This is a genomic window from Acinetobacter johnsonii CIP 64.6, assembly GCF_000368045.1.
GTDB lineage: Bacteria > Pseudomonadota > Gammaproteobacteria > Pseudomonadales > Moraxellaceae > Acinetobacter > Acinetobacter johnsonii.
Genome location: NZ_KB849236.1, coordinates 408,380 through 465,778 on the forward strand (window position 1 = coordinate 408,380; position 57,399 = coordinate 465,778).

The 57,399-nt window shown below is 40.8% G+C and carries 62 protein-coding genes, 2 tRNA genes, 4 pseudogenes and 1 other annotated feature (1 of these 69 running past the window's edge); of the genes and pseudogenes, 23 read left to right on the forward strand and 45 right to left on the reverse strand.

Annotation, left to right across the window (positions count from 1 at the left end):
• Positions 1-13: 13 nt before the first annotated feature.
• The 6 genes and pseudogenes from F986_RS12975 to F986_RS13000 form a co-directional block, all read right to left on the reverse strand.
• Positions 14-89: transfer RNA gene (locus F986_RS12975), tRNA-Asn, on the reverse strand.
• Positions 90-233: 144 nt separating this feature from the next.
• Positions 234-860, reverse strand: a complete 627-nt coding sequence (locus F986_RS12980) for a superoxide dismutase (RefSeq protein ID WP_004695759.1) — start codon at positions 858-860, stop codon at positions 234-236.
• 209 nt (positions 861-1,069) lie between these two features.
• Positions 1,070-1,177: pseudogene (locus F986_RS18030) on the reverse strand (Fe-Mn family superoxide dismutase); the annotation flags it as partial.
• 59 nt (positions 1,178-1,236) lie between these two features.
• Positions 1,237-2,381 (reverse strand): IS3 family transposase gene (locus F986_RS18035; RefSeq protein WP_115613877.1). Its coding sequence is split into 2 segments (ribosomal slippage): positions 1,237-2,117 and positions 2,117-2,381, totalling 1,146 coding nucleotides; the frame shifts between segments, so codons are not numbered across the junction.
• Between the two features lie 37 nt (positions 2,382-2,418).
• Positions 2,419-2,976 (reverse strand): superoxide dismutase, encoded by a 558-nt coding sequence (locus F986_RS12995; RefSeq protein WP_004695762.1) that lies wholly within the window; start codon positions 2,974-2,976, stop codon positions 2,419-2,421.
• Between the two features lie 343 nt (positions 2,977-3,319).
• Positions 3,320-4,078 (reverse strand): Nif3-like dinuclear metal center hexameric protein, encoded by a 759-nt coding sequence (locus tag F986_RS13000; protein WP_004695764.1) that lies wholly within the window; start codon positions 4,076-4,078, stop codon positions 3,320-3,322.
• Between the two features lie 168 nt (positions 4,079-4,246).
• Between F986_RS13000 and F986_RS13005 the strand changes: the two genes are divergently transcribed.
• Positions 4,247-5,428, forward strand: coding sequence for a S1C family serine protease (locus F986_RS13005; RefSeq protein ID WP_004695766.1), 1,182 nt, complete (start codon positions 4,247-4,249; stop codon positions 5,426-5,428).
• A 70-nt stretch (positions 5,429-5,498) separates the two neighbouring features.
• Here F986_RS13005 and F986_RS13010 read toward each other — a convergent pair whose 3' ends face one another.
• From F986_RS13010 to F986_RS13025, 4 genes are all read right to left on the reverse strand, one after another.
• The gene (locus tag F986_RS13010; protein ID WP_004695767.1) at positions 5,499-5,822 is read right to left on the reverse strand and encodes a CREC-EF hand family protein; all 324 of its coding nucleotides are present in this window, start codon (positions 5,820-5,822) and stop codon (positions 5,499-5,501) included.
• Between the two features lie 262 nt (positions 5,823-6,084).
• Positions 6,085-7,047: a Tim44 domain-containing protein gene (locus tag F986_RS13015; RefSeq protein WP_004695769.1), complete on the reverse strand. Its 963-nt coding sequence runs from the start codon at positions 7,045-7,047 to the stop codon at positions 6,085-6,087.
• A 118-nt stretch (positions 7,048-7,165) separates the two neighbouring features.
• Positions 7,166-8,557: a DNA repair protein RadA gene (gene radA / locus F986_RS13020; RefSeq protein WP_004695771.1), complete on the reverse strand. Its 1,392-nt coding sequence runs from the start codon at positions 8,555-8,557 to the stop codon at positions 7,166-7,168.
• A gap of 143 nt (positions 8,558-8,700) precedes the next feature.
• The gene (locus F986_RS13025) at positions 8,701-10,062 is read right to left on the reverse strand and encodes an alanine/glycine:cation symporter family protein (protein ID WP_004695773.1); all 1,362 of its coding nucleotides are present in this window, start codon (positions 10,060-10,062) and stop codon (positions 8,701-8,703) included.
• 331 nt (positions 10,063-10,393) lie between these two features.
• On the opposite strand from F986_RS13025, the gene F986_RS13030 reads away from it, so the two are divergent.
• The 6 genes from F986_RS13030 (at position 10,394) to F986_RS13055 (ending at position 16,088) form a co-directional block, all read left to right on the forward strand.
• Positions 10,394-11,797: an amino acid permease gene (locus F986_RS13030; protein WP_004695775.1), complete on the forward strand. Its 1,404-nt coding sequence runs from the start codon at positions 10,394-10,396 to the stop codon at positions 11,795-11,797.
• 133 nt (positions 11,798-11,930) lie between these two features.
• Entirely contained in the window at positions 11,931-12,155 is a 225-nt protein-coding gene (locus F986_RS13035) for a hypothetical protein (protein ID WP_004695777.1), read from the forward strand.
• Positions 12,156-12,187: 32 nt separating this feature from the next.
• Positions 12,188-13,438: a diaminopimelate decarboxylase gene (gene lysA / locus F986_RS13040; protein WP_004695780.1), complete on the forward strand. Its 1,251-nt coding sequence runs from the start codon at positions 12,188-12,190 to the stop codon at positions 13,436-13,438.
• Between the two features lie 6 nt (positions 13,439-13,444).
• Entirely contained in the window at positions 13,445-14,290 is an 846-nt protein-coding gene (gene dapF, locus F986_RS13045) for a diaminopimelate epimerase (RefSeq protein WP_004695783.1), read from the forward strand.
• 153 nt (positions 14,291-14,443) lie between these two features.
• Complete coding sequence (locus tag F986_RS13050; RefSeq protein WP_017397047.1) at positions 14,444-15,355, forward strand: tyrosine recombinase XerC; 912 nt, start codon at positions 14,444-14,446, stop codon at positions 15,353-15,355.
• 334 nt (positions 15,356-15,689) lie between these two features.
• Complete coding sequence (locus F986_RS13055; protein WP_017397046.1) at positions 15,690-16,088, forward strand: hypothetical protein; 399 nt, start codon at positions 15,690-15,692, stop codon at positions 16,086-16,088.
• Here F986_RS13055 and F986_RS13060 read toward each other — a convergent pair.
• Positions 16,015-16,620: a GNAT family N-acetyltransferase gene (locus tag F986_RS13060; protein ID WP_004695791.1), complete on the reverse strand. Its 606-nt coding sequence runs from the start codon at positions 16,618-16,620 to the stop codon at positions 16,015-16,017. The genes F986_RS13055 and F986_RS13060 overlap by 74 nt on opposite strands.
• Positions 16,620-17,114: an Lrp/AsnC family transcriptional regulator gene (locus F986_RS13065; RefSeq protein WP_004695793.1), complete on the reverse strand. Its 495-nt coding sequence runs from the start codon at positions 17,112-17,114 to the stop codon at positions 16,620-16,622. The genes F986_RS13060 and F986_RS13065 overlap by 1 nt, the downstream gene beginning before the upstream one ends.
• A gap of 114 nt (positions 17,115-17,228) precedes the next feature.
• On the opposite strand from F986_RS13065, the pseudogene F986_RS13070 reads away from it, so the two are divergent.
• From F986_RS13070 to F986_RS13095, 6 genes and pseudogenes are all read left to right on the forward strand, one after another.
• Positions 17,229-17,835, forward strand: a pseudogene (locus tag F986_RS13070) (LysE family translocator).
• Between the two features lie 480 nt (positions 17,836-18,315).
• Positions 18,316-19,068, forward strand: coding sequence for an electron transfer flavoprotein subunit beta/FixA family protein (locus tag F986_RS13075; protein ID WP_004695798.1), 753 nt, complete (start codon positions 18,316-18,318; stop codon positions 19,066-19,068).
• Between the two features lie 17 nt (positions 19,069-19,085).
• Positions 19,086-20,021 carry an FAD-binding protein gene (locus tag F986_RS13080; protein WP_004695800.1) on the forward strand — a complete coding sequence of 312 codons (936 nt, stop codon included), beginning with the start codon at positions 19,086-19,088 and terminating at the stop codon, positions 20,019-20,021.
• Between the two features lie 300 nt (positions 20,022-20,321).
• A complete protein-coding gene (locus F986_RS13085; RefSeq protein ID WP_004695802.1) occupies positions 20,322-20,930 on the forward strand; it encodes a hypothetical protein in 609 nt (202 codons plus the stop codon).
• 305 nt (positions 20,931-21,235) lie between these two features.
• A complete protein-coding gene (gene gyrA / locus F986_RS13090) occupies positions 21,236-24,217 on the forward strand; it encodes a DNA gyrase subunit A (RefSeq protein ID WP_004695804.1) in 2,982 nt (993 codons plus the stop codon).
• A 73-nt stretch (positions 24,218-24,290) separates the two neighbouring features.
• The gene (locus tag F986_RS13095; RefSeq protein WP_004695806.1) at positions 24,291-24,734 is read left to right on the forward strand and encodes a hypothetical protein; all 444 of its coding nucleotides are present in this window, start codon (positions 24,291-24,293) and stop codon (positions 24,732-24,734) included.
• 33 nt (positions 24,735-24,767) lie between these two features.
• On the opposite strand, the gene F986_RS13100 is transcribed toward F986_RS13095, so the two are convergent.
• Genes F986_RS13100 through F986_RS13115 form a run of 4 tightly spaced genes read right to left on the reverse strand, consistent with a single transcriptional unit; the run spans position 24,768 to position 29,656 of the window.
• Complete coding sequence (locus tag F986_RS13100) at positions 24,768-25,856, reverse strand: ABC transporter permease (RefSeq protein WP_004695808.1); 1,089 nt, start codon at positions 25,854-25,856, stop codon at positions 24,768-24,770.
• A complete protein-coding gene (locus F986_RS13105; RefSeq protein WP_004640160.1) occupies positions 25,853-26,983 on the reverse strand; it encodes an ABC transporter permease in 1,131 nt (376 codons plus the stop codon). The genes F986_RS13100 and F986_RS13105 overlap by 4 nt, the downstream gene beginning before the upstream one ends.
• Before the next feature lie 3 nt (positions 26,984-26,986).
• The gene (locus F986_RS13110) at positions 26,987-28,147 is read right to left on the reverse strand and encodes an HlyD family secretion protein (RefSeq protein ID WP_004695811.1); all 1,161 of its coding nucleotides are present in this window, start codon (positions 28,145-28,147) and stop codon (positions 26,987-26,989) included.
• Positions 28,148-28,159: 12 nt separating this feature from the next.
• Positions 28,160-29,656 carry a TolC family protein gene (locus F986_RS13115; protein WP_017397044.1) on the reverse strand — a complete coding sequence of 499 codons (1,497 nt, stop codon included), beginning with the start codon at positions 29,654-29,656 and terminating at the stop codon, positions 28,160-28,162.
• Positions 29,657-30,002: 346 nt separating this feature from the next.
• On the opposite strand from F986_RS13115, the gene serC reads away from it, so the two are divergent.
• Positions 30,003-31,082: a 3-phosphoserine/phosphohydroxythreonine transaminase gene (serC, locus tag F986_RS13120; protein ID WP_004695815.1), complete on the forward strand. Its 1,080-nt coding sequence runs from the start codon at positions 30,003-30,005 to the stop codon at positions 31,080-31,082.
• A 122-nt stretch (positions 31,083-31,204) separates the two neighbouring features.
• Here serC and F986_RS13125 read toward each other — a convergent pair whose 3' ends face one another.
• The 5 genes from F986_RS13125 to map form a co-directional block, all read right to left on the reverse strand.
• Positions 31,205-32,161, reverse strand: coding sequence for a TauD/TfdA dioxygenase family protein (locus tag F986_RS13125; protein WP_004695816.1), 957 nt, complete (start codon positions 32,159-32,161; stop codon positions 31,205-31,207).
• Between the two features lie 168 nt (positions 32,162-32,329).
• The gene (locus F986_RS18700; protein ID WP_017397043.1) at positions 32,330-32,464 is read right to left on the reverse strand and encodes a hypothetical protein; all 135 of its coding nucleotides are present in this window, start codon (positions 32,462-32,464) and stop codon (positions 32,330-32,332) included.
• Positions 32,457-33,665, reverse strand: coding sequence for an MFS transporter (locus F986_RS13135; RefSeq protein WP_004695818.1), 1,209 nt, complete (start codon positions 33,663-33,665; stop codon positions 32,457-32,459). The genes F986_RS18700 and F986_RS13135 overlap by 8 nt, the downstream gene beginning before the upstream one ends.
• Before the next feature lie 152 nt (positions 33,666-33,817).
• Complete coding sequence (locus tag F986_RS13140; RefSeq protein ID WP_004695819.1) at positions 33,818-34,876, reverse strand: OmpW/AlkL family protein; 1,059 nt, start codon at positions 34,874-34,876, stop codon at positions 33,818-33,820.
• A 328-nt stretch (positions 34,877-35,204) separates the two neighbouring features.
• Positions 35,205-36,032: a type I methionyl aminopeptidase gene (gene map, locus F986_RS13145; RefSeq protein WP_004695821.1), complete on the reverse strand. Its 828-nt coding sequence runs from the start codon at positions 36,030-36,032 to the stop codon at positions 35,205-35,207.
• Between the two features lie 207 nt (positions 36,033-36,239).
• Here map and rpsB point away from each other — a divergent pair, with 207 nt between their 5' ends.
• The 8 genes and pseudogenes from rpsB to F986_RS13190 all read left to right on the forward strand — a co-directional run bounded on the left by rpsB (position 36,240) and on the right by F986_RS13190 (position 41,897).
• Positions 36,240-36,998, forward strand: a complete 759-nt coding sequence (rpsB, locus tag F986_RS13150; protein ID WP_004695823.1) for a 30S ribosomal protein S2 — start codon at positions 36,240-36,242, stop codon at positions 36,996-36,998.
• Positions 36,999-37,139: 141 nt separating this feature from the next.
• Positions 37,140-38,015, forward strand: a complete 876-nt coding sequence (tsf, locus tag F986_RS13155; RefSeq protein ID WP_004695824.1) for a translation elongation factor Ts — start codon at positions 37,140-37,142, stop codon at positions 38,013-38,015.
• Between the two features lie 82 nt (positions 38,016-38,097).
• Positions 38,098-38,592 (forward strand): DUF3465 domain-containing protein, encoded by a 495-nt coding sequence (locus F986_RS13160; protein WP_004695827.1) that lies wholly within the window; start codon positions 38,098-38,100, stop codon positions 38,590-38,592.
• 67 nt (positions 38,593-38,659) lie between these two features.
• A pseudogene (locus tag F986_RS13165) lies at positions 38,660-39,040 on the forward strand (AraC family ligand binding domain-containing protein); the annotation flags it as partial.
• 46 nt (positions 39,041-39,086) lie between these two features.
• A protein-coding gene (locus F986_RS13175) for an IS3 family transposase (protein ID WP_100222796.1) occupies positions 39,087-40,306 on the forward strand; the annotation gives its coding sequence in 2 pieces (ribosomal slippage) (positions 39,087-39,363 and positions 39,363-40,306; 1,221 coding nt in all).
• Positions 39,362-39,478 (forward strand) — a sequence feature (AL1L pseudoknot). It overlaps the preceding gene by 117 nt.
• A 48-nt stretch (positions 40,307-40,354) precedes the next feature.
• Positions 40,355-40,804 carry a helix-turn-helix domain-containing protein gene (locus tag F986_RS13180; RefSeq protein WP_004695830.1) on the forward strand — a complete coding sequence of 150 codons (450 nt, stop codon included), beginning with the start codon at positions 40,355-40,357 and terminating at the stop codon, positions 40,802-40,804.
• 138 nt (positions 40,805-40,942) lie between these two features.
• Positions 40,943-41,576, forward strand: a pseudogene (locus F986_RS13185) (AzlC family ABC transporter permease).
• 3 nt (positions 41,577-41,579) lie between these two features.
• Positions 41,580-41,897, forward strand: a complete 318-nt coding sequence (locus tag F986_RS13190) for an AzlD domain-containing protein (protein WP_004695837.1) — start codon at positions 41,580-41,582, stop codon at positions 41,895-41,897.
• A gap of 644 nt (positions 41,898-42,541) precedes the next feature.
• Here F986_RS13190 and F986_RS13195 read toward each other — a convergent pair.
• The 6 genes from F986_RS13195 to F986_RS13225 form a co-directional block, all read right to left on the reverse strand.
• Positions 42,542-43,150 (reverse strand): septal ring lytic transglycosylase RlpA family protein, encoded by a 609-nt coding sequence (locus tag F986_RS13195; protein WP_004695839.1) that lies wholly within the window; start codon positions 43,148-43,150, stop codon positions 42,542-42,544.
• 287 nt (positions 43,151-43,437) lie between these two features.
• A complete protein-coding gene (gene mltB / locus F986_RS13200) occupies positions 43,438-44,439 on the reverse strand; it encodes a lytic murein transglycosylase B (RefSeq protein WP_004695841.1) in 1,002 nt (333 codons plus the stop codon).
• Positions 44,440-44,909: 470 nt separating this feature from the next.
• Positions 44,910-45,560 carry a hypothetical protein gene (locus tag F986_RS13210; RefSeq protein WP_004695843.1) on the reverse strand — a complete coding sequence of 217 codons (651 nt, stop codon included), beginning with the start codon at positions 45,558-45,560 and terminating at the stop codon, positions 44,910-44,912.
• Between the two features lie 27 nt (positions 45,561-45,587).
• Positions 45,588-46,400 (reverse strand): NADPH-dependent 7-cyano-7-deazaguanine reductase QueF, encoded by an 813-nt coding sequence (gene queF, locus F986_RS13215; RefSeq protein WP_004695845.1) that lies wholly within the window; start codon positions 46,398-46,400, stop codon positions 45,588-45,590.
• Entirely contained in the window at positions 46,400-47,173 is a 774-nt protein-coding gene (locus F986_RS13220) for an ABC transporter permease (RefSeq protein ID WP_004695847.1), read from the reverse strand. The genes queF and F986_RS13220 overlap by 1 nt, the downstream gene beginning before the upstream one ends.
• On the reverse strand, positions 47,170-48,105 hold the full coding sequence (locus tag F986_RS13225) for an ABC transporter ATP-binding protein (protein WP_004695849.1): 936 nt from the start codon (positions 48,103-48,105) through the stop codon (positions 47,170-47,172). The genes F986_RS13220 and F986_RS13225 overlap by 4 nt, the downstream gene beginning before the upstream one ends.
• Positions 48,106-48,283: 178 nt before the next feature.
• Here F986_RS13225 and F986_RS13230 point away from each other — a divergent pair.
• A tRNA-Arg gene (locus tag F986_RS13230) sits at positions 48,284-48,359 on the forward strand.
• Positions 48,360-48,440: 81 nt separating this feature from the next.
• Here F986_RS13230 and F986_RS13235 read toward each other — a convergent pair.
• From F986_RS13235 to F986_RS13320, 18 genes are all read right to left on the reverse strand, one after another.
• A complete protein-coding gene (locus F986_RS13235) occupies positions 48,441-48,707 on the reverse strand; it encodes a hypothetical protein (RefSeq protein ID WP_004695851.1) in 267 nt (88 codons plus the stop codon).
• The gene (locus F986_RS13240; protein ID WP_004695853.1) at positions 48,704-49,057 is read right to left on the reverse strand and encodes a hypothetical protein; all 354 of its coding nucleotides are present in this window, start codon (positions 49,055-49,057) and stop codon (positions 48,704-48,706) included. Before F986_RS13240 ends, F986_RS13235 begins: the two co-directional genes overlap by 4 nt.
• Positions 49,044-49,316, reverse strand: coding sequence for a hypothetical protein (locus tag F986_RS13245; protein WP_004694183.1), 273 nt, complete (start codon positions 49,314-49,316; stop codon positions 49,044-49,046). The genes F986_RS13240 and F986_RS13245 overlap by 14 nt, the downstream gene beginning before the upstream one ends.
• Positions 49,313-49,627: a hypothetical protein gene (locus F986_RS13250; protein ID WP_004695855.1), complete on the reverse strand. Its 315-nt coding sequence runs from the start codon at positions 49,625-49,627 to the stop codon at positions 49,313-49,315. Before F986_RS13250 ends, F986_RS13245 begins: the two co-directional genes overlap by 4 nt.
• Positions 49,620-50,183, reverse strand: a complete 564-nt coding sequence (locus F986_RS18040) for a hypothetical protein (protein WP_004695857.1) — start codon at positions 50,181-50,183, stop codon at positions 49,620-49,622. Before F986_RS18040 ends, F986_RS13250 begins: the two co-directional genes overlap by 8 nt.
• A gap of 109 nt (positions 50,184-50,292) precedes the next feature.
• Entirely contained in the window at positions 50,293-50,676 is a 384-nt protein-coding gene (locus F986_RS13260) for a hypothetical protein (RefSeq protein ID WP_004695858.1), read from the reverse strand.
• Positions 50,677-50,692: 16 nt separating this feature from the next.
• Complete coding sequence (locus F986_RS13265; protein WP_004693791.1) at positions 50,693-51,064, reverse strand: hypothetical protein; 372 nt, start codon at positions 51,062-51,064, stop codon at positions 50,693-50,695.
• A gap of 16 nt (positions 51,065-51,080) precedes the next feature.
• Positions 51,081-51,275, reverse strand: coding sequence for a hypothetical protein (locus F986_RS13270; protein ID WP_004693790.1), 195 nt, complete (start codon positions 51,273-51,275; stop codon positions 51,081-51,083).
• Positions 51,275-51,511, reverse strand: a complete 237-nt coding sequence (locus F986_RS13275; RefSeq protein ID WP_004695861.1) for a hypothetical protein — start codon at positions 51,509-51,511, stop codon at positions 51,275-51,277. Before F986_RS13275 ends, F986_RS13270 begins: the two co-directional genes overlap by 1 nt.
• A 160-nt stretch (positions 51,512-51,671) precedes the next feature.
• Positions 51,672-51,908 (reverse strand): hypothetical protein, encoded by a 237-nt coding sequence (locus tag F986_RS13280; RefSeq protein ID WP_004695865.1) that lies wholly within the window; start codon positions 51,906-51,908, stop codon positions 51,672-51,674.
• The gene (locus tag F986_RS13285; RefSeq protein ID WP_004695867.1) at positions 51,905-52,564 is read right to left on the reverse strand and encodes a hypothetical protein; all 660 of its coding nucleotides are present in this window, start codon (positions 52,562-52,564) and stop codon (positions 51,905-51,907) included. The genes F986_RS13280 and F986_RS13285 overlap by 4 nt, the downstream gene beginning before the upstream one ends.
• Positions 52,564-53,436 carry a recombinase RecT gene (locus F986_RS13290; protein WP_004695869.1) on the reverse strand — a complete coding sequence of 291 codons (873 nt, stop codon included), beginning with the start codon at positions 53,434-53,436 and terminating at the stop codon, positions 52,564-52,566. The genes F986_RS13285 and F986_RS13290 overlap by 1 nt, the downstream gene beginning before the upstream one ends.
• A gap of 11 nt (positions 53,437-53,447) precedes the next feature.
• Complete coding sequence (locus F986_RS13295; RefSeq protein ID WP_004695870.1) at positions 53,448-54,470, reverse strand: V-type ATP synthase subunit I domain-containing protein; 1,023 nt, start codon at positions 54,468-54,470, stop codon at positions 53,448-53,450.
• Positions 54,471-54,474: 4 nt separating this feature from the next.
• The gene (locus F986_RS13300; RefSeq protein ID WP_004695872.1) at positions 54,475-54,852 is read right to left on the reverse strand and encodes a hypothetical protein; all 378 of its coding nucleotides are present in this window, start codon (positions 54,850-54,852) and stop codon (positions 54,475-54,477) included.
• Positions 54,849-55,352, reverse strand: coding sequence for a hypothetical protein (locus F986_RS13305; RefSeq protein WP_004695873.1), 504 nt, complete (start codon positions 55,350-55,352; stop codon positions 54,849-54,851). The genes F986_RS13300 and F986_RS13305 overlap by 4 nt, the downstream gene beginning before the upstream one ends.
• Positions 55,349-55,702, reverse strand: coding sequence for a hypothetical protein (locus F986_RS13310; RefSeq protein WP_004695876.1), 354 nt, complete (start codon positions 55,700-55,702; stop codon positions 55,349-55,351). Before F986_RS13310 ends, F986_RS13305 begins: the two co-directional genes overlap by 4 nt.
• 211 nt (positions 55,703-55,913) lie before the next feature.
• Positions 55,914-56,447: a DUF4411 family protein gene (locus tag F986_RS13315; protein ID WP_004695877.1), complete on the reverse strand. Its 534-nt coding sequence runs from the start codon at positions 56,445-56,447 to the stop codon at positions 55,914-55,916.
• A gap of 2 nt (positions 56,448-56,449) precedes the next feature.
• A protein-coding gene (locus F986_RS13320) for an XRE family transcriptional regulator (protein ID WP_004695879.1) crosses the window boundary here: on the reverse strand, positions 56,450-57,399 show its 3' portion. Its footprint extends 169 nt past the window's final position; 950 of the gene's 1,119 nt are visible here — the last part of the coding sequence; its start codon lies off the right edge, out of view; its stop codon occupies positions 56,450-56,452.

The following is a 57,399-nucleotide window of genomic DNA, read 5'->3' on the forward strand; positions in this document are numbered from 1 at the left end:
TATGGAAGAATAGTGGCTCTCCAACCTGGGCTCGAACCAGGGACCTGCGGATTAACAGTCCGTCGCTCTACCGACTGAGCTATTGGAGAATCTGATGCGCATTTTAGGGAGGAAAGGAAAATGGGTCAAGCAAAAAATATTGAGAAATGAATTGTTTGCTTTATAAATATGCGTTTAGGCAGCAAAAACAAAAAAACCGCTCAAAAAGAGCGGTTTTTTAAACAAGACAAATCTTATTTTTCAACGCCAGCAGCTTGACCTGCATATTTCGCGTTTGCATAATCCCAGTTTACAAGGCTTTCAAGGAAAGTTTTGATGTAAACAGGACGCGCATTACGGAAGTCGATGTAGTAAGCATGTTCCCAAACGTCAATGGTTAACACTGCAACTTTACCGTGTGCAAGTGGAGTGTCTGCATTCGAAGTTTTAAGGATAGAAAGGTTGCCATTTACTTCGTCAGCAACTAACCAAGCCCAACCTGAACCGAATTGAGTTGTTGCCGCAGCAGCAAATTCTTCAGCAAATTTTTCGTAAGAACCGAACGCTTCATCAATTTTAGCAGCTAAAGCACCTGTTGCTTTACCACCACCGTTTTTAGCCATACAGTTCCAGTAGAATGTGTGGTTCCAAACTTGTGCTGCGTTATTGAAGATACCTGCTTTAGATGTATCACCAACAGAAGCTGTGATGATTTCTTCTAAAGTTTTACCTTCAAGGTCAGTACCCTTGATTAGGTTGTTTAGGTTAACAACATAAGTATTGTGGTGTTTGTCGTGGTGGAATTCTAAAGTTTCTTTGCTAATGTGCGGAGCAAGATCTTCGTAGCCATATGGAAGTGCAGGTAAAGTAATGGTTGTCATGTTTCATTCCTTGCAGATTTGCTGGGTTTTACTTTAAGTGCATTTATTGTAAATGATTCTATAGACAATAGGGCAGTCTTTTAATACACAAAATATGCAAAAAACTTCGCAAGGAGACATATACAATACACAAGATATCGTTAGAGTCTTTCGTACAGAATATATTCATTTTAAAAGACTCTAAGCTCTAGATGGATTGAGGTGTGTAATTAATTTTTAGTCTGCAACGCAGCATGGTAACGGCGATTTACCTCATCCCAGTCGACTACATTATAAAAGGCATTGATATATTCAGGACGGCGGTTTTGGTATTTGAGAGGTGGTCCCACATGTTTGAACAACTAAAAGCTTATTTATAAGTGATACTCTGCTCTAGTTAAGCTACCTTATTTTGTTGTGGTAGCTGGTCATAGTAAAACTCATCTGGAGTCATTTTGTCCAGACTCGAATGAGGTCGTTTCAAATTATAAAATTCAAAATATGCGTTTAATTGCTTCTTCGCATCCAAAACATTGCTGTAGGCTTTGAGATACACCTCTTCATATTTAACGCTCCGCCATAATCGTTCAACCATCACATTATCAACCCATCGACCTTTACCATCCATACTGATTTGAATGCCATTTGATTTCAATACATCAATAAATGCATCACTGGTAAACTGACTGCCTTGGTCTGTATTAAATATTTCAGGTCGACCATATTTTTCAATAGCTTCATTTAATGTTTCTATGCAAAATGTAACCTCCATACTAATCGATACTCTATGCGCAAGTACCTTGCGGCTATGCCAATCAATCACAGCACATAAATAAACAAAGCCTTTTGCCATAGGGATATACGTTATATCCGTAGACCACACTTGATTACTGCGCTGAATAGCCAATCCTTTGAGCAGATATGGATATTTGCGGTGAGCTTGATTAGCCTGGCTTAAATTTGGTTTGCAATATAACGCATTAATGCCCATTTTCTTCATTAAAGTACGTGTATGACGTCGTCCTATATGATGTCCTTGACGATTCAACAAATCACGCATCATACGGCTACCTGCAAAAGGATATTGCATATGTAATTCATCCATACACCGCATCAGCTTCAGATCTGATGCACTCGCAGGTTTTGGGCGATAATAATAACAACCACGGGAGACTTTCAGCAGCTTAGCTTGCTTAGATACTGAAATCTGAAGTGAGTCGTCGATTAACTTTTGTGGTTGAAGCGGCCCAGTTTCTTCAACACACCTTCTAAAAAATCAATTTCTAATGCTTGCTCACCAATTTTTGCATGTAGTTTTTTTAGATCGATGGGTGGTTCTGTTGGAGCTTTTGATTGATCGAAAGCTTGCGAGGAAGCTGAAATTAATTGATTTTTCCAGTCGATAATTTGGTTTTGATGAACATCAAATTCAGCACTCAATTCAGCAAGTGTTTTTTCTGCTTTAATCGCAGCAAGTGCTACCTTAGCTTTAAAATCATTTGAATGATTTCTTCTTGGTCTACGTGCCATAAAATACTCCATATATTGATGTTTATAACATCATTTGGGGAGCAAAATATCACTTATAAGTGTTGTTCAAATTTCCTGATCCACCTCTTTTGAGATAATACGCATGTTCCCATACATCTAAACCGAGAATAGGGGTATGACCGTGCATCAGTGGGGAATCCTGATTTGCACTACTTTCAACAATCAGGTTGCGTTCAGGTGTCACGCTCAGCCATGCCCAACCACTGCCAAAACGGCTAATCGCGGCTTTGGTAAATGCCTCTTTAAAAGCATCAAAACCACCGAGTTGCTCATCAATAGCTTTTGCCACAGCTCCAGTCGGTTGCCCACCACCTTGTGGACTCATGACTGTCCAAAACAGTGAGTGGTTGGCATGACCACCTGCATTATTGATCACCATATTTTTAAGATCAGTAGGGACTTCATTGACTTTGGCAACCAAATCTTCCACAGACAGTTTCTCCCATTCTGTGCCTGCAATCGCGCCATTAATGTTATTGATGTAGGTTTGATGATGTTTACTGTGGTGAATTTCCATCGTTTTCGCATCAATATTGGGTTCGAGTGCATCATAGGCATAAGGAAGAGCGGGTAAAGAATAAGCCATGTGTTTGATTCCTTTAATCATCAAAATTGTTTTATTGGGATTTTTCAAAGCAGTTTTATTATCCACTTAAATGTTAATGAGAATCAATATGTTTATTATTTGCAATTTAAAATGGAGCGTCGGAAGTTTTATTGTTCATATTGGTTGAACGTTCAGCAGGTATAACAAGGATGAGATGCAAAGCGTTTTTGAACTGATACTATGTTTTGAATTAAAAATACGAAAGACTAGGGATAATATTTTAAAAATTAGTCATTTGCTTAAATGGAGGTGATGTTGGATGCTATGTGATGTAAGCGCATTGAGAGGACTGGGATGAAAGGAGTTTCACCCCAGCGATTGCTTAGATCGGGTTGTTTAACTCGAAATAAACATATTCAATATCAAATTGTTCTGAAATGGCTTGACCTAATCGTTGCACGCCATAGCGTTCAGTCGCATGATGTCCGCAAGCAAAATAATGTATGCCTAATTCTTTGGCTTCATAGAAGGTACGTTCACTGACTTCGCCTGAAATATAGGCATCACAGCCTTGTTCAGCGGCTTTTACAATAAAATCTTGTGCACCACCGGTACAAAAACCGACTTTTTCAATCATGGTCTTGTCCGCAGGAAGATGGGTGACATCAAACTTTAATGTCTCAGATACAAACTTTTTAAAGTCTTCCACAGGCATAGGCTGGTTTAAATAACCAATATTACCAATAGGATGACGCTCAGATGGGTCAAGCGTTTCAATACGTTCTAGTTCGAGCAAATCTGCAATCGCTGCATTATTTCCAAGACTCGGATGGCTGTCGAGGGGGAGGTGATATGCCAACAAAGAAATGTCATGTTGAATCAGACTCTTGATCCGTTTACCGCGCATACCTGTGATGGGGTAGGCTTCACCTTTCCAAAAATAACCATGATGCACCAGTAAAAGATCCGCATTTTCTCGGATCGCGGCATCTATGGCATCTTGCGATGCTGTCACAGCAACTAAAATTTTATGCACTTCGGTCTTTCCTTCAATTTGAAGGCCATTCGGTGCATAGTCCTTAAACTCAGGTGATTTGAGGGTTTGATCACACCACTGAATAATGTCTTGTAATTTTGCCATATCGACTTAAAAACTCTTTTAAATTGATTACATCGGAACCTATTGTTTATTGTAACTAAAGCATGACAAAACTCTTGCTTATTTTTGTGCTTCGGCTTGAATTTCGCTTTACAATAGGCATAAATTACTTAGTCATCAATGAATTAAAACATTTTAGAGGGTGAAATCGTGCGCAGGACCTTTTCGTGGTTACCTTGGGTATTACTCATTTTAGTCATTGCTGGATTTTTTGCTTGGCAGCAGTATCAAAAGCCAAAAGCGCCTGTGGCGTCCGATGGGATTAAGATGCCTGCTGAAAAGGTGGAGCCTTTAATTAACACCACGCGTACCGGTGGTGTAGTTTCTTATAGCGCTGCAGTGAAAGTGGCTGCACCAGCAGTAGTAAATATTTTTACCACGCAAAAAGTCAAACAACTTGACCATCCGTTACTCAATGATCCTGCGTTCCGTGAATTTTTTGGCAATCAAATTCCTGATCAGTTTAGCCAAAATAAAAATGAAAACAGCTTGGGTTCGGGTGTGATTGTTCGTCCTGATGGTTATATTTTGACAAACAACCATGTGATTGCTCAAGCAGATCAAATTGTTGTGGCATTGCAAGATGGTCGTCGTGCAGTGGCTAAAGTGATTGGTACCGACCCCGATACCGATTTGGCTGTGATTAAAATTGAGCTGGCAAATCTGCCTGTTTTACCCTTTAAGCTCAGTGGCAACGAAGTGGGTGATGTGGTCTTGGCCATTGGCAACCCATTTGGCGTAGGTCAAACCGTTACGCAGGGTATTATCTCTGCTACAGGACGCTCTGACCTGGGCATTAACACTTATGAAGACTTCATTCAAACTGATGCTGCAATTAATCCTGGTAATTCTGGTGGTGCTTTGATTGATGTGGCGGGGAATTTGATTGGGGTTAATACTGCGATTTTCTCTCAGTCAGGTGGGTCTTTAGGTATTGGTTTTGCCATTCCTGCAAGAATTTGCCAACAAGTACTGAACTCTATTCTTAAAGACGGTCGTGTGGTACGTGGTTGGCTAGGTATTAGTTTATTGCCTGTTGAACAAGTCAATATCTTAGAGCCTAAAGGGCCAGGTGTGGTTGTCGCGGACGTGTTAAAAACGGGACCTGCTGCAAAAGCTGGTTTAAAGAAAGGCGACAAGATTGTGAAAGTGAATGATGAAGTGATTGCTTCAACCTCACATTTGATTAATTTTGTGGCTCTACAACCGCCAAATAGCACCATTCAGATTTCACTTGAGCGCGATGGCAAACCTTTAGATGTTGCTGTGGTTGTTGGGGAAAGAAAAGAGCAAAATCAGGACTCTCAATTTATCCCATTACCAGAACGTTAATCATTATTTAAAAATATTAAACCCTGATTATTCAGGGTTTTTTATTGCTTAGAATTTTATGATTGAGAAATTATCGTGGGGGCCAATTTGCACAAGGATTAGGGAGTAAGCTATGAATTTCTCCAAGCTCTTCATCGGCCAGTTTACCATCCTTATTTTTATCTAGATATTTAAATAATTTAAAATTTTTATCTTTAGCTTGGAAGCGTTTGTCATCGGGCCAAGGAAGCGGGTCAAAATCTTTAACGCTTAAAAATTCTTTTAACTCGAAGGTTTTATTTTTATTTAGATCATAGGTCTTATGAAACTGTTCCCAATTTAAAGAGGCTGGCTCGCAGGCGAGACTATGGGAGCTGATAAATAGTGAAATGCAAAGCATGGTTAAATTTTTCATATTTTCTTTCTCAGTAACATTATTTACAGAGTGTTCAAAATGCGAAACTATTTGTGATATGGCTATAGCCTAAGCGCAAAATAGAATTCTGAATATGAATACTATAATTTATTAGGTAAGGAAATTTATTGAAATAGGTGTTCAGTTTTTGTGGATGCTATTTTGTATTGAAAAGTTGTATAGCGATTTATCCGTAATTTAATTGTTGAATCTGCACAATAAAAAACAGCAACCGAAGTCGCTGTTTTTATATATCTGGAAATTACGCTTCTTGTTGGATACCCGCAACGAGCCAGTCTTGGGTAGAACCCGCAGGTTTTACAAAGTGCCAAACTTCAGCAAAAGGTTGCGGTAAGCTGTTGAGGTCTTCACTTACTGTACCAGTAAAACGTACGCTAACCACGTATTGGCCATTTTCTGTCGCAGAGTCCGCAACCATCGCATTAAGGTTTGAAAACTCAGCTACATCTTGATCTTGGTTTGCCATAATATCTTGATACATAGACTGGTAAAGATCAGGTGTTAAATAACGTTGAATTTCAGAAATGTTACTTGCCGTGTTCATCGACTGAATATGATTAAAACGTTGACGAGCAATACGTAAGAAAGCCGCAGGTTCTGTACCGTCTGGCAGCTGACTACCACTATTGGTATAGGCAGCGCCAAAAGGTGCATTGTTTTGTGGTGTAGCAGCTGAACCACCTACAGATTGACCAAAAATATTGCTGTTGTCATTTGATGTACGTGGTGCAGCTTGTTGGCCAAACGGTGCTTGAGTTGAACCATTGTTTGGCGCGTATGGATTAGGTGCTACTTTTTTTTTTGCGCCCATTTTACGGAAAATGAAGAAGGCAACAGCAGCGGCAAGAAGAATCCAAATCCAGCTCGGAATACCACCTTTTTCTTCCTGTGCTTGCGCTTGAGAAGCAGAGTTGTCATCTGCCAATGCATTTGCAGCTACAGCACCAATTGCAGCACCCGCTACACCAGCCGCAACCATACCACCGACGCCTGGACCAGATTTAGCTGGAGCTGTAGCGGGCGCGGTAGGTTGTTGAGCTGGAGTTGCTTGACGAGGTTGTTGATAAGACTGAGTTGGTGCAGCTTGACGGCTCATACCGTGGCTTTTACCACCACCTGCACGTTTAGCTTCTGCGGCTAAGGGTGCAACTAAAAGAGCCGCTGTTAAAAAACCAGCAATCAAACCACGCTGTCGAACTTCCATCAAATTTTCCTACTCTATAAAAAATAAATTTTAACTCTACCTTTATGCAGTCTTTCATCCTAAATTTCAATAAAAAACGTGTTTATTTTATGAGAAATCTAAATGAATGGAATTTAGCTTAGTTGAGTTCATCACTTAAGCTCATGGCTTCAGTGAGTGCCTCATGTAAGCGCGCCACAGCGATGACCTTCACCCCAGCAATGTCTTTTTGCGGTGCGTTACCTCGCGGTAGAATAATGTACTTAAAACCATGTTTAATGGCTTCTTTTAAGCGTTCCTGCCCATTAGGGACTGGGCGAATTTCCCCGGAGAGTCCTACTTCACCAAAAACAGCCAATTGTTGTGGCAGCGCTTTACCCCGCAGACTCGATGCACAGGCCAATAAGACAGCCAAGTCAGAGCCTGTTTCCGTGATTTTTAAACCACCGACAACGTTGACGTAGACATCTTGTCCAGATGTTTGCACGCCACCATGGCGATGCATCACCGCCAAGAGCATATTTAAACGGTTTTGTTCTAAACCTAAGGCGACTCGGCGCGGTTGACCATGTGCATCATCAACCAAAGCTTGAACCTCAACCAACAGAGGACGTGTGCCTTCACGGCTGATCATCACGATTGAGCCTGCAATGGCTTCATCATAACGACTTAGGAAAATGGCTGAAGGATTCGCCACTTCTCTTAAGCCTTTATCGGTCATGCCAAAAACACCGAGTTCATTAACTGCACCAAAACGATTTTTAACGGCACGAATCATCCGATAACGTGAGTCGGACTGACCTTCAAAGTACAGAACACAGTCCACCATATGTTCAAGCACACGCGGGCCAGCCAGTGCACCTTCTTTGGTGACGTGTCCGACAATGAACAAGGCTGTGCCACTATTTTTAGCAAAACGTGTTAGTAAAGCAGCAGATTCGCGAATTTGAGAAACGCCGCCCGGCGCTGACTGGAGTGTTTCGGTATACAGGGTTTGAATGGAATCTAAAATTGCCACAGCTGGACGCTCATGGGCAAGCATTTCACATATCCGCTCGACACAGGTTTCAGCCATGACTTTGAGTTTATCTGTGGGTAGATCAAGACGATTTGCACGCAAAGCCACTTGAGAGAGTGATTCTTCACCTGTGACATACAATGCCGCACTGTTGGCCGCGGCCATATGCGTTGCCGTTTGCAATAAAATGGTCGATTTCCCGATGCCCGGATCACCGCCAATCAGCACCACGGAACCCGTGACGAGACCACCCCCAAGCACACGATCAAACTCACCAATTCCTGTAGCCAGTCGAGTCTCATGTGAAACTGAAATTTGATTTAAGGTGCTAATAGCAGCAGCTTGACCTGCATAGCCGCCCCCCATTTTGGGCTGCGCACGATGTGTGACTGCAGGTGCAATATTGACTTCAACCAGACTATTCCATTCTCCACATTCAGAACATTGACCCGCCCATTTTGAATGGTCAGCGCCACATTGTTCACAGCGGTAAACACTTTTTGCTTTTGCCATGCTTTATTTGATGCACTATTTGGAGTATTCGATGGTTCAACAGCATACAGAGGATTGGATTTGAAATGAATGCTCTGAATCAAAAAGCCACCTGAAGGTGGCTTAACTATTGAAGATTTTAAAAATGTGCTTTGAAAATAGCCTTAGTACAACTCACCTGATTTACGCTTTTCGACAAAATCACGTGACTCTTTCACAATCACCGTCGACAGCAATAACAAGGCAATTAAGTTTGGAACCGCCATTAAACCATTAAAGGTGTCGGCAAATAGCCAGACTAAATCAAGTGATGCTACGCAACCAATAAAGACTGACGCGATGTAAATGAGACGGTACAGCAGAACATACTTTTCACCGAGTAAATAAGTACAGCATTTTTCGCCGTAATAGCACCAACCTAAAATGGTGGAATAAGCGAAGAACACAATACCAAAAGTTACGATCCAGCCTCCGACACCCGGCAGTAATTGGTTAAAAGTATGGGTGGTTAATACCGCGCCTGTTTCGCCACCAAAACTATTGCCCGCCATAATAAAGCCCATGACCAAAACGATCCCTGTGATACTACAGACGATAATGGTATCGATAAACGTACCTGTCATTGAGACTAAGCCTTGACGCGCAGGGTGGTCGGTTTTTGCAGCAGCTGCGGCGATCGGCGCCGAACCCATACCAGCTTCATTTGAGAAGACGCCACGAGCGACACCGTAACGAATGACAGCACCAATTGCGCCACCTGCTACCGCTTCACCAGTAAAGGCGTCACGGAAGATCAGTTCAAGTGCAGGCATGACGAGTTCAAGATGGTTGAAGATAATAATGAGGCCACCGAGGACATAGCCAATCGCCATAATCGGCACGATGAAAGAAGCAGCTTTAGAAATCGATTTAATCCCGCCTAAAATAACCAAAGCGGAGAATACCGTAATGACGATACCTGTGATCCATGTTGCAACTCCCGTACTGTTTTCAACAGCGAGCGCAACTGTGTTGGATTGCACTGAACTGCCAATCCCAAAAGACGCCAAGGTGCCAAATAGTGCAAAAATCAGGGCTAACCACTTCCATTTTAGGCCGCGTTCAATGTAGTACATTGGACCGCCAGACATTTCACCTTTTTCATTTTTGATTCGGTATTTAACTGCCAGTACGCCTTCACCATATTTGGTTGCCATACCGAACAGGGCTGTCATCCACATCCAAAATACCGCACCTGGGCCACCAAGGACACAAGCGGTTGCAACACCGGCGATATTACCCGTACCAATGGTGGCAGAGAGTGCTGTCATGAGGGATGCAAAGTGCGAGATATCTCCTGCATGAGAATGTGCTTGGTCATGTTTGCCAAAGACTTGTTTAAAGGCCAGAGGCAACATGCGAATTTGCCAGAAGAACAAGCGTAATGTGAGGAATATCCCTGTTCCGACAATGAGGACCAACATATAGGGTCCCCAGACCCAACCACTGATGGTTTCCATAAAAGTTTGTAAACTTTGTGTATTCATTTTTCTTTTAGTCCTCTATGTTTTAAAACTTGAAATTTCTAGAAAAATTTTGAGTTTTATTAAGCAATTGATATGCCACAGTCATGCTTCCTGCACGATTTTTTATTGATTTTTAGTCTTGTTGTATTTGTTACACGGAAATTTATTTTTGACAAGTGTTTTGCTGATTTTTTCAACAGGAACTTTTACGTGTCCTTTGTCGTGTTAAATATAAGAAAAATTAATTAACCTTTCAAAAGATGTTGAAAATATAGATTAATACAATTTTATTTTTATTTTTTTGTTCTTTTCGGGTAATTTTGGCGACTGGAAATAAAAGACGACATCAAGAATGAGTTTAGAAAATACAGAATCGACCTCTGAACAAGGTGATTTAAAACGGAGTTTATCCAACCGCCATTTACAACTCATTGCGATTGGCGGTGCGATTGGTACAGGTTTATTTATGGGGTCGGGGAAGACGATTAGTCTCGCTGGGCCATCTATTTTAATCATTTACATGATTATTGGTTTTATGGTGTTTTTGGTCATGCGCGCGCTTGGCGAATTACTGCTGTCTAACTTGAAGTACAAATCGTTTATCGATTTCTCTACCGATTTGATCGGACCGTGGGCAGGCTATTTCGTTGGTTGGACCTATTGGTTATGTTGGATCACGATTGGTATCGCGGACTTATCAGCCATTATTTATTACCTTCAATTCTTTAATGGAGGGATGCCGTTCACACCTGGGGAAGGGGTGATGATCAGTGTTGCGGCCATTGTGTTCATCATGGGCTTGAACTTGGTCACGGTGAAACTGTTTGGTGAGCTAGAGTTCTGGTTTGCACTAATTAAGATTATTGCCATTGTGGTGTTGATTGCCGTTGGTTTATGGATGATCTTTACAGGGTTCACTTCAACAACGGGTGAAATTGCATCATTTAGTCATCTTTGGTCACATGGCGGAATGTTCCCAACAGGCGTGACGGGCTTCCTTGCTGGTTTCCAAATTGCGATCTTTGCCTTTGTAGGTGTAGAGCTAGTCGGTACCACGGCTGCTGAAACCAAAGACCCAGAAAAGAATTTGCCTAAAGCGGTGAACTCGATTCCAATTCGTATCATTGTTTTCTATGTGCTGTCTTTAGTGATTGTAATGTCTGTGACACCATGGAACGTGATTGATCCGGCGGTTTCGCCTTTTGTGAACTTGTTCAGTCAAGCGGGTATTGCAGCAGCAGCAATCATCATGAACTTGGTGGTATTGTCTTCTGTGATGTCATCAATGAACAGTGGTGTGTTTTCAACGTCGCGTATGTTGTTTGGTTTGTCTCGTGAAGATCAAGGGCCAAAAGCATTTGGGCATTTAAACAAGCGTGCTGTTCCTGCAAATGCATTGTACTTTTCAGCAATTTGTTTACTATTAGGTGCTGCACTACAGTACTTCGTACCAAATACCGTTGAAGCCTTTACTTTGGCAACTACACTGTCGACGATTTTGTTTATCTGCGTCTGGATTATGATTATCTGGAGCTACATTGTGTATTACAAAACACGTCCAGAGTTACATGCAAAATCGACTTTTAAACTACCGGGTGGTCTATTTACTTGTTGGTTTGTGATTGTTTTCTTTATTGGTGTGATCTATGTGTTATCACTAGAAGCCGATACCATGAAAGCTTTAATGGTGAGTCCGATTTGGTTCATCATTTTGATTATTGGTTATTTTGGTTTCTACAAACCGAAACATAAATAATCGATACGATTGAAAAAAACGCCAGTCTTTAACTGGCGTTTTTTTTTAACTCACTATAATCTTTAGCGCTTAGTGGTTTGGTCATGCATGTTGATCAGGTTATACTTCTTCAAAATATCAAATAGGTGATCAGATGCGTTCTGTCATTTGCTGCATCAGTGTCTTGGTGATGAGTACTGCATTCGTCGGTTGTGGTCAGTCTGGTACATTACATATGCCAAATGATCTAAACTACGACAAGCGAGCGAAATATTTGCTTTATAAAGACGCAGCATCTAAGCCGTCTGCACAAAAGGAAGATACAGCGCCCGTGAAGCAAGAGTTTGCTGCACCTTCAGTTGAAACCAATCAGCCTTAATACCTTAAACGCTTCATAGAAAGGATACATTCATGAGTTTTACCCGCAATCATGGGGTTTTGCATGCTGAGCAATGCTCACTGCAACAGCTTGCGCAGCAATTTGGTACACCACTGTATGTTTATTCAAAAGCGACTTTTGAAAAACACTTTACAGAGATGGATCGTGCTTTTGACTTTATCGATCATCAAATTTGTTTTGCGGTTAAGTCAAACTCAAACATTGCGGTATTGAATGTCCTTGCAAAGCTCGGTGCGGGTTTTGATATTGTGACGGGCGGAGAATTGGCTCGTGTACTAAAAGCGGGTGGCGATGCTTCTAAAATTGTCTTTTCGGGTTTAGGTAAAACTGAGATTGATGTTCAAAAAGCATTAGAAGTGGGTATTGCATGCTTCAATGTCGAGTCTCATGCAGAGCTGGATCGTATTCAAAAAGTTGCAGCGAAGCTCGGCAAAAAAGCACCCATTTCATTGCGTGTCAATCCAGATGTAGATGCGAAAACGCATCCTTATATTTCAACAGGTTTGAAAGAAAATAAATTTGGGATTCCGTCAGATACGGTGTTTGAAACCTATCAATATGCTGCAACGCTGCCGAATTTAGACATTATTGGTATCGACTGCCATATTGGTTCCCAACTGACTGAAACACAGCCTTTTGTGGATGCGCTAGATCGTGTGATTTTGATGATCGATCAGCTGAAAACCATGGGTATTCAGTTAAAACACATCGATATTGGTGGTGGTTTAGGCGTGACCTATAAAGATGAAGTGCCGCCTACCGTTTTTGAATATGCCAATGCAATGAAGCCCGCTTTAGAAAAATTGGGCTTGAAAGTGTATATGGAACCGGGACGTAGTATTTCGGCAAATGCAGGGGTGCTCCTGACCAAAGTTGATTTACTCAAACCGACCATTCACCGTAACTTTGCGATTATTGATGCAGCCATGAACGACTTGATTCGTCCTGCACTGTATGAAGCATGGATGGATATTCAGCCCGTTACACCGCGTTCGGATGTCGAGGCAAAAGAGTGGGATGTGGTTGGTGCGATTTGTGAAACAGGTGATTTCTTAGGTAAAGAGCGTGTGCTTGCACTCAAAGAAAATGACATACTGGCTGTATTGGGTGCTGGCGCTTATGGTTTTGTCATGAGTTCAAATTACAACAGTCGCGGTCGTGCCGCTGAAGTGATGGTAGATGGTGAAAATGCACATTTGATTCGTGAGCGTGAAACCATTGAGTCGCTTTGGGACAAAGAACGTTTATTGCCTGAAGGATAATTCAAGATGTTATTAGAATTTACCAAAATGCATGGTCTAGGCAATGACTTTATGGTGGTTGATTTAATCAGCCAAAGAGCATTCCTTGATACTGTTACGATTCAGCGCTTGGCGGATCGCCATTTCGGCATCGGTTTTGATCAGTTGTTGATTGTTGAGCCACCTGATTTACCCAATGTCGACTTCAAATACCGAATTTTCAATGCCGATGGTTCTGAAGTAGAGCAATGTGGTAATGGCGTGCGCTGCTTTGCACGCTTTGTACATGAGCGTCAGCTCACTACAAAGACTAAGATTAAAGTACAAACCAAGGCTGGAATTGTAGAACCCGAACTTGGTCAAAATGGCTGGGTACGTGTGAATATGGGTTATCCAAAGTTCTTGCCGCAGGAAATTCCATTTATTGCGGATGCTCCTGAAGCATTGTATGACATTGCTTTGGCGAACAATGAGCAATTGACCATTGATGTGGTGAATATGGGTAACCCTCATGCAGTTACAATCGTTCCCGACGTGATCACAGCTGATGTTGCACGTCTAGGACCTCAAGTTGAATCCCATGAGCGTTTTCCTCAGCGTGTGAATGCTGGGTTTATGCAAATCATTGATGAAAAGCATGCGCGCTTACGTGTGTTTGAACGGGGTGTAGGCGAAACCTTGGCCTGTGGGACAGGAGCTTGTGCTGCTGCGATTTCAGGTATGCGCCGTGGTTTACTCGATTCATCTGTTGAGATTGAGCTAGCAGGTGGTAAGTTGCATATCGAATGGCGTGAAGGTGATGTGGTTTGGATGACGGGCCCAACCTCAAATGTCTACGAAGGACGTATCGATCTGAGTTACTATCAAAACTAAGTTTAGCGTCACACAAGAAGCACTGATTCATCAGTGCTTTTTTTATCAAAAATGAAATAGGCATATAAAGAGCTGAGACAGTGCTACTATACAAAAGCCAATTAATTTTTCACCGAATAGAACTATAGAGGCTGACTTGTGACTTTTGAGCCTATGCAACTGCTCGCGATGTGGTTAAAACAACGAGAAATACAAAATCAGTCTGCCCATACTTTGCAGGCTTATGAACGAGATGTGTCTGATTTTTTGTTGTTTTGCGAACAGAAAAAGCTTGAGTTGGGCGATGTTGAAGCCACTGATTTACGCGAATTTATTGCGCAAAAAGTTGAATATCAACAGTTGAGCTCTAGTAGTTTACAGCGGATGTTGTCCTCTATTCGTCAGTTTATGAAATGGGCTGAGCAGGGGCAACATTTGGCTTTTAACCCTGCCGATGACTTTCAACTTAAACGTAAGCCTCGCCCTTTACCAGGGCTAGTGGATATTGAAACTATCAATCAAATTTTGGATCAGGCCTTGCCTGAGAAAGAAGTCGAACAGCAAATGTGGTATCGAGACAAAGCTTTGCTAGAGCTGCTTTATGCCAGTGGATTACGCTTAGCGGAAGTGCAAGGCTTAAGAATTAAAGATATCGACTTTAACCGACAATTACTGCGTATTACAGGTAAGGGCAATAAAACTCGGGTTGTGCCTTTTGGTTCTAAAGCCAAAGATGCAGTAATGAAATGGCTGAGCATTTATCCGCTATGGAATGGTGATTTTGTGCCCGACGCACAAGTTTTTATTACTCAAAAGGGCAATCCTTTGGGGATGCGCCAGATTGAAAATCGGGTCAAGTTTCAAGCACAGCGTGCAGGCGTAAATATTGATCTGCATCCGCATTTACTACGCCATTGTTTTGCTAGTCACATGCTGTCAAACAGTGGTGATTTGCGCGCAGTGCAGGAAATGTTAGGCCACAGCAACTTAAGTACCACCCAAATTTATACCCATGTCGATTTTGACAGACTGGCTCAAGTGTATGATCAGACGCATCCACGAGCACAGCAAAAGGTGAAAACTTAGTTCATACATACTTTAAAAAATAGTGTCACATAATGCATGCACTATAGCGCTGTGTTTTAGGTTAAATGCCAAAGGTCAGAACAAACGGCGTAAACACATCCGTAGATAACTATTGTACGCATTTACGCACTAGGGCGGTCTGTGAGATTCGGCATTATTCTTGCTTTAATCAACTTGATCAATAAGTAGCAATGATCGCTCACTTTTGTTAGAAAAAGTGTGATTATGAACTTTTGTAGAATAATAAATCGGCAAAAAATAGAGTATAAACTTAAAAGAGGATGGGCTTAATGTTCCAGTTTAATGAAACGGTAGATTTAAGCTTATATTGAAGATGACAAATGTGAAAATAGGTCAGTATATGATTTCAGATATACAAGCAAAGTATGATCAACTCAGCTCCGCGCAAAAAGAAATTTTTGCGGGCTATGGTTTGCGTCAGGTCAAACACTTTGTTGAAATTAGTTTAGCCAATATTGAACCTGTACTGCCTGAAAATGCATTTGTTCAAGGCGTCAATGCAGCAGGTAAAGTTCAGGCTTTTAATGCAGAGACTGGGCAATACTATTTATGGATTTCCGATTTACAGTGGCAAGCGACTGCACAGCCCTCAAATAGCATTGATTTAAAAGACGACTTTCTTGAAGTCTGGAAAATTTTTAATCTTGGACAATATGAATTGATTGATTTAAGTCATATTCATCGTGATTTTTTAGAAAGTCAGTTGGCTTAATGGCATAGAGCGTATATCGAAGCAGTGGGCTATTTTGATCGAGTTTAGGATGATTAAAATAGCCACGATGTTGCATGCCGAGACGTTTCATTACCGCTTCAGAAGCCCTATTTTGAACTGCGGTAAAAGCAACAACCTCATCCAAGTTTAAAATCGAAAAAGCAAAATATAGACAAGCCTGTGCAGCTTCTGTGGCATAACCCTGATGCCAAAACTTCGAGTCCAATCGCCAACCAATTTCGACACAGGGTGAAAAATCAAAGCACTCAGGTTGAGCATGTAAGCCTGTAAATCCAATGAACTCTTGACTATGCTTCAGTTCGACTGCCCAAAAGCCCCAACCATTTTGACTGATGAATTGCTGAAACGTTTGCGCAAGGGCATCGCTTTCTGTTTGCGTGAGTGGACTAGGAAAATAACGCATCACTTGAGCATCGGCATTTAGCTGCGCAAATGCAGGAAAGTCATCTGCGCGCCAAGCTCTTAGACGTAAACGCGCCGTTTCTATCGCAAAATTTAAATGCGCTGACATTAGATTTCATCAAGCGGCAGTTGGAAACTTTGTTTAATGATTTGACTTGGCAAGTCTGTTTTGACACTGGTAATGCCATTCTTTTTGGTCAAATGTGTGGATTGGAACTCGCGATAGCTTTCTAAATCAGGCACTACAACTTTCAGCATTGCATCGCATTCCCCTAAAATAATGTAGCATTCCATGACTTGAGGGAGCTCTTTCATGGCTTCAATAAAGGTGTCGATAGTTTCGGCATCTTGACCGACCAGCCAAATACGCGAGAACAGAATCAGTTGAAGGCCAATTTTTTGTGGATCGACCACTGTGGTATAATTTTGAATAACACCTGCTTCTTCTAATAGTTTGACGCGCCTTAGGCATGAAGACGGTGATAGACCGATTTCTCGTGCTAAGTCATTATTTTGAATACGGCCATTGTCTTGTAAGTGGCGAATGATATTTTTATCAATACGGTCAAGTTTTATGCGCACAGACTTTGGTGATTGTTTCATATCTTAGAATATAATTTTAAAAATACGTTTTATTATAGAATAAATTGAAAGCCAATTTTGTATTATTTCGCACATACTAATTTTCACTTTCTAATGGATGAAAGGGGAAAGGAAATGTCTGTATATGTACTCTTTGCACTGACCGTGCTGCCACTAATTTTTACACCCGGGCCAGATATGTTATTTATTCTGTCTCAAGTTATGGGCAAAGATGCAAAAGCAGGCATGATGGCGACTATCGGCGTATGTACAGGCTATTTACTACATTCAATTTTAGTGGCTTTGGGTATTGCTGCCATTATTGTGTCTTTCCCACTTTTATTTGAAACCATCCGTTGGTTGGGCATTGCATATTTGTTGTATTTGGCCTTTGGTTTATTAAAGTCGGTTTTTAGCACTAAAAAATTGCAACTAGACCGAAAAACGGAAAATAACCCGATCAAAAAAAGGCTTTTTTACCGCACTATTAAATCCTAAAGGTATGCTTATCTATTTTGCAATCTTGCCGCAATTTATCGATAAATCTGCCAACACTGTCAGTCAAGGTTTGATTTTATCTTTACTCTTTATCGCGATGATTTTTGTGGTCTACTGTAGTTTGAGTCTGATTTTTGCAAAACTGACACAGAAGGCCCCAATAGATGAACGTAAGCAAAAATGGATTGATGGCACTTCAGGTGGTTTGCTGGCATTGGCCGCGACATGGCTGATTGCCAATTAAACTCAGAGAAGCATGTCAAAATGGCATGCTTTTTTTTGAGGAAGTTTTTAGATTGGTTAATAAATCAGCAATATTGTGTCATCGTATGTCTAGAATAATGAGTATTTGAATCTAAGGCTGTGTGATCTATCTTAAATGACAGATTTGTGAAGCCTGATAAAGATGTGAACAGACAGTCAATAATCTATTTGATGGTGAATCTTAGAGAAAAGAAATCAAATCTTTGAATAATGTAAATCAGATAAAAATATAATAAAAATCATAACTTAATCTGAGTGTGATTTTGTGCAAATATAGTGCGTACAAAAAAGTATGAACGCGTCGTTCAGCTAAATTTACGCATTTTTACAGCTCTTTGGTGAATTGTGACTTGACCGAAATGCCGTACACATTGCAAGATAGGGCACCTAAAAAAATTTAAGTGAAGAGTTAAACTAACTTTTCTCAACATTTACATTTGCTAAAACAGCCGAGGATTACATGAAGGCTCTTGTTGCTGTAAAACGTGTGGTTGATGCCAACGTTAAAGTTCGCGTTAAGCCGGACAACAGTGGTGTTGACTTAACCAACGTTAAAATGTCAATTAACCCATTCTGTGAAATCGCAGTGGAAGAAGCGGTTCGCTTAAAAGAAAAAGGAACTGTTTCAGAAATCATCGTTGTTTCTATTGGTCCTAAAGAAGCGCAAGAGCAAATCCGCTCTGCTATGGCGCTTGGTGCTGACCGCGGTATTTTAGTTGAAGCTGATGACAGCCAACTGGGTGCATTAGAAATTGCGAAAGTGTTGAAAGGCGTTGTTGACGCTGAACAACCTCAGTTGATTCTTCTTGGTAAGCAAGCAATTGATGATGACTCTAACCAAGTCGGCCAAATGCTTGGTGCACTTCTAGGTGCAGGTCAAGGTACTTTTGCTTCTGAAGTTAAAGTCGATGGCGACAAAGTACAAGTAACTCGTGAAATCGACGGTGGTTTACAAACTGTTGAGCTTGCACTTCCAGCGATCATCACCACTGACTTACGTTTGAACGAGCCACGTTATGCTGCTCTTCCAAACATCATGAAAGCGCGTAAAAAACCGCTGGATATGAAGTCTCCTGCTGATTTTGGTGTTTCTACAACAACTAAACTTAAAACAGTTAAAGTTGAAGCGCCTGCTGAACGTAAAGCTGGCGTACAAGTGAAGTCTGTAGACGAACTTGTAGAAAAACTAAAAAATGAAGCGAAAGTGATCTAATACAGAAGGATAAAATCATGAGTATTTTAGTTATCGCTGAGCACGACAACAAAGCACTAAATGGTGCAACTTTAAACGTTGTTGCTGCAGCTCAAAAAATCGGTGGTGATATCACTGTATTAGTTGCTGGTTCTGGCGCTCAAGCTGTTGCTGATGCTGCTGCAAAAGTTGCGGGTGTAAGCAAAGTATTACTTGCTGACAACGCAGTTTACGCAAACCAATTGGCTGAAAACGTTGCAGCTTTGGTTGCAGATATTGCTAAAGGTGGTTTCAAACACGTATTGGCTGCATCAACTACAACGGGTAAGAATATTCTTCCACGTGTGGCTGCTCTTCTTGATGTCAGCATGATCACAGACATCATTGCTGTTGAATCTGCAAATACGTTTAAGCGTCCAATCTATGCAGGTAACGCGATTGCAACAGTTCAGTCTGATGAAGCAATCATTGTTGGTACTGTACGTGGTACAGCATTTGACCCTATCGCTGCTGAAGGTGGTTCTGCTGCGGTTGAAGCTGTAAGCGAAGCAAAAGATGCGGGTATCTCTAAGTTTGTTGCTGAAGAGATCGTAAAATCTGAACGCCCAGAATTAACTGCTGCGCGTATTGTGGTTTCAGGTGGTCGTGGTGTGGGTTCAGGTGAGAACTACCATACTGTTCTTGACCCATTGGCTGACAAATTGGGCGCTGCTCAAGGTGCATCACGTGCTGCGGTTGACGCTGGTTTCGTTCCAAACGATATGCAAGTAGGTCAAACAGGTAAAATTGTTGCGCCTGATCTGTATATCGCTGTAGGTATCTCTGGTGCGATCCAGCATTTGGCAGGTATGAAAGACTCTAAAGTGATCGTTGCGATCAACAAAGACGAAGAAGCGCCTATCAATGCAGTAGCAGATTACTGGTTAGTAGGTGATTTGAATACCGTTGTTCCAGAGTTAGTATCTAAAATCTAATTCCTGACAACGTTTCAAAAAAAAACGCTTTTGTGCAAGCAGTTTAAGCAATGCTTAACTGCTATGTGCAGGAGCGTTTTTTTTATGTGCTAAAGCTGTTCTTTAATATTATAAAAAATTAAAATCACTCGATATTTATTTTGTTATTTTAAGTCCTTGTATTCTGCAAATAATAATGAAAATTTAAGCATTTCTTAAGATGAGTGTGCATCTGAATATTCAGATTTATGATACTATTTGCCATCCATTTTTAAGCTTAACTTACATAAAACTTTTTTTGTTAAGTTGGGAGTTGTAATCTTGCTGATTGATACGCGTGTATCTTGGTCTGTTCTGATCCTTGCTGTTCTGTGTCTAATTTTTCCATTTTTAGCTGATCTGCAGTTTCCACTTTTAGGTGGTGCTGTTGTACGTGGCGTGGAAAATATTCAAGCGTTACTTTTATTGATATTTGCTGTATTTAGCTATTTTTACATGCAACCGATGCATCTTCCTGATGGTAAAAAGTATTTTTGGATCTGGGCTGTGTTGTGGTGGTTGCTTTTGTTTGGACGTAGCACCAGTTGGGGTAGAGACTATTTCCCTGAAGTCCCAAAAGTATATTTTCGTGGCATCTCGGTAGTTTTGATTGGTTCAGTCGTGTTTATGTTGTTGGTTAAACCATTGCGCCATGAGATTGCGACAAAAATGAAGAGCATGACGATACCTGCTTGGGCAATGCTGCTCACGGTGTTGGGTTTGATTATTTCTGACGGCATTGAACACAGTCGCATTTATGGTGGAATTTTCTTACATCAGATTGCATATAAAGACCTTATGGAGGAGCTATATGAGTTTCCTTTAATACTGGGTTTGTTTATGGTGGCATTTCATATTATGCAGCGCGATAAGCAAGGCATCGATCAGTAAGTCTAAAGATAGGCAAGACATGACTTAAAGCTCTCAAAAATGAGGGTTTTTTGCATTTTATGTAACGCTAATAGGGAATGTGATGCAGCTGTAAATATACATCCTATACATGTGTAAAAAATAACCCCTAAATTAAAGAAAATTAACGAGATTAACTGTGGTGACGTGACACAAAAATCAGAGTGTTTATGCTATAATTTACGGCTATATTTCAGTTTTTAGTTCAGTATTTTGAACTAATAATTTTGCAAGTTTTACGACATATAAATGCAAGCGGTTTTACGTTTGTAGAATAAGGAGTATGCATGAGCGTATCGGAAATCAGACCGATTGCGATTGAGGATGAACTCAAGAACTCGTATCTTGACTATGCAATGAGCGTGATTGTTTCTCGTGCTTTGCCAGATGTTCGAGATGGTCTAAAACCTGTTCATCGTCGTGTGCTTTATGCAATGCACGAATTGGGTAATGACTACAACAAAGCTTATAAAAAGTCTGCCCGCGTGGTTGGTGATGTGATCGGTAAATATCACCCACACGGTGATTCTGCTGTTTATGAAACCATTGTTCGTATGGCTCAAGACTTTAGCTTACGTTATCAATTGGTTGATGGTCAGGGGAACTTTGGTTCGGTCGATGGCGATAGCGCAGCTGCAATGCGTTATACCGAAGTTCGTATGCGTAAGTTGACTCATGAAATTCTTGCCGATCTTGAAAAAGATACGGTGGATTGGGAAGATAACTACGACGGTTCTGAACGTATTCCGCAAGTGATGCCAACGCGTATTCCTAACTTACTGATTAACGGTACTACAGGTATTGCTGTGGGTATGGCGACCAATATGGCGCCGCACAACATGACTGAAGTGGTGAACGCTTGTTTGGCCTATGCTGAAAACCCAAATATTTCAATTGAAGGCTTGATGGAATATATTTCGGGTCCAGACTTTCCTACAGGTGGCATTATTTACGGTAAAGCGGGCATTGTTGATGCTTACCGTACGGGTAAAGGTCGTTTGCATATTCGTGGTAAATACCACTTTGAAGAAGACCAAAAAACAGGTCGTACCACGATCATTTTCACAGAAATTCCATATCAAGTCAACAAAGCAAGAACCATTGAACGTATCGCTGAGTTGGTGAAAGAGAAAAAACTGGAAGGTATTTCTGAGCTACGTGATGAATCTGACAAAGACGGGATGCGTATTGCCATTGACTTAAAGCGTGGTGAAAATGCTGAAGTTGTGGTAAATAACTTATTCCAAAACACGCAGTTGGAAAACTCTTTCAGCATTAACATGGTGTGCTTAGACAACGGCCAGCCAAAGTTAATGAACTTGAAAGACATTGTTGCGGCATTTATTCGTCACCGCCAAGAAGTGGTGACGCGTCGTACCATGTTTGAATTGCGCAAAGCACGTGAACGTGGCCATATTTTAGAAGGTTTGACGGTAGCATTAGCAAATATTGATGCGATCATTGAAACCATTAAAACTTCTGCAAACCCAGCTGAGGCACGTGAGCGTTTACAAGCAGGTGAGTGGGCAGCAGGGAATGTAATTGCATTGCTTGAAAAAGCAGGTTCTGTTTCTGTACGTCCCGACGAAATTGAAGGTGAAGATCCAAGCCGCCCGTTTGGTTTAGATGGTCAGATTTATCGTTTATCGCCTGCGCAAGTCGGTGCGATTCTTGAGCTTCGTTTGCACCGTTTAACGGGTCTTGAACAAGACAAGTTACAAGCTGAATATACTGAAATTTTAGGTCAAATTGCTGAACTCACAGCTATTTTAAATGACTTCAATTTATTGATGGCAGTGATTAAAGAAGAATTAGCTTTAATTTTGCAACAATACGGCGATGCTCGTCGTACCGCAATTGTTGAGTCTCGTATTGACTTCTCGCGTGAAGATTTAATTCCTGAAGAGCAAGTGGTACTGACTGTTTCAAAAACAGGTTATGCGAAAACACAACCGCTTTCAGACTATGCTGCGCAGCGTCGTGGTGGACGTGGTAAATCTGCGACCTCGATGAAAGAAGATGACTACATCCAGCATCTGATTGTGACCTCTAACCATGCCACAGTGTTGTGCTTTACCAATGTTGGTAAAGTCTATCGCCTGAGAGTGTTTGAAGTGCCTCAAGCATCGCGTGGTTCAAAAGGTCGCCCAATGGTGAACTTATTGCCACTGGATGCCGATGAGACAATCACAGCAATTCTTCCTGTGATTGATGCGCCGAAGAAATTTAAAGAACGCTTAGCTGAGTTCAAAAACTTTGTGCGTAGCAATGTCGCGATATTACGTGAAAATAGTATTATCGACGCGCATTATGAAGCGTTAAAAGCTTCATTCGATGAGTTGGCTGAAGATGCTGATGAACTCTCTGATGCATTACGTAAGCAATTGAAAGAGTTGGGTGTTGAGCTTTCAACAACAGATTTGGACAATGAAACCGTTGTTGAATTTGCTGATCTTGCAGAGAAAATGCGTAAGAACTTCTTTGTATTTATGGCAACTGCATCTGGTACGGTCAAGCGTGTTGAATTAGAACAATTTAGTAATGTTCGTTCAAACGGCTTACGTGCAATTGAGCTGAAAGAAGAAGATACCTTGATTGGTGTTGCAATCACTGATGGCGAACAGCAAATCATGTTGTTCTCAAATGAAGGTAAAGCAATCCGCTTCTCTGAAACTGATGCACGTGTGATGGGGCGAACTGCAAAAGGGGTACGTGGTATGCGCGTCACTTTAGCTGCAGCCCAGGCCGAAGATGATGTTGAAACTGACACAGATTCAGATGATGAAGAATCTTCTGATTTAAATGTGGCAAGCCGTATTGTTTCATTAGTTGTTGTACCTGAAACTGGCGAAGTACTGTGTGCTTCTGCAAATGGTTATGGGAAACGTACGCCTGTTGATGACTTCCCAACCAAGAAACGTGGTGGTAAAGGTGTTATTGCCATCAAAACATCTGAACGTAACGGTGAGTTGGTCGGTGCGGTTGCAATTGATGAATCTAAAGAGTTGATGTTGATTTCTGATGGCGGTACTTTAGTTCGTACTCGTGCCTCTGAAGTTGCTAGAACGGGTCGTAATGCACAAGGTGTACGTCTGATTCGTTTAGGTAATGAAGAAATCTTGGTCGGTGTCGTTGCTGTTGAAGCAGTTGAAGTCGAAGATGATATTTTAGATGCTTCTATTGAAACAACTGAAGAAACTGTGGTTGACGAAGTAAATGTAGATGCATCTGAAAATACTACAGATACCAATACATCGAACGAAGACTAACTGAATGAAAAAGAAAAGGGCGCTTCGGCGTCCTTTTTCATATTGGCGATGACCTAGTGGTGGATAAGATTTTATGAAAGCAAAATTACTGGTTTTGAGTTGTGCGTTGGCTTTAACAGCGTGTGATAAATTGGGACAACAGGCATTGGATTCGATCCCAAATCCGAGTCCTGCTCAAGAGCAAGTGGCTCAGCAAGCTTATCAAGCCTTTACTCAGGGTGATTTTCCGAAGCTCTATACTTATTTTGAGCCAGAGTTACAGCGTGAATTTAAAACTCATGAAAAAGACATGCGCAAATTTGCAAAATCGATTCCTAAACAAGCTATTACGACTCAAAAAATTGTATCGAAACACATTGAAAAATCGACAGAAAAGCCAAGTTTGTACGCAGTTACCTATGAATATGCTTATAGCAATAAAAACCTAGTTCAATACGATGTTGGTTTTGACAAAGCCGGCGGAAGCACAAAAATTCGCAGCTTTGATGTCAAACTTTATGGGGCTTCAACGGATTAAATGGGTAGAATTGCTATCAATACGTTCTAAAATTTAGCGATGCTTGAGACGCCAATAAGCAAATGCTGCGCACGCTATACCAAACACAAAGAGATACAGTAGTTTCGGCAGAATAAGTGCAGTTGGTACACCCATTTGGTTCAGTTGAATAAACATTTGAATCCCTTGGGTCGATGGCAAAACATTGCCCAAGTATTGCATCCAAGCGGGCATTGCGGCGTGTGGCCATGCTGTTCCTGAAAGTAGAAATAGCGGAATAGAGGTAAATACAATGACATGTCCTGCACGTTCAGGCATATCGAAAAATGTTGAAATCAACATGCCTAAAGCTACGATACAGCCTATAAAAATCGGCACGGCCAGTAACATGCCACTAAAATTTCCCCCATGTGGGTAGTCATTTAACCAATAAATAAAGCCAAATAAATATAAACAACCGAGCATACCAATGGTCAAAATAGCGCAAAAAATCGCAAAAAATTCCGTCATCGTTGGTCGCCATTTCTGTTCGCGGTATCCGGCCAATAACATCCCTAAACCGAGCACGATGGTTTGATGAATAATTAGGCTGGCAACAGCAGGGAAAATATAACTGCCATAACCTGATAAAGTATTAAATAACGGAATATCGTGGATTGGCAGCTCAATTTCAAATTGGGAGGCTTCGCCAAATTTTTCCAAATGCTCTTTCAGTGTATATTCGATCGAGGTCGCAAGACCTGTAGCAGCTTCTTTAGTTTGTAAAAAATATGCTGTACTGAGATAAAGCCCAATCCCTCCCATTTCACCACGTCTGAGGCTTTGACTCAGGTTTTCTGGAAGTAATAAGATCGCTTCAGCTTTTTGGTTTTTCACCATTTGTTCTGCTTCAAGGAAGTTCCCTGTGACAGCCTGTATCTGGATATGGGGGCTACTAGCAGTTTGACTAATAATTTTAGAGCTTAAAACACTTTGTTCTTCATCAACAATCACGATCGGAATATTTTCTGCAACTTGCGCTTTATAGGCAGTTGGATAGAAAAAGCTATACATGAGGATAGAGGCAATCAGTGTGGTAAACACTGAGTTATTTTTCACAATATTTTTGAAAGTTTGTTTGTAATAAAAGAAAAATGATTTCATGAGTGAATCTCCTGAACATTTTTCCTCAATAAACGAAGACTTAATAAGCTAAATATCACTGCAAAAACGAGCAGAATAATGAAAGGTATAACTGAAATAATGACATCGCTTCCAATCACCCATTGCTCAGTTTGTAATTTTGCGTAAGGGGTAAATGGAATAATCATTGACCATAATTGTGTAAATGCAGGAGCATTATTTAAGGGGAGTGTGACACCTGCGAAACTCATGGATGAGCCACCATAGAGTGCAATAAAACCAAAACTTTTAGGCAGGTCTTTGGTAGCTAAGATAACGCTACTGCTGATCATGGCATATGCAAAATAAAACACAAACTGAGCGATCAAAAGAAAGCTAAGTGAGCCTGCGATAAAATAACCTTTGACCTGGCTGAGCCAGAACATCCAGCACCATGTCCAGAAACAAAAAATCAGCACATAAAGCAAAATTTTTCCAAAAAATCGAGAAACAATCTGTGTTGAACCTAGCCATTCTGCAAAGGTATGACGCTTAAATTCTTGCCCGATTGCGAATGCAATACAACAACACAGCAATAAATGGAGTACTGCAGGAACAATGAACGGTCCTAAAAATAGCTCATAACTCATGCTGGGGTTATATAGCATCGAGACTTTGACATGTGGCGTAGGGAATTCAGCATAAGGGATTTTATTTGCTAAATAACTGTTACCTAAATAGTCGCCAATGGCATTGAGGGTGCTACTTTGCATTGCTGAAGCAATGGTATTGCCAATAGTAAAAAAAGATTGGTTATACGCCATACTAATTTGAGCATTTTTTGCCTGAACAAGTCGTTGCTCCGCACCTTCAGGAATGAAAACAAAACCCCAAACCTGAGTACTATTAATCATACGTTCAACTTCGTCTTGACTTGAACTGATAGTCTTTACACTTAGACTTGGGTTAATACTGAGGTTATGAATGATTTGTCGGCTTAATTGGCTTTGATCTTGGTCAACAATGGCAATCGGTAAGTGCTCAGCTTTTCCAGCCGAAAGCATGCTGGTAAAAAAGATGATGATCAATAAAGGCATAATGATTGCCATAAATGCATCTACTTTATGGCATTTTAAATAACGCAACTCTCGAAGCATTGCAGCAAACATTGGTTATTTTGCCTCTTTAATTTTAAAAAGTACGCTCATTCCAACTTTAAGATCTGGAATAGATTGCTCAGGTACTAAGTGGAATTTAAAGCTGCGAATATCATAACCACCCGTTTGACGTGTGGTTTTAATGGTTGCAAAGTCTCCTTCAACATCAATGTTCTTCACTTTAAATGTGACTTTTTGATTCAGCGCAGGTACGAAACCATCTAAAGTTTTGTTTTGATATACACTTTCATACATATCTTCACGGACATTTAAACTGACCCACATCTCATGGTCTTCAATAATACTGACGACAGGCACACCAGTTGCGACTAACTCTGTTGGTTTGCCATAGGTTTTCGATACAGTACCGTCGACCGGTGAATAGAGCTTGGTTTCTTCTGTCAATGCATTTGCTTCTTTGACAGCAGCTTGTGCCATGGCGACTTTTGCATCGGCAGTTGATTTCTGTTGTTCGGTGCTACCACGTTTAGCGCGTGCATATTGTTGATATGACGCCTCAGCAGTTTCACGGGCAGAGGTTTGTGCCGCAAGCATCTCATCACGACGTTGACGAGAAATCACACCTTGTTGATAGAGGTTTTCACCTCGTTTATAGGTTGTTGCTGCAAGTTCTGCTTGCGTTTTTAAAGCTTGCCAGTTGGCATACAGAGTTTCAATATTTTCTTGTTGAGAACCACGATAAACGGTTGACTGGAATGCCATTGCACTTTGCAAGGCGGCTTGGGCTTGTTCTTTTTTGGCTTCAAGTTCGGGACTCACAAAGCGAATAAGCGCTTGCCCTTTTTTTACGGCTTGTCCTTCAGTTACATAAAATTCTTCGATACGACTAGGTACTTTGGTGCTGATGTGTATTGTTTCAGCTTCAACTCGTCCTTGTAATTCAACTGCTTGGGGTTGATATGCTTTCCATAAACCATATGCAATTAAGCCAAGCAAAATAAATACAATAATTAGACCAATAATTTTAGCTTTACCTTTCTGGGGTGGTTGCGCTGGTGGTTCCTGAGTATTTGATGGTGTAGCAGTCTTGTTAGTGTCAATTTGTTCTGTTGAAGATGCTTGCTCATTTACGACGTTAGTCGTTTGCGTTTCATCCGCTTTTGCCACGTCATTTGTATCGCGTTCTGAATTGGATGATGATTGATTTTGGCTCATAATATTCTCCAATTAGCGGATATAGTCAGTACGTGGCTGGTTCACATAAAGCTTAAATTCATCAATAGAACCGTAGCTTTGTAGCAAAGTGGCCAGAGATAAAATGTATTTATAAGAATTAAGCGCCATTTCACTTTTTAAAGCGCTTAATGCATTTTGAGCATCAATGACTTGGGTGGCAGTACCCATACCTTCTTTAAATGAGAGTTGTTGAATACGCAGGTTTTCTTGCGCTGCTTTGGTATTTTGAGTCAGGAGTTGATGACTGGTCTGAGAGGCAGTTAATTCACTATAAGATTTGTACAATACGTTTTCGATTTCTTGTTTGGTACGTTCAGTCATGAGTTCGGCGGCATAACGCTTCAACTCGGCGGCATGCACATTTTTATTTTTATCTACTCCTGAAAATAAATTGTATTTTGCCATCACGCCCACAATCCAATTTTCTTTGTCATCTAGGCCATATTCACCAAAAGCAAAAAGGCTGGGTCTTTTGGCTGCTTGTTGGATTCTTACATTTTCATTGGCAAGTTGAGTATCCATCTGCAACTTTTTGACCAAGCTGGAATTTTGGTCATAGCTGGCCAGCAATTTATCCAGAGAATGGTTTTCTACAGTATTTACAAAGAGGGGGGTGCTGAGATTTAAGCCTTCTTTAGTCTGTAATAGATTTTGAAGACTAAATTGACTGGCACGCAAATTCGACTGTGCATTTTGATAAGTACGTTCAGCATTATTGCGTGCCACTTCAAATTGCATGCGTTGCCCTTTATTAATAAAGCCTTGCTGCTCTAATTTAAGTGCATTGTTATAGTGTTGTTGCATGGCATTCAAATTAAACAGACTCGCGTTGAGCAGTTGCTGTTGTAATTGCACATTAAAATAAGATTGAATCATTTCAAAACGCTGTGAATCTTGTTGTTGTTTCACACTTATATTTGAGCGCTGTGCCTGAATATTGGCAATTTGTTTGGCGCTATTGATTTTCCCACCTGTGTAAAGTGGCATGACCATCGAGACTGAGGTGCGGACATCATGATCTTTAATGGTGACATCTAGATTATTTGGAACTTTATTGAGACCATCATTTACGGTTTGATCGAAACCTTGACTGACTTGATCAATCGCCTCGGGCGAAAGTACATTTTCCCATTGTGATAATTTGTCATCAAAACCACGTGTCAGGGAGTTTTCGAGTCTGCGTTTACTTGACTCTAAAGGTACGCTGGTTTCGCTATGAAAAGAGTAAGCACGCGCATTTAAATCAATGCGTGGAAGACCTAAATGTTTGACCGCTTCCATTTCAAGTTGTGAGGCTTGTTGCAAAGCTTGTTGTGCTTGAGACGCATAAGCATTTTCGACAACATATTGTTCGGCTTGGTTATAACTCAACGTCTGGGCAAATAGCGAAGTCGAAAATAGAGCACAGCTGATCAAGTGAATACTCAAGCTGAGTTGTTTAGGCAGCCGTTTGACCTTAAAACTTGGTCGATCATGTCGTTTCAACATTATGGTATGTCGCAATTTAATATTATCCTGAATTAGTATAAATTGTTTTTATAAAATTTAAATATTATTTTTTTAATTAAATAGTTATATCGCTCCGATTGGTGTATTCAATTTGTAAAAAATAGAGTTTTTAGTCTAGTAAAAACAAGATAAATCTCGTTTTTAAAGTTTATAAATATGCATCCAAATGATGATTAAAATAAATTTAAAAGGATAAACATGATTGAAAAATTAATAAGATTTAGATGATTAGATTGAAATATTTACTCGATAAGCTGCTGCAAGCTGCGTCAATCTGTGCTTAAATTCCTATCTCAATTTGTTCCACTTTGACAAAGGAAAATTCATGCGTGCTTATAATTTCTGCGCTGGTCCTGCTGCATTACCTACTGCCGTTTTAGAAAAAGCCCAAGCTGAAATGCTCGATTGGCATGGCAAGGGTCTTTCCATCATGGAAATGAGTCATCGTAGCAATGACTATGTTGCTGTAGCAGAAAAAGCTGAAGCTGATTTGCGAAAGCTCATGAACATTCCAGAGAACTATAAAGTTTTGTTCTTACAAGGTGGTGCATCCTTACAATTTTCAGCGATTCCACTAAACTTGTTAGGAAACAATAATAAGGCTGACTATATTCATACTGGGATTTGGTCTGAAAAAGCATTAAAAGAAGCGAAGCGCTATGGCGACATCAATGTTGTTGAAGCGGGTACTTTAATTGATGGTAAACATGCAATCACTGAGCAAAGTACTTGGAACCTTTCTCAAGATGCTGCCTATGTGCATTATGCCGATAATGAAACCATTGGTGGGTTGCAATTTGCAGGAATTCCTGAGGTTGGTGCATCGTTAATTTCTGATTTATCTTCAAGCATTTTATCTGCCCCGATTGATGTAACTAAATTTGGTTTAATTTATGCAGGCGCGCAAAAGAATATTGGACCTGCTGGATTAACGTTGGTGATTGTTCGGGAAGATTTACTCGATCAAGCCAAACCTGAAATTCCAAGCATCTTGAAATACGCTTCGCAAGCAAAGAATGATTCGATGGTCAATACACCATCGACCTATGCATGGTACTTATCCGGTCTGGTATTTGAATGGTTGCTTGAACAAGGCGGTGTTGAAGCGATTCATAAAGTGAACCTTGAAAAGGCGAAACTACTTTATGGTTATATCGATGCAAGCGATTTTTATGCGAACCCAATTGCTGTGCAAAACCGTTCAATTATGAATGTGCCGTTTACTTTGGCGAATCCAGATTTGGAGAAACTTTTCCTCAAAGAAGCTGAAGAAAACCATTTGTTGAACCTTGCAGGTCACCGCTCAGTTGGTGGGATGCGCGCAAGTATTTATAACGCAGTTCCACTAGAAGGCGTTCAAGCCCTAGTGAATTTTATGGATGACTTTGCGAAACGCAATGCTTAAGTCATAGAAATAAAAAAAGCCCATCAAACGATGGGCTTTTTTTATTGGTTTTTTAATAGATTATCTAAAACAATCGTGACATTTTGGTGTCATGCCAATGAATTGTTCATTTTATTTATCACCTAGTACGGACGCCCACCTGCAAGACTAATACGCTTTAGTAAGCGACGTTGATCGACAGGAAAGGGACGACGTGAATGTAGTGTCGCCTGATTGTCCCAAAAGACAATATCTCCAGTTTCCCAATGATGTTCATAGCGGAACTCAGGTTTGAGGATGTGCGTACGAAGTGCAGCAATCAGTTCACTGCCTGCCGTATCATCGACATTGAGTAATTCAACTTCCGAACGGGTATTGAGCCAAAGCGCTTTACGCCCAGATTCTGGATGTGTGCGGACTAAGGGATGCGGATAGGCATGACCTAAAATGGGTTGATCTTTAAAGCGATAATAAGGGCTGTCTCCATAACCCGTATTGCCAGTATTACTTTGCGCACGGACGAATGGGTTATAAGTAATCAGCTGTAGCTGGTCGATCTGCTTTTTGACGTCATCGGGAAGCGCATCATAGGCTTTGATGGTATTGAACCAAGAGGTTTGTCCGCCGTCTTGAGGAAGCTCAAGGGCATAGAGCAGAGAGCCAAAAGAGGGAAGAGGTGTCCACTGGTGATCGGCATGTGGGGTGAGTTCGCCATGACCAGTATAGTCGCCTTGACCGACCGCATTGGAAACAGGAACCACATCGGGTGGAACACCAGTGTCAGTCTGGCTAGCCAGCACAGGATTGTCTGCACTTGGACGGAAAATAGAACCAAAATAGCTGGCAAAGGCTAAATATTGCAGATCATCCAAAGTTTGGTTTTTAAAAATTAAAATCAGATGTTCGGCCAAAGCTTGTTTTAAGCGATAGATGGTCTCTCCTGCTTGGGCTTTACGGGCATCTAAACCAAAAACCACAGCACCTAAGGCTTCTTCCGCCAGTGGGATAATTTGTATTTCTTCTGGATTTTGAAATTGTTCAGGTTGATGCCAACGCGGGGCATCATGAATCGCTTGTGAAAGTTGGGTTAATGCGGTCATTTTGATTATTTTCTCTAGATATGGGGTCTAGAGAAAATGTAATCAAAATATGTGTAACCTTAAAATTAAAAGAAGTTCTAAACTTATGAAAAAATTTAAAAAAATACTAAGTTAATGATTATATTGCTTTTCTTTTATAATAAAATATTGAGCTCAAAATATGCAGATTTAATGTGCGCAAAATGCCTGATTAAAATACTCAAACAGGTCAGGCGTATTCAGCCAAAGGCTAATCGCCAGAGCAAACAAAGCAACGATGCTAATGCCGATACCACACTTGAGCCATAAAAATGAATTAGTCATGGACAACCGCCTTTTCATCGACAAAGAAATGTACCAGTACGCCAAAAACACTCAGAATAATAGAGAACAGCCAAATCAAGTCATAATTACCTGTCACGTCATGGTTCACACCACCTAGCCATCCACCGAAAAATGAACCAACTTGATGAGTAAAGAACACGATGCCACTCAGCATGCTGAGGTACTTAATACCAAACATATTGGCCACAATACCGTTGGTCAAAGGCACTGTAGATAACCATAATAAACCCATCACTACGCCAAAGCTATAGATGGTGACTGTGCTGAGCGGGAGCATTAAAAAGGCAATAATTGCAATGCCTCTGAGCCCATATAAGCCCATCAGTAACTTTGGTTTAGAATATTTCCCACCTAGCCAACCAGCAGTGTAGGTGCCAACGATATTAAATAAACCGACCAGCGCTAAGAAAACAGTTCCTGTAGTTGCATTAAAACCCTGGTCAATCAAATAGCCAGGTAAATGGATACCTATAAAGACGACTTGGAAGCCACAGACCAAAAAACCAAGTGATAGGAACCAAAATGGTTTATGGTTTTTCGCAATGACTAAAATATCTTTAAAGCTGAGCTGAACTTGATTGGTTGACGCATTCGGTACAACAAAGGCGGGAGCTTTGAGCATCCAAGCCAGTGGAATAATCATCGCAATTAAAAGTGCACTAACGACCAACGCCGCAGACCAGCCAAAGTTTTGTAACAGCAGTAAGGTTGACGGCAGCATAATGAACTGCCCAAAAGAACCCGCTGCACTGGCAATGCCCATAGCAAGGCTACGTTTTTCAGGCGGTGCAGCACGACCCACCGCGGATAACAATACAGAAAAAGAGGTCGCAGATAATGCTAGGCCCAAAATAAGACCGACACTTAAGTTGAGTAACCAACCCGTAGAGCTGACTGCCATGAGCAGCAAACCGATGGTATACAACACACCACCGACGGCAACCACGATTTTAGAGCCATATTTATCTGCTAATGCGCCTGTAAAGGGCTGCGCAGCGCCCCAAATCAGGTTTTGCATCGCAATCGCTAGACTAAAAACATTATGTCCCCAGCCAAACTCATCACTCATAGGCACAAGGTAGAGTCCAAAGCCATGTCGGACACCCAGTGATAATGCCAGAATTATTGCACTTCCAATGAGCATGTAAATCAGCGGTTTGGAAAAACGAGTTTCTGACATATTTCAACCAAAAAATGAGCTTAGAGTTCGTTATATTAAGTGAATTATTTGCTGAAAGCGATGATAAAAAATTGACTATTTGATCAATAAAAACAATGAATATTCATGAAAAAAGACGACTTGGTGTCGTCTTTTGGGTAGTTGTTTGAAGCTTAGAATCGGTAGCCGACACCTGCATAAGCCAGAATTGGGTTAATTTCAATATCAGCTGTGGATTTGATCAGTTCACCGTGCGTGGCATCTTTGACGGTGATCGTGGTTTCATTTTTAAGATGAGCATAGGACACCGAGCCGACAGCAAACCATTTATCGTTAAAGTCATAGGTGAAACCGACGGTTGCAATAGGGGCGAAGGCATCGGTTGCTTCTAGCTTAACTTTGGGATTGGCTGAACTCTTTTTCCCTTCAAGTGATGCACCAGCATTTCCTTCTTTAATATTGGCAATCATATGGCCTGCTGCAATCAAGTCTTTTTCAGTTTGTGGGTTAATTTCCAGCTCATTAAAGTAGGCATACATCATTCCAACACCGACATACGGACGGAATTTATTCACCCCTGTTTTACCAAAGTGATATTGGAACTCGAAAGCAGGTGTCCATGCACGTGCAGATGCCGCAGGGCCGTGTGCTTCCAAATCGGTAATGAAAATATCATTTTCAAGTTCTAAATTGCCTAAAGCTCCGCCCATAGGTGTTGCAGTTGCTGAAAAAGGCGCATAAATTTTGCCTTTACCTTGTAAGTCGACTTTCGGTGGAATCCCTGCTTTCATTTCAAAAGAAATATTGTCGGTAAAAAAGTAATTAGTCATGATGCCCAATGTGGTGACATCGTCGGCTTCTAAACCCGTACCTGGATTATCCCATTGACTGAGTCCACGGATTTCAGCAGTTCCACTTAGAGCACTTGGAATGGTATCTAAAGTATTGAGTGCTGCTTGTAGCAATAGTGAAGGGGTAAATCCCTCTTTTAAATTGTCTTTGACGGTTTGAGATTTAACATCCCCGACCTTTGCTGTTTCTCCTTCTTTAACTGATGTGTTAACTCGGAAGGGTTGAGCTTTACCTTGTGGCATGACGTGTAAAGCACCGACCGATACAGAAAAGCGTTTAAATCCATCACCATCTTGTAGACTAAAATAAGGTGAATCTACATGTGTGAGCATAGGCAAGGCAGCAATAGACGTTGCTACACAAAGCAATGTTTTTTTCATTCTGGGACTCCATGTCCAAATTAGCTATTCGTTTTTATAGAGCGTATTATTAAGGTTGCTGCTACGATAAAGCTGTTGTTTTTGAAGGACATGTGTTTTTGACATTTGTGAATGTCAAAACCTGTTTTGTGTGATCGTGTTACTAGCTTGCAATCTTTGTTACAGATGAATGAATGTAATAGAGCGCTACTGTTGAGTATTTTTTGATTCTAGCTGTTTGTAAAATAAAGAATAAATTTCACATCCAATATTTGTTTAGTCATAAAAAAGACCACCTGAAGGTGGTCTTTTTGACAGATGGCATCATATTTCATGCCAATGACATCATTTAAGACTGAAAACGTGATAAATCTTCTTCAGGACGTGCAGTTAACACTTCAACCCCGTTTTTAGTGACCAACAACGTATGTTCATACTGTGCAGACAAGCTATGGTCTTTGGTCACTACCGTCCATTTATCGCCCAGTAATTTAGTTTTCCAGTCACCACCATTGACCATTGGCTCAATGGTAAAGGTCATGCCTTCTTCTAAAATCATGCCTGAGTTTGGTTGACCATAGTGTAAGACTTGAGGTTCGTCATGGAACACAGTTCCAATACCGTGACCACAGTATTCACGTACGACACCAAAACGTTCCGATTCGACATATTGTTGAATGGCATGACCAATGTCGCCAATGGTTGAACCCGGCTTCACTGTTGCTATTCCACGGTACATCGCTTCTTGTGCCACTTTACATAAACGATTCGCGAGAATAGACGTCTCGCCACCCACGATGTACATCATGTTGGTATCGCCGTGGAAACCATCTTTAATGACCGTCACATCAATATTTAAAATATCGCCTTTTTTCAACACTTTTGCATCTGAAGGAATGCCGTGACAGACCACATGGTTTACAGAAGTACAAATCACATGTTGGAAAGCAGGGCGACCTGGTGCTGCACCGTAACCTAAACATGCTGGAATCGCGTCTTGTTTATTGACAATATAATCGTGACAAATCGTATCTAACTCAAGTGTAGTCACACCTGGTTTAATATGTGGCTTGATCATATCCAAAACTTCAGCCGCCAGTCGTCCAGCCACACGCATCTTTTCGATGTCTTCAGCGCTTTTGATGAGTCGACGGGGTGCTTCGTAAGTACTGTTCATGATCTCTAAAAACTTTTGGAAATTTGTGTGTGACTATGGTATAAATAGCCGCCCATTTTATCAAATGCTTTTTCGTGAATAAATTTCACGGGCTTTGTGCGATGGGGCAATAAAATCCGCACATATATCGACACATTTCTCTGGGTGCCCGTTAGGGTGGAGGATGCGGATATATGGAGGCCTAACCCAAACTTTAAGGTAAAGAAAATGGCAGATTACAACGTAAGCATGCGCGACCTTCTTCAAGCAGGCGCACACTTCGGTCACCAAACACGTTTCTGGAACCCAAAGATGCGTCAATACATCTTTGGTGCGCGTAACAAAATTCACATCATCAACCTTGAGCACACTGTTCCTGCGTTAAATGATGCTTTGAACTTTGTTAACAACCTTGCTAGCAAAAAGAATAAAGTATTGTTTGTTGGTACGAAACGTGCTGCTTCTAACATCATCCGTGAACAAGCACAACGTGCTGGTCAACCATATGTTGATCACCGTTGGTTAGGTGGTATGTTGACGAACTGGAAAACACTTCGCCAATCTATCAACCGTCTTAAAGACCTTCAAACTCAATCTCAAGATGGTACTTTCGCTAAGCTTACTAAACGTGAAGCTTTAGAGCGTACTCGTGAGATGGAAAAACTTGAACGCGCTTTAGGCGGCGTTAAGAACATGGGTGGTTTACCTGACGCATTATTCGTAATCGACGTTGATCACGAAGCAATTGCAATTAAAGAAGCTAAAAACCTTGGTATTCCTGTAATCGGTATCGTTGATACAAACTCTAACCCAGACAACGTAGACTACGTTATTCCGGGTAATGACGATGCGATCCGTGCAGTTACTTTGTATGCTTCTGCTATGGCTGATGCGATTCTTGCTGGTAAAGAATATGCTCAATCACAAGCAAATGCACAAGCTAAAGTTGAAGAAGCTAAAGAAGCTAAAGAAGCTCCTGAGGCTTAATGCGTTTGACGTAAGCTTGTCATTTTTGCGACATGTGATGGTGGCAAAGTAAGCGTCATGTATGCAGACGGCCCAAGAGACAGCTCTGGGCCGTTTCTGTTCTAAAAAGAATTCATTTTCTACCGTATTTAGGAGATTGACATGACTGCAGTTACAGCAAGCATGGTTAAAGAATTGCGCGATCGTACTGGTCTTGCAATGATGGAATGTAAAAAAGCATTAACAGAAGCGAATGGTGACATCGAATTAGCGATTGATAACCTTCGTAAATCTGGTCAAGCTAAAGCGGCTAAAAAAGCGGGTAACATTGCAGCTGATGGCGCAATCACTATCGCTCAAGACGGTAACAAAGCGCTTCTTTTAGAAGTAAACTGCCAAACTGACTTCGTTGCTAAGGACGAAAACTTTGCTGGTTTCTCTGCTCAAGTTGCTGCTGCTGCGTTAGCTGCTGGCGAAACTGATGCTGCTAAAATTGCTGAATTGAAACTTGAAGATGGTGCAACTGTAGAAGAAGCGCGTATTGCACTTGTTCAAAAAATCGGTGAAAACATCCAAGTTCGTCGTGCTCAAATCATTGAAGGCGAAAACCTTGCAGTTTACAAACACGGTTTAAAAATCGGTGTTGTTGTATCTTACACAGGTGATGCTGCGACTGGTAAAGGTATTGCAATGCACGTTGCTGCATTCAACCCAGTTGCTATCTCTGCTGAAGGTGTATCTGCTGAACTTATCGCTAAAGAGAAAGAAATTGCTGAAGCTAAAGCAATCGAATCTGGTAAGCCTGCAAACATCGTTGAGAAAATGGTCACTGGTTCAGTTGAGAAATACTTGAACGAAGTTGCTCTTGATCGTCAAATGTACGTAATCGACAACGACAAGAAAGTTGCGGACGTTCTTAAAGCAACTGGTACTACAGTTGTTCAATTTGCTCGCTTTGAAGTGGGTGAAGGTATTGAGAAAAAAGCTGAACTTTCTTTCGCTGAAGAAGTTGCTGCTGCTCAAGCTGCTGCAAAATAATTGAAAAATTATTTTGAGTAAAAAAAGCCCCTTTGGGGCTTTTTTTATACAATTAATAAAAATAAAACGAGGAAGTAGATAAGTGGCCAACAAAACCAACCTGAGTATTGGCGCGGTGATCATACTATTGATTGCTGCATATTTCGGAATCGATCTTCAAGAAAATCAATTACAAACATCGACACCATCAGTCGCGGTAGAGCCCTCTACACAGACCAGCCAACCGCAAAATCAAGTACTTGATGGCACAGCAAAAATTGCCCAAGCGTTTCAAAACCGGAAAAGTAATATTCAAGTTCAATCACAAGGGCGTGTTGTGGCTGTGCTTAAAGATGATAATGATGGTTCTCGTCATCAAAAATTTATTGTAGAACTCCCTAATGCAATGACGGTTTTGGTTGCACATAATATTGATTTGGCACCACGCATTGAACGCTTACAAAAAGGCGATACCGTTGGTTTCAATGGTGAATACGAATATAGTGAAAAAGGCGGGGTGATCCACTGGACACATCACGATCCACAACAGCGCCATGAAGGTGGTTGGTTAAAACACCAAGGAAAAACCTATCAGTAGTAGAGCAATTTTGTTCTATACGTTTTGCTGAATCGCAGTATGCTGAGTGTTCAGGAGAGGCCAACTCATGCACGAAATCAGACCCAGTGAATTTGTAAATTACCATCATGTTCAGGAACTTGATGGTCTTGAAATGTTAAAAGCCTCCTATCAGCATACGCAGTTTTCAAAACATACCCATGAAGGCTATTGCATTGGCTTAATTGATGAAGGTGCGCAGTCTTTTTTACGTACAGGAAATCAGCATATTGCACCGCAAGGCGACATTATTTTAGTGAATGCTGATGAGGTACATACGGGTTCTTCTGCTGTTGAAACTGGGTGGTGTTATCGGGCAATTTATCCGACCCCTGAAATGATTCAAGAGGTGAGTCAAGATTTTTTTCATGAAGCAGGGACTATGCCGTGGTTTCCGCAAGCTGTGGTTCATGATGAAGGACTAGCTGAACCGTACCGAGATTGTAGGAGACACATTTTCTTGAGAGAATGTCGCTATGACAAGATTAAAATACACCGCAGAAATCAAAGAACGAGCAGTACGTTTGCTGCTTGAATCTGAACAAGATTATCCTTCTACTTGGGCTGCAATTACAGCTATTGCTCCTAAAATCGGTTGTACCCCTGAAACTTTGCGTGCTTGGCATCAAAAACATAAACAACTACAGAATCCAGCCGTAGTGCAACTTCTGTCAGATCAACAGCGTATCAAACAACTAGAACGTGAAAACAAAGAGCTACAACGAGCCAATGAAATTCTTCGTAAGGCAGCTGCTTTTTTCGCACAGGCGGAGTTAGGCCGCCCACACAAATAATGGTTGATTTCATTCGTGATCATAAAGCCCTGTATGGTGTTGAAGCGATTTGTCAAATATTGCCAATTGCCTCATCCACTTACTATCGCCAGCTTGATCTAGTACAGAACCCTGAAAAGCGTTCGAAACGAGATTTACACGATCAACATTATGCTGAGCAAATTAAGTTAATTTGGCAAGAGAGCCATGGGCGTTATGGCATTCGTAAAGTTTGGCAACAACTTAAACAAGAAGGATATTCTATTGCCCGCTGCACGGTAACACGCTTGATGAAACAACTTGAAATACAAGGTGTATGGCGTGGTAAGAATAAGCGTACGACACATCATGATGATCAGCAAAAAAGAGCTGATGATTTAGTTAAGCGTGATTTCACAGCTCAGCATCCCAACAACCTTTGGGTCGCTGACTTTACCTATATTCAGACTCATTCTGGGGGGGTATATACGGCATTTATCATTGATGTGTTCTCACGAGCAATCGTTGGTTGGAAAGTTTCCACCCGAATGAATACCGATATGGTACTTCATGCCCTTGAGCATGCACTCAATAGTCGGGGTATGCCTAAGAATGTGATTCATCATAGTGACCGAGGGGTGCAGTATCTTTCAATCCGCTATACTCAGCGATTGGAAACTGCGAACTTAAGAGCCTCTGTAGGAACAACGGGAGACTCGTATGATAATGCACTGGCTGAAACAGTGAATGGTTTATATAAAACGGAGGTGATTGAATATTTGAAATCTGATTGGTTAGGCTTAGCTGATGTTGAATTAGCTACATTGAATTGGGTAGACTGGTTTAACAAAAAGCGGCTACATAGTTCTATTGGCTATGTTTCACCATTTGAGTTTGAAAATATGTACTATGATAAAATCAACACCTTAGATTGTGTTGCATAACTTAAATAAACTGTCTCCGATATAGTCGGTACGGTTCAAGCCGAACAATTGAATTTACTGTTCGATTTGTTGTTACAGCCAAAAAATACACTGTTTAAACAGAGCTTATATATTTCAACTTTGGCTTATTTATTAAGTCGTTATAATCAATCTAAAAAAATATTAAAAGACTTGCCTGAAGCACAGCGTAAAGTAGTCTTGGTACAAGAACTACTTGCTGCGGAACCTGAAAGAGAGCATCAACTGGCTGAGCTCGCCGCTGTCGTCGGGATGAGCCCATGGCATTTATTACGTCAATTTAAAAAGTTTACTGGACTTCCACCTCATGCATGGTTGGTACAGTTTCGATTACGTAAATCTTTATATTTACTTAAACAAGGCTGTGAGATTGCGACAGTAGTACAACTCTGTGGTTTCTCTGATCAAAGCCATTACACTCGTCATTTTAAAAAGTCTTTGGGCTGTACGCCTGCGCAATATCTGGCACATAAAATTTAAAATAACAGCAATTTCATACAAGAAAGCCATCTAAGGTATGCCGCATATTGACTCCAATGAATTGAAAAATGGAGTGCTGCTGTGCAGTCGCAATTGATCCAACAGAAAAGTTTAGGTTTTTTCCGTGGTGTGCAAGATATGTTGCCGCTTTCTGTCGCCGTTATTCCATGGGGGATATTGGCTGGCTCAGCTGCGATTAATGCGGGTCTGAGTATCATGCAAGCTGTAGGCATGTCAGCGTTAGTGTTTGCAGGTGCGGCACAATTGGTCAGCTTGAGTATGCTCATGACTGGTGCATCTTTACTGAGTATTCTGATCACCGTATTTTTTCTAACCAGTCAGCACTTTATTTATGCACTGAGTTTAAGAGAGGAGGTGAAGCCATGGTCACTCAAAAGAAGACTGAGCATCGGCTTTTTGCTAACCGATGAACTCTACGCCACCGCGATGCTGAAGGAAAAGGCCGTCTTATGCCTATATGTTGGGTGCAGGATTCAGCTTTTATGTCAGTTGGGTGTTGTTTAGTCTAATGGGTATTTTACTTGCAAATAAAGTACCTGATCTTTCAACTCTCCACTTAGAATTTTCAATTGTGGTGGTGTTCTTGGTTATGGCGGTGATGCTGATTCAAAATAAGACCGCAATTTATGGCGTGGTGAGTTCATCGATCATGGTGCTGATTTTGAGTTGGTTTGAACTCGGATCAGCTATTTTACTGGCTGGGTTTAGTGGAATGTGGATTGCTGCGTTTTTTGATCAAGCAGAGGACTAAAACATGACATGGTTATTTGTTTTGAGTTTGACCTGTGTCACCTTTTTTAATCGGTATTTATTTTTAGAGCCTAAAATTCAAATTCGACTGCCTAAATTTGCGACACGCATGCTGAAATATGCGGCGCCTTGTCTGATGGTTTCGATTTGTTTGCCACTGGTTTTTTTCGAAGGCGGACACTGGAAAGGGATATTTGAAAATAGCTATTTTTATGGTGCAATTTTTACGCTGTTAATCACTCTTTTGACGAGAAAATTATTGCTCAGTATTTTGCTGAGTTTAGGATTTTTTTACGGTCTGAATCTGTTATTCGATTTCTAGCATTTCATCAGCAAATAGGTCCATAAAATACCGAAAAAAGCATGAAAAAGTGCGAGAGCCCGGTCTTTTTCATTGCTTTTAAATTTGTGTTGCCCTAAATGCTCACCATTTGCGATTTTTTCTATGTCTATCAAATTGGCTTAGCTTTGATTGGGTAGCTAAAAAAGTTGAAAATAGAGCAAATGAGGCGGGTTTTGAGAACTTTGAAGAAATAAGAAGGTTTTCTTTTGAGTTTTGGTTCATAAAACTGCACTAATTATACAAAAACAAGCAGGGCAATAGTGAATCTAATATCGCAAAAATGGCGCTTAATTTACTAGGTAATTCATAAAATCATTCTAATTTGACGAATGCATAAAACTGCAGTTCAGGGTAGGCAGAAAAATTGGCTTTGATCAGATAAGAATGAGCTGCGAAAATATTTAATTTTGCTAGTCTTCCACCGCTGTAAAAATGTGAGCGCAGTCACTTTAAAAAATCGGATCGATTAGATTTCGCATCTTATTCAAACTAAGTATCTGGGAGTGATCAAATGCTGGAGATCGAGCTGTTTACGATTGTGTAAAACATTAGGCAAAGATAGAACAATAAAAAAGCCACATTACTGTGGCTTTGCTGTCAAATGCGTGTTGTAGGGACGAGTCTTAAGAGTTTGGTCCATCAATACGTTCAATGCTAACTTTAGCAGTACCTGCATTGGTAATACCCAGTTGCTTAGCAGCGCCATAAGAAAGATCGAGTACACGATTACCATGGAATGGGCCGCGGTCATTTACTTTAACCACAACACTTTTACCATTGGTTTTATTCGTTACACGAATAAAGCAGTTTAGTGGCAAGCTACGATGAGCTGCAGTTAATGCATTCATATCGAATGTTTCACCACTTGCTGTTTTACGACCGTGGAACTGACGACCATACCAAGACGCCATGCCCGTTTGACTAAACTTACGTACTGTATTTGATGCAACAGTATTTAACTTTTCAATCACTGAAGGCTCTTCTTCAGGGATCTCAATTTTTGCAGCGATTGTTTCGCGACGAATCTTATCGCCTGAACGTTCAGTGATTGAAAGGCTATTTAAATTTGAGAAGTGTGAGTTGAAGCCTTGAGCATCTTTATTCAAGACACGCGCAGCTAGGCGAGAGTTATCGTTATCATTGGTAAAAGATGACTGAACCATCTCTGCTTGCGATTGGCTCAGCGCAATAGTCGAGGCAATGGCCAGTATATATTTAAGTGAAGACTGCATTTATAAACTCCAAAAGACAATACTTTTTTCTTTAAACTAAGTGGTTGAAAGATAAAAAAACTTGCCTGTTAATTCACTTTTGCAACAACATTTGACGAAATGGATAATATTCATGCAGTCATAAGCATGTCTAGTGTTTAATTAAAATAATGATAAAAACTACATAAACCGAACAATTTTTGATTAAAAAATAACCAATATTGTAACAAGGTATGAAAAATGCCGAAATTTACATCATTTTTAAATATATTTTTGTTGACATCTCAAGCTTGAGTAAAAAGCTAGCCTTATCGGCTAGCAATTTCAGCCCCTAATTGCCACACTGCAGTCGCATACATACGGCTCTTGTTATAGGTCGTAATCACTTGAAAGTTAGGGTAAGTAATGTAATAACTTTGCCCATAATTTTCCTGTAGTTGGATCACATTCACCATATCTAAATCATCGATTTTGACAATCGGATTGGTCGGTTGAATGCCCTGATTTTTTAAAACACCATAAGGCGTCGGTAAAGTTAAATCTTTAGCAATGACCGCTTCAGGATTTGAGCCACTATAGCGTGCTGCGAATCCAATTGGCTGATTACGTTGCCAGCCATGATTTGCTAAATAGTTGGCAATTGAACCAATCGCATCGACTGCTGAATTTCGTAAATCGACATGACCATTGCCGTCATAATCGACACCAAACTTTGGAATATTGCTAGGCATAAATTGTGGGTAGCCCACCGCACCTGCATACGAACCTACAACCGAGTTGGTTGGCACGCCATCTTTATAGCTCCACGCAATTAAGGCGCCGAGTTCATCTTGGAAATATTGCTTACGACGTTCGTAACCAAAACCTAAAGTGGCTAAGGCATCACGGGTGACAAAATTACCTTTGTTCGTCCCAAAACCTGTTTCTACCCCTAAAATGCCGAGAATGACTGATTGCGGTACACCAAATTGTTGTTCGGCGCGGTTTAAAGTATCTGCGAACTGTGCTTTAAAACGGACACCACGTTGAATGGTGCTTTCTGCCATAAAGTTGGTTTTATATTCGTACCACGGTTTACTTTCACCAGGGCGGTTCATAATGTTGATGATGTTGGGTACATTTTTAGAACCACTCATCGCCCAATCGACTTGTTCAGCAGACAGACCATAATTTTGCATGGTTTTTTGTTTAAAGCTGAAATAGTCAGGATGAGAAGCGAAATCGTTGGCTTGGCAAAAACTGGTGATCGACAAAGCGCCAATCAATAAAGGTAAACGTTTAACTTTGTTATAAAAGTTTAAATTTAACATAGAAGTCTAATTTCCAGAGTCGTTATTGGCAGTGGAGCAAAGCGAATAGGGTAAAGCCCATAGTTCGCGTTTCTGTTATGTCGAAATTCTTGTGAACGGAGTCTAGCGTGAATAGGCTTTAAGATAACATTGTCTGTACTGAAGCGGGCAAATAGGTATACAAAAAAAGACAAACTCAGCCTATATAAAGGACAGATTATTCAAAATGGTACAGTTTTTCAGGCAGAATATTTACGTGACTATATAAGTCAAGTTTTACTGACTGATATAAAAAGTCTTCCTTATATAGAGGCAATTAAAATTGTAGTGTTTAGGGTCTAGTGACAATGACAAAAAGATCTGGTCTCAGCTTATAAATGGACTTTATATAGCTTTATATAAAGAGCAAGAAATCACAGCTTAGAAACCAAAATGACCCTACACAAGTAGAGTCATTTTTGATCTGAAAAGCCTCGAAAGACTTTTAGTACTTAAGCATGAAATAAGGTGTCGTGATATTCAGCCAAAGCTAAAAGTTCATCTTTGGTTAAATTGGGGATGATTTTATTGGCAGCAATATGCACTGCTTTAATGACAGCTGCAGAACCGATATCGGCTGCTTTACGCTTAATCATGCCCAAATCGAGGGTTTTATTAAAGTCATTCATGAAGTGGCGTACAGTCGCTTCAGCAAACTGTTTATACAGTTCGGTTAACGCGGCTTTATCTACTTCATTGCCTGCTTTAATTTCAGCATAGTTATATTTGAGGCTGGTCACTAAGCTCGCATCTAACGCTTCACCCACACGGAACTGACCTTCAGCATCTTTAAACAAGCTTTTTTCAGAAAACTGAATCGATGCTTGAACCACATCATTCGATGATTTGCCTAAAAGCTGCTTCAACAAAACCGCAACTGTTGACTTAATATAGCCAGCCAGTTTCTCGGCTGTGTCACGTTTATCACTCGGTGGAAAACGGCGAACTAACTCAGTCAAAATGGCATCAATAATTTCATCATTGATGAGGAGTGCTGTTTTATCTCGAAGTGGATATAAAGGTTCACTTGAGTCTTTCTTCTGCTGAGCAGTTTGAATAGTCTGTAAAAGTTCAGTCGATGGAATAAAACCAAAAAATGGCATCGTGTATTAACCTCAATGTTCTTTATTTTATTGTCGCGCCAATCGAATTGGGCGGGGCATCCATGACACATCTGACACACGACAAGGGTTAATGTCTAAACCACCACGGCGTGTATAAGCTGCGTACACCATCAGCTTTTCAGGTTTCAAATTTTGCCAAATATCGGCAAATATTTGTTCCACACATTGTTCGTGAAAACCGTTGTGCTGACGATAAGAGATAATATAAGCCAGTATACTGTTATAACAAGGCTTTTTACCTTTATATCGGATAAATACCGTGCCCCAATCAGGTTGTCCAGTTACTGGACAGTTACTTCTGAGTAAATGTGAGTAAATCTGTACTTCAACATCTTCCGCAGCATCATCTAATGCCAACAGATTAGCATTGGGATGATTTTCCAATTGGGTCGGAATCAGTTCATCTATACAGATACCTTCAGGTTGACTAATTTCCACGTCATCGACATGGAAAAGATCAATATTCACATCTGCGCCAGCGGCTACGGATAAATCCTGCTCAACCGTTGCTTTAAATGCCGCTTTAGACTCAAACTGAGTAAAGTTCATGCTATTAAAGTAAAGCTTTAATGACTTTGACTCAATTAGGTTGGGCGAGGTGGCCGGCAGACTGATGCGACCAATGGCAACTTGCGGAACACCATGGTTATTTAACCAAGAAATTTCAAAAACATGCCACCAGTCTTTACCTTGTTGAATACCTTCAACATGTGCATAGTGCTCACGTGCTGTAGCACGGGCAATGGGAAAAAGAATATCGGGTTGATAAGTTGTAGGGTAATTGGTGTCTTTACCCAAAAGAGAATGTTCTACACTCATTATTCACGCATTCCTGAACCACGAGAAAGTAAATAGTAAGCAATGCCATAAAGCACTGCACAGCATATGGTCATAACAGATAGGGAGACGACGACGTTAACATCACTATGACCTAAGATACCGAAACGAAAAGCATTGACCATATACACAATCGGATTGATCAACGATAAATTTTGCCAAAAAGGGCTGAGTGCTGAAATGGCATAAAATACGCCACCTAAATAAGTTAAAGGCGTCAGCACAAATGTTGGGATGATGGAGATGTCATCAAAAGATTTGGCATACACCGCATTGATAAAACCACCCAGTGAAAATAAGAACGAGGTGACCAAGACGGTGTAAATGGTAACAAACCAATTGGTAATATAAAGGTCAGTAAAAAATAAACTCATGGCTGTCACAATGATACCGACCAAGACCCCACGACAGACACCGCCTAAGACAAAGCCCCATAAAATGGCATGCAAAGGTACAGGACTCATGATCAGCTCTTCAATACTTTTTTGAAATTTGGCACTAAAAAAGCTCGAAGAAACGTTAGCGTAACTGTTGGTAATCACCGCCATCATAATCAGTCCAGGCACGATGAACTGCATATAGCTAAAACCGCCCATCTCACCAATACGAGAGCCGACCAAATTGCCAAATATCACAAAGTACAAGCTCATGGTAATGGCAGGTGGAAGTAAAGTTTGCGGCCAGATGCGCATAAAGCGGCGAATTTCTTTATACACCAAAGTATATAAAGCTACGCTAAGTTGATTTAAGTTCATGGCGTAGTTCCTTCGAGATTTTTTTCGACCATCTTCACAAACAGTTCTTCTAAACGGTTGGATTTGTTCCGCATACTACGAACTTGGATCCCCTGCGATTCGAGCAATTGAAATAAGTCATTGAGGGTATGCGCTCTATCCATAGTCACCTCTAAAGTCACGGCGTCGACTAAATGGAAACGAACCCCAATAATGTCGATATGAATTGGTTCAATCGGTGCGGCCAAATCAAAAATAAAGGTTTCCTCATTGAGTTGATTGAGGAAATTTTTCATGCTGGTGTCTTCTTTAATCACACCACGGTCAATAATGGCAATTCGACGACACAGCATTTCTGCTTCTTCTAAATAGTGTGTGGTTAAAATGATCGATGTGCCTTTATTGTTCATTTCTGTGAGGAAGTCCCACATCGAACGACGTAGCTCAATATCAACCCCTGCTGTGGGTTCATCTAAAATAAGGAGTTTCGGTTCATGCATCATGGCACGGGCAATCATCAGGCGACGTTTCATACCACCTGAAAGCATACGGGCTTGAACACCGCGTTTTTCCCATAAGCCGAGTTTTTCTAAATATTCTTCGGCACGAACTTCCGCAATTTTTTTAGGAATACCATAATAGCCCGCTTGTGTGACTAAAATATCGAAGGTTTTTTCAAACTGACCGAAGTTAAACTCTTGAGGTACAACTCCTAAGCACTGTTTGGCTTGAGAGGGGTGTGTATCGAGATTATGTCCAAAAATTTCGACAGTGCCTGAGGTTTTCTTGGTCAATGAGCTGATAATACCAATCGTTGTAGATTTGCCTGCACCATTTGGTCCAAGAAGGGCATAGAACTCGCCTTCAGGAACAGTTAAATCGATGCCTTTTAAAGCCTGAAACCCATTTTTATAGGTTTTGGACAAATCTCTTAACGTCAATGCATCAGTCATGAAATTCTCGAATGATTAATAGTGGCACTATTGTGAGCGATTATGCCTAATAAACCAAGTAATCTACTCGCAATTCTGTGTTGCAGATATGGAACATTGTATAAAGCATAAGCAGGAAAATCACTCTAAGCTATATAGATGCTTTACCTTGTGATTTTTTTTGATATGATGTGCTCGCGCGCTCATAGCTCAACTGGATAGAGTACAGGTCTCCGAAGCCTGTGGCGTGGGTTCGAGTCCCGCTGAGCGCACCAATACACACTATAAAAACAATAACTTATATGTACTTTGGCGTAAATTTGGCGTAATCCATATTTTAAACAAGAAAAACCCCGCTATATTTTGCGGGGTCTGCCTGTCTTGATTTTCAGATCGTCTGGTCTTTCACTCAACCAATCAGACAGCATCTTCAAGTTCCATCTGCGACCTTTTGAGTTTGTCATAATGTATCTTGGTTTTGGGAATCCCTTTAAGCAAATAATTGATGCTTTAAAATAAGTGTTTGCATAACCCAAAAAATCTGCCGCCTGTTCATCTGTCAACCAAATGTCTGAAGGTGGCAGGGCAACAACCAAGTTACCCATGTTTGCCATTGCTGTCATTGATTCACCTCAAATCTTTTACCTGCTTTGATTTCTTCATCTTCAGCATGCTGAATACGGTATGGTGATAAAACTGACATATTTGCTTCAACAATAACTCGACCATTGAAATTGCAAATCGGAGCTACCACCGGGTAATCCTTGTTACTTATTACCTGCCAAACACTATGATTTAATGCACACGGGTTATTTGTAAAAACAACCTTATCCCCAACCTCAAAAATATTGTGCTGGCGGCGGTATTTGAGCAACTCCTCTTTGATTTCAGTCAAAGTAAATCCATGTGCTACCGCCCTTTTGTAAAACCCATTCAGGTACTCATACCCGCCCAATTGCTCAATTAGATTCACTGGACACCTCCATACAACTTTCTACATCTGCGATGGCTCTTTTCAGGTATTTCTTGTGGCGACTAACCTTTACCGCCACCTTGGCATCAGCCAAACCACCCCAACTTGCCACCAGCTCATGACTTTTGACCAACTGCTTCAATTGCTCAGTATGAAACGAAAGCCCATCCTCCAAACTGCAAAACCCAAATCCCATCTCAACCAGTTCTTTTGATCTTTGAAGTCCATTTTTTTGAAAGTATTTCACTGCATCATTCATGACACCTCTCCTAAAGACTTCACCACACCAACCTTGTCATGCATTGCGATATAGCTACTCAGCACGTGATAATACAAATCAGCATTGCAATTAATCTCAAGAATCACACCAGTGCCATTATTTACGCGCTGTCTTAAAGTTGCTTCTAGCTTACTAATAAAGCCGCTGTGCAAGTGATGCGACTCGCTTGTTATGTTGTATAAAGCGCCTGTTTGACCTGCATCTAACACCAAATTAAACGGCTTCTCTTTGTGTAGCTCGCCAATGATGAAGTTAGCCACAGCAATATTTGTTTGTTGGAGGTTAGTCATTGGCCTCGTCCTCATTCCAGCAAATATCACTATCTTCACCGCGCGCATCCATTTCACCAGTATTACCGCATCCTGTGCACTTCACTTCATCGCCATCATGAAACCAACCCTTTGTAGAAGCTTCGGCAGCAGTGGAGTAAATAATTGCTTCGTGATGTCCGCACTTAAAGCAATCAGAAGCCCATTCAACTTTCAATTCTGTTATTTGTGACTCCTGTGCCTTAACTGCCGCTTCAATAATCTTCCAACCGTCAAGTCTTTCTAATCGACGAGAATCCATTCCACTTGCTTCGACCTGCTGTTCAACCATTCGTTCAATTGCAACAACGGTCTTGGTATCATCTTTGATTAAAACAAAACCTTCAGGCACCGCTTGGGCTTTGACTGCTTGCTCAAATCCATAGAATGCGCCATTTACCCATGCCGCCAATCCAACAGGCATACCGTTATTCTTCTCAACATAACAACCTAAGTGCTCATCAAAGTTAAGATACTCAAGCTTCTCCTCAATATATTTAAGTTTCTCAAATTCAGCTTTTAATTCTTTAATTTCCATCACACTCTCCTGAGCAAACATCTGCGCAAAATCTTGATTTATTGTTGAAATTGCGCAAATAATTGCTCTAAATCTTTATTAATCGCGTTTTAAGTATTGCGAATATCCATCACGCGACCTCATAGAAGCGCTTAGCTTCATCAAAATCAGAAGTAATTAACTCAACACCATCTTTGTAGCAGTGCACGATTTCACCGTACTTAAAAGCTTGTTCAGCCTGCTGCATGTTTTTGCACTGGTACATCGGTTCTTTAAACCAGTCTTCTGTATAAAACATTTGTTTCTGGTGTTCTTCGGTTGTACCTTCCCACTCTTGAACCTGAAAATATTCATCAAATGACTCAATCATGAACTCATTACCTTCAGCTTTAGTCATTGCTCTGTAGCGAGCCAAAGCACGTTCAGCAATTTCTTTTGATGCAGCAGGTGATTGCTCATGAGTACTATCATCTTCAGGACAGATTCCTATGCACCACAATTTATTATTTTCCATCACGCCACCTCAACCTTTAATAATATTCGTCATCAAGCCATTCACATTCGTCTTCATAGCTCTGATAAAACTTTGAAACACAATCAGGGCAAGCTTCATAAACTGGCCCACACATGCCTTCATCGGGATCACGATATGAACTCAAATAAGGAACAAGATTTCCGCATTTCCTACAGCATTCCCATTGCACAGGATCTTCTTTTTTGGCTTGAATCGCTGCTTGATGCTCATTCCAGCATTGATCACACATGTTGTAATATTCGGCACCAAAGCTATCGGCTTCTGAACAAATACGGTGAGTAGCCTTAATATCGTGGTGTGTGTAGCAAAATGTTCCCCATTCATCATCGTGAATAGAAACGGATTGTCCTGGTAAATGTGCAGACATTTTTAAGCCTCCTTTCTTAATTGGCTAGTACGTTGACAGCATTTAACACAGTGATGTTTGCTAGATTGACAGGCTTTGAACTCAGTAAGTCCATGCAAGTCGCATTTGCCTTCAAAAGTACTTTCACCTTCGCCAAGTTAATCTGACGATGCACTTCCACAAATTTAGCAATCGCTTCCGAATAATCGGGCTTAATTTTTGTTTCAAACATCACGCCACCTCAATCTTTGCCAAGAAGCTATCAACCGTTTCATTCTCAAAAGATATAAAGCTATCTTCCAGAGTTGTTCCAAAAAACACATTCACGCCCTTAGAGACACTCACATAATCATCAAAAGGCTGATCGTCACCTTGAGCTAGGATTCGCTCCCTTACAAAACGCTCAGTCACAGCGCAAATCAAATCAACATTCACTACTGTGTTTTCAACTTTTATAAATCTTGCCATCACGCCACCTTCTTATATTTTCTATAATATTTTGCAAAACACCATGCGAACCGCTTTCTACCAAACCCTAACATCTGCTCACCATTCTGAATTTTGATGTGTCGAATCTGGTGTGTTGTGCCTTCATCAATATTTACTGCAAGTTGACCAACCTTAAACATCACACCACCTCATTAAACGGGTCATGTTTCTTAAATTCTTCATACAAGCGCACGGCAATCTTATTTAGCTTTCCGTTCGCCATAATGACCACACCGCGAGGAAAGTTCTTATTCACCACCTCACAATAAAAATGCGTGTCACCTGAGCTATGACGCACACCCCGATAGCCGATGCGGACAAGCCAGATAATGAAGGCTTCGCTCATAAGGGGATGAACGCGAGTTAATTTTTTCATGCAGCCACCTTTACCTTGCTACGTTCAGCAAAAAGCTTTGCGTAATATTCTTGACAGTGCGGAACCTTGTCTTTGATTTTTTGAATGATTGCTTCGTCACGCTCGATGACTACAGTCGTCTTGCGCTCTCGAATATCAATCTTTTCTACCAGGTGAACCAATTGATCTATGTCATCCCAACCGTTCAACAATTCAGGCGGGCAAGGGAATAGCCAAAAATCAATATTCGCTACATCGCAGTCATACAGCCACATATAGGCTTGCATCTGTACGTCATAGCCAGCCTTTTTGACTTTCTCCATTGCTTCATCTGCAAAGAATGGATGTGTGCCAATATCCCAAGTGCATTTGGTATCAATAATCAGCTTATTCTTGAGATCAAGAACGTCACACTCGCCAGTGATTAACTCATTTTCAACACGACCAACGTGCTTTTGATAATTGCGTAGACGCATCTTTCCAGACATCTCAATTGCCAAATCTTCGAGCAAATTGCCTTTTTGCGTGTACTGGTTGCCAGTGAATGAGCGAAAACCGTATAAGTCCTCTTTCACGATGTCACGGATTGCAGACTTTGCCGTGTCGCTGATGACAGCCGCTTTAGAGCGACCATCACCAATAAGTTTATGAAGGGATGAACATCGGAATAGTTTCACTATTGAGCCTCCACCGCTACACGCTGCGCATCTGTCAATGTGTAACCATTCAAGATATAAGCCTTATCAATCGCACCAGCGTTCAACTGCTCAAGCGCTGCATCAAACTCATCATCATTCAGCGTGAGTTTTGGCGGCTCTAAATCCGCAACAGATTCACTATGGTCGATGTAATCAAAATCATTAGTTTCCACATCACGAACAATGGCTTGATCCGCAAGTTGTGCAGTCTGCATCTCAATTGAAAGTGGGGCTTGCTTCGATAAAAGCAGCTTTAACACGGTTTTAAGCGCCATGGCTTCAAACTGGTCTTTCCACACACCAAAGCCTTTTTTGGCTGTTTGGCTGTACTTGTTGGCGTGCTTCATTACTTCCTCTTTACTCATATAGAGTTCAGCGGTGAAGCCATTAATCAGCTTAAAAAACGCCACATATCCAATCGGGTTGCCACTTGGTTTAACCGACCAATCAAACTCATAGCCAAGCAATGGGTTTGCGGATAACAATTGACCCTCATAAACAGGAGTTGCAGCAATGCGGCTGAACTGACCTGAGCGTTGAGCCAATTGAATGAATCCTTTATACCCAAGCTGAAATTGAGCTTCGATAGTGTTTGTCTTGTTGTTCTTAAAAGGAACAATGTAAGCAAAGCCAAGGTTGTTATTGATTGGCAAGTTTAATGTCGCAGCCATGCAAGCAGCGCTAAATACGGTCTGTGGATCTGCATTAACAAGCATTGAATTACTGTTCACGATCTGCAAAACAGAAGTTGCAAAAGCAGGGGCATTTTTGCCAACAAGCTCTTTTAATTTTTCCTGAACTACAGGACGATCAAAGAAAGCTTTGGTTGTATGTTGTACTGGTGCATTCATATTCTTATTCCTTAAAATTTGATCGAAACGTGAGGCACTAAGCCTTTATTGATTGCATTTAGAACAGCTTTGCCCTGATCAACGCTTAAACCAAGATCAGTCAGACCTTTAAGCGCTTCGCTACAGATTTGTTTTCTATGCTCAACATTGGCTAAACGTGCTTCTTCTGCTTTACGCGCAGCTTCGGCTTGTGCAAATTGCTCTGCTTCAATGCGCTTACGTTCATTTTCAGCAGCTTGCTGTGCACGTAATTCCGCAGCTTCTTTTTCAGCTTTCAATCGAGCTTCACGCTGTTCCGCTTCAAGCTTTTCACGCTGCACACGCTCAGCTTCAAAACGTGCTTTTTCTTCGGCTTCACGAGTAGCCTTTTCAGCAGCTTCGCGGGCAATTTGTGCTTCACGTTCTTGCTGAATGCGTTGCTGTTCTGCGATGCGAAGGCGTTCTAATTCAGCCTGTTCAGCTTCGTATTTTTCACGAGCAATAAGTGCTTTGCGCAGTACTTCCAGTGTTTCAAATTTGGCGAGTTTCGCTTGCTCTTCGTATTCCTCGAAAGATGAGTCAATTACACGGTTTTCAAGTTCAGAGATTGCATCCTTAATGCTTTGCGCAGTCCATTCGCCATCTTCGTTTTGAATTAAACTCAAAGGCATGCGAATAACAGAAATTGTGGTTTCATGCTTCGCCACACGATCTTTTTCCGCCTGCTCCCATGCATCACGCGGTGCCAAAATTTCATTGCGTAGTTCATCAAATTTTTTAACAGTAGCAATGCGGTCATCATCAATAAGCTTGACTTGAGCCTTTTGCTCGGCAACCAACTCCTTGCCACACTTCTCAATAAAGGTTTTAGATTTGCTTACCTTCATTGCCAGTGAACCAATCTGGTCGCGGCCTTTTTTAGTGGTCACATCTGGAACGTGTGAACGCGCTTCTTGAGCAATGCGCTCGAATAATTCAGTGGTGCCGCCTAGTGTGCGAAATGCAGATACAACAATGTTTTGATCCGCGATTTCTAATTCAAATTTTGCATTCATATTCTTATCCTTGTGCCATTTCAAATTTTTCAACCGCATCCGCTTCAAGCCATTCATTCAACTCATAGACCTGAGATTCAGTCAGAATGAAATGCAAGCCAGCTGGTGTTTCTTCAAAGTCAGATCGAGTGACCAAAGCTAAAGTCTTGTTATCCACTTCAAGCTTGATGTAGTCCACATCACGTCCAGATTCAGGGTGAAATTGCTGCTCTGCATACATTGAATCCGTCAATTCAACCGCTTTGATTTCACAGTCAATGGACTCATTACCAACCACAAAAGAGAACTGCACATTGTCCGCATCAACTTCAATGCCTGACTTTTTGATCGAAAGCATCGGAAAGCAAGGTGCGAACAATTCAGGTTTGGTTTGAGTGTTCATGCTGGCACCTCATTTAATTCAGCACTAAAATCACCTTGATAAGGACTCCCAAGAACAACGGCTTTACCAACAACATCCATAAATTTTGCAGTTGCTTTGACTGATCCGTAGCAAGAATTTCGATCCCCAATCCTCTTTACACCTATGCCATATAAATCTGTGCCCAGGTGCTTAGCAACCTGCCTCTCAGCTTCACCGCTACACCACAAATCGCCTTTAAATTTGTGCAGTCTTGTTGCTTGCACTTTTGGAAACATCACTGAAGGTTCTTTTATGCGGAGCTTAATTTCTCTATCTGCAAAACCTCCCTTTGATCCTGGCGCGTGACCGTAAACATGAATCAACTCACCAAACTTTGAGAAAATGGCATTGCCAACGCGCTCATAAACTTCAAACTTGTAATCGTCTACAGTCACACCTAGGCTGCCTTTTGGTGTGCATGAGCCAGACATCAAGCCATTGCTGCCAAGGTTAAAAACCTCAATAGAAAATATTTTCACTTCACACTCCCAACAATCGCAGCGTTAATTTTTTGAATCTCGTACTGGTCGATATACGCATTCACAGTTTCATCGGAATGCACCACGTTCAAAATGTCCAGAAACTCGACTGAAGCATCATCCAAGGCATATTCAACATAAATGCTGTATTCGTCAGCCTTGACAGTAGCGATGCACACTTGATTGCAATTTACGCTTTGAACTTCGTATTGCTGTGCAGCGATGTTGACTTGAGGTTCTTCTAGCTCAATAGAAGTCTTAGCAGGCTGGAAAGCGTAAGCTACTGCTATCCCTGCGCTGATTGATGCTGCAATTAATGCAGACTTGAGAATATTGGATTTAGTTGTCATAATGACCTCGTTGTGTTGAAGCCCAGTTCCCGTCTAAAGTTGCTGGGCTTTTTTGTGTTTACGAGATTAAATATAAGAAAACTTAGTTTTAGTGTCAAGCAAAAATGTAAGAAATGTTAGTTTTATTTTTAGAAAACTTATTTTTTATGATTTAATAGACAAAAGAAAACCCATCACAGGGATGGGTTGATTAAGAGATATTTGACTTAAATTAAACTACAACTCCAAGTTTTAATAAGACCTGAGGCCAGTTACCACAATCTAGCGAGAACTTTTCACATATATTTGGAACTTTAAGGTTTCCTTTATGGGATTTCGCATCCCAATTAAACACAGGCGCTTTTTGCTCACACGTTAAAACACAAGCACCCGAGCCAAGATGATGGCTAAGACTAATAACATCCAAGTCAGCGTAATTATCTTTCTTAACATGATGGGAGTCAGAGGAGGCGGGGAAGCTTAATAATTGTTTTTTAAGCTCTAGAGTAGAAGCCCCATGCTCATCTGATGTGATTTTTCGAACCGAAAATCTATCTAAGAAATTCTGAAAAATATCCTCATCATAATTATAATCAGAAATTTTTTGCTCTATTTCACTTAAGATAGAGTCACATATAAAGAATTTGACTGTATTAGCAAGCTTAAAGGAGTGCAAAACTCCCCATAATTGAGGAAAGACATCTTCAGGATATGTTCTGTAGCAAAAATCCAATACAGCATTTGTATCTAAACTAATTTTCATCATTATTAGAATACCTTTTGCTGTAATTCTTTAAACGCAGAAGGCTTAGATTTCTTGTGAAAACCCAGAATGTCTTTTGCAATATTTGATGATATTTGATCTTGCCACATTGCACTCATTACTTTCTCAACAAAACTATGCCCAAAATACTTGAGAACCATATTTTCTTTTTTTGAACCAAACCCACCGCCTTCTTTGGGTTTGATATAGTCAAGGTATTCATTTAGCTGATTTTGATTAATCAATCCCAATATTTTAAGCTGAATCGCAATTGCTGCTTTGCTCGCTTTCGTCTTTTTGCGAATAAGTAAAATATTATCTTCAAGATTTAAGGCTTTATTGAAAGACTCATTGACAATTTGTGGGGGAGCAACAACATAGCCAGCCACACGATCGCAGTATTTTTCTAATTTACTGTTAGACTCTAACAAGTGTCCATCAAAAACACTTTCACCTAAGCCTAAATGCACGATCTCATGAATTAATGTGAATAATTTTCTTGAAGGAGACTGGCCTGAGCTAAAAATAGCAATGACTGGAGCTGCATTAAAATATAGACACATGCCATCAGAACCAAACTTCTCTCGCCCTCGATCAATCACAATAACATCCTTGAGTTCTACAATATCTCTCCAGGCATTAAAATAATCATCAGAGTTTTTCGTTTTTTTGCTGTGACTATAAAAGCCAAAATATTCAACGATTAGTTTTGCATCTAGCTCTGGATTCTCACCTGTAAGCTGAAGATTAAACGATTGAACTTCCTCATCTAATGATTCAATAACAGATATATAGTTATCCCTTACCAAACAAAATTCTTGAACTAATGCATTTTCTTTATATTTATCTTCAGAAATATTAACTTGGTTTCTAAATTCAATTAATTCAGGATTATTTCGCTCATAAAAAAAATCATGAGTAGTTAAGTAAACCGTTGGTACATACAGTGCTTTTG

Excerpts from the sequence above, each read along its gene's own strand:
- F986_RS13095 (WP_004695806.1), top strand. The coding sequence starts at position 24,291 with ATGAAAGCAAAATTACTGGTTTTGAGTTGTGCGTTGGCTTTAACAGCG.
- F986_RS13140 (WP_004695819.1), bottom strand. The coding sequence starts at position 34,876 with ATGAAAAAAACATTGCTTTGTGTAGCAACGTCTATTGCTGCCTTGCCT.
- F986_RS13275 (WP_004695861.1), bottom strand. The coding sequence starts at position 51,511 with ATGGCAAGATTTATAAAAGTTGAAAACACAGTAGTGAATGTTGATTTG.
- F986_RS13270 (WP_004693790.1), bottom strand. The coding sequence starts at position 51,275 with ATGTTTGAAACAAAAATTAAGCCCGATTATTCGGAAGCGATTGCTAAA.
- F986_RS13235 (WP_004695851.1), bottom strand. The coding sequence starts at position 48,707 with ATGACAGCAATGGCAAACATGGGTAACTTGGTTGTTGCCCTGCCACCT.
- lysA (WP_004695780.1), top strand. The coding sequence starts at position 12,188 with ATGAGTTTTACCCGCAATCATGGGGTTTTGCATGCTGAGCAATGCTCA.
- F986_RS13225 (WP_004695849.1), bottom strand. The coding sequence starts at position 48,105 with ATGACTGATGCATTGACGTTAAGAGATTTGTCCAAAACCTATAAAAAT.
- F986_RS13030 (WP_004695775.1), top strand. The coding sequence starts at position 10,394 with ATGAGTTTAGAAAATACAGAATCGACCTCTGAACAAGGTGATTTAAAA.
- F986_RS13125 (WP_004695816.1), bottom strand. The coding sequence starts at position 32,161 with ATGACCGCATTAACCCAACTTTCACAAGCGATTCATGATGCCCCGCGT.
- F986_RS18040 (WP_004695857.1), bottom strand. The coding sequence starts at position 50,183 with ATGGAAATTAAAGAATTAAAAGCTGAATTTGAGAAACTTAAATATATT.
- F986_RS13315 (WP_004695877.1), bottom strand. The coding sequence starts at position 56,447 with ATGATGAAAATTAGTTTAGATACAAATGCTGTATTGGATTTTTGCTAC.
- F986_RS13065 (WP_004695793.1), bottom strand. The coding sequence starts at position 17,114 with ATGAAACAATCACCAAAGTCTGTGCGCATAAAACTTGACCGTATTGAT.
- F986_RS13265 (WP_004693791.1), bottom strand. The coding sequence starts at position 51,064 with ATGTCTGCACATTTACCAGGACAATCCGTTTCTATTCACGATGATGAA.
- F986_RS13250 (WP_004695855.1), bottom strand. The coding sequence starts at position 49,627 with ATGACTAACCTCCAACAAACAAATATTGCTGTGGCTAACTTCATCATT.
- F986_RS13260 (WP_004695858.1), bottom strand. The coding sequence starts at position 50,676 with ATGGAAAATAATAAATTGTGGTGCATAGGAATCTGTCCTGAAGATGAT.
- F986_RS18700 (WP_017397043.1), bottom strand. The coding sequence starts at position 32,464 with ATGACTAATTCATTTTTATGGCTCAAGTGTGGTATCGGCATTAGCATC.
- F986_RS13110 (WP_004695811.1), bottom strand. The coding sequence starts at position 28,147 with ATGAGCCAAAATCAATCATCATCCAATTCAGAACGCGATACAAATGAC.
- mltB (WP_004695841.1), bottom strand. The coding sequence starts at position 44,439 with ATGTTAAATTTAAACTTTTATAACAAAGTTAAACGTTTACCTTTATTG.
- F986_RS13135 (WP_004695818.1), bottom strand. The coding sequence starts at position 33,665 with ATGTCAGAAACTCGTTTTTCCAAACCGCTGATTTACATGCTCATTGGA.
- F986_RS13190 (WP_004695837.1), top strand. The coding sequence starts at position 41,580 with ATGACATGGTTATTTGTTTTGAGTTTGACCTGTGTCACCTTTTTTAAT.
- queF (WP_004695845.1), bottom strand. The coding sequence starts at position 46,400 with ATGAGTGTAGAACATTCTCTTTTGGGTAAAGACACCAATTACCCTACA.
- dapF (WP_004695783.1), top strand. The coding sequence starts at position 13,445 with ATGTTATTAGAATTTACCAAAATGCATGGTCTAGGCAATGACTTTATG.
- tsf (WP_004695824.1), top strand. The coding sequence starts at position 37,140 with ATGACTGCAGTTACAGCAAGCATGGTTAAAGAATTGCGCGATCGTACT.
- gyrA (WP_004695804.1), top strand. The coding sequence starts at position 21,236 with ATGAGCGTATCGGAAATCAGACCGATTGCGATTGAGGATGAACTCAAG.
- F986_RS13105 (WP_004640160.1), bottom strand. The coding sequence starts at position 26,983 with ATGTTTGCTGCAATGCTTCGAGAGTTGCGTTATTTAAAATGCCATAAA.
- F986_RS13035 (WP_004695777.1), top strand. The coding sequence starts at position 11,931 with ATGCGTTCTGTCATTTGCTGCATCAGTGTCTTGGTGATGAGTACTGCA.
- F986_RS13245 (WP_004694183.1), bottom strand. The coding sequence starts at position 49,316 with ATGAATGATGCAGTGAAATACTTTCAAAAAAATGGACTTCAAAGATCA.
- F986_RS13210 (WP_004695843.1), bottom strand. The coding sequence starts at position 45,560 with ATGCCATTTTTTGGTTTTATTCCATCGACTGAACTTTTACAGACTATT.
- F986_RS13015 (WP_004695769.1), bottom strand. The coding sequence starts at position 7,047 with ATGGAAGTTCGACAGCGTGGTTTGATTGCTGGTTTTTTAACAGCGGCT.
- F986_RS13220 (WP_004695847.1), bottom strand. The coding sequence starts at position 47,173 with ATGAACTTAAATCAACTTAGCGTAGCTTTATATACTTTGGTGTATAAA.
- F986_RS13300 (WP_004695872.1), bottom strand. The coding sequence starts at position 54,852 with ATGAACACTCAAACCAAACCTGAATTGTTCGCACCTTGCTTTCCGATG.
- F986_RS13025 (WP_004695773.1), bottom strand. The coding sequence starts at position 10,062 with ATGAATACACAAAGTTTACAAACTTTTATGGAAACCATCAGTGGTTGG.
- map (WP_004695821.1), bottom strand. The coding sequence starts at position 36,032 with ATGAACAGTACTTACGAAGCACCCCGTCGACTCATCAAAAGCGCTGAA.
- F986_RS13075 (WP_004695798.1), top strand. The coding sequence starts at position 18,316 with ATGAAGGCTCTTGTTGCTGTAAAACGTGTGGTTGATGCCAACGTTAAA.
- rpsB (WP_004695823.1), top strand. The coding sequence starts at position 36,240 with ATGGCAGATTACAACGTAAGCATGCGCGACCTTCTTCAAGCAGGCGCA.
- F986_RS13195 (WP_004695839.1), bottom strand. The coding sequence starts at position 43,150 with ATGCAGTCTTCACTTAAATATATACTGGCCATTGCCTCGACTATTGCG.
- F986_RS13295 (WP_004695870.1), bottom strand. The coding sequence starts at position 54,470 with ATGAATGCAAAATTTGAATTAGAAATCGCGGATCAAAACATTGTTGTA.
- serC (WP_004695815.1), top strand. The coding sequence starts at position 30,003 with ATGCGTGCTTATAATTTCTGCGCTGGTCCTGCTGCATTACCTACTGCC.
- F986_RS13010 (WP_004695767.1), bottom strand. The coding sequence starts at position 5,822 with ATGAAAAATTTAACCATGCTTTGCATTTCACTATTTATCAGCTCCCAT.
- F986_RS13115 (WP_017397044.1), bottom strand. The coding sequence starts at position 29,656 with ATGTTGAAACGACATGATCGACCAAGTTTTAAGGTCAAACGGCTGCCT.
- radA (WP_004695771.1), bottom strand. The coding sequence starts at position 8,557 with ATGGCAAAAGCAAAAAGTGTTTACCGCTGTGAACAATGTGGCGCTGAC.
- F986_RS13290 (WP_004695869.1), bottom strand. The coding sequence starts at position 53,436 with ATGAATGCACCAGTACAACATACAACCAAAGCTTTCTTTGATCGTCCT.
- F986_RS13050 (WP_017397047.1), top strand. The coding sequence starts at position 14,444 with ATGCAACTGCTCGCGATGTGGTTAAAACAACGAGAAATACAAAATCAG.
- F986_RS12995 (WP_004695762.1), bottom strand. The coding sequence starts at position 2,976 with ATGGCTTATTCTTTACCCGCTCTTCCTTATGCCTATGATGCACTCGAA.
- F986_RS13310 (WP_004695876.1), bottom strand. The coding sequence starts at position 55,702 with ATGACAACTAAATCCAATATTCTCAAGTCTGCATTAATTGCAGCATCA.
- F986_RS13000 (WP_004695764.1), bottom strand. The coding sequence starts at position 4,078 with ATGGCAAAATTACAAGACATTATTCAGTGGTGTGATCAAACCCTCAAA.
- F986_RS12980 (WP_004695759.1), bottom strand. The coding sequence starts at position 860 with ATGACAACCATTACTTTACCTGCACTTCCATATGGCTACGAAGATCTT.
- F986_RS13055 (WP_017397046.1), top strand. The coding sequence starts at position 15,690 with ATGACAAATGTGAAAATAGGTCAGTATATGATTTCAGATATACAAGCA.
- F986_RS13280 (WP_004695865.1), bottom strand. The coding sequence starts at position 51,908 with ATGAAAAAATTAACTCGCGTTCATCCCCTTATGAGCGAAGCCTTCATT.
- F986_RS13080 (WP_004695800.1), top strand. The coding sequence starts at position 19,086 with ATGAGTATTTTAGTTATCGCTGAGCACGACAACAAAGCACTAAATGGT.
- F986_RS13060 (WP_004695791.1), bottom strand. The coding sequence starts at position 16,620 with ATGTCAGCGCATTTAAATTTTGCGATAGAAACGGCGCGTTTACGTCTA.
- F986_RS13100 (WP_004695808.1), bottom strand. The coding sequence starts at position 25,856 with ATGAAATCATTTTTCTTTTATTACAAACAAACTTTCAAAAATATTGTG.